This window comes from Halomonas salinarum, from assembly GCF_012062845.1.
Taxonomy (GTDB): Bacteria; Pseudomonadota; Gammaproteobacteria; order Pseudomonadales; family Halomonadaceae; genus Onishia; species Onishia salinarum.
Map to the genome: position 1 here is coordinate 1 of NZ_WWNB01000023.1, position 54,722 is coordinate 54,722.

50 protein-coding genes and 1 other RNA gene are annotated in these 54,722 nt (G+C 63.4%); 20 read left to right on the forward strand and 31 right to left on the reverse strand.

What is annotated here, in order from left to right; translation table 11 throughout:
• Positions 1 to 290: 290 nt before the first annotated feature.
• From HF027_RS13770 to HF027_RS13785, 4 genes are all read right to left on the reverse strand, one after another.
• Positions 291 to 575, reverse strand: coding sequence for a hypothetical protein (locus HF027_RS13770; RefSeq protein ID WP_168016618.1), 285 nt, complete (start codon positions 573 to 575; stop codon positions 291 to 293).
• A gap of 240 nt (positions 576 to 815) precedes the next feature.
• Positions 816 to 2,723 (reverse strand): 1-deoxy-D-xylulose-5-phosphate synthase, encoded by a 1,908-nt coding sequence (gene dxs, locus HF027_RS13775; RefSeq protein ID WP_168016620.1) that lies wholly within the window; start codon positions 2,721 to 2,723, stop codon positions 816 to 818.
• Positions 2,724 to 2,739: 16 nt separating this feature from the next.
• Entirely contained in the window at positions 2,740 to 3,597 is an 858-nt protein-coding gene (gene ispA, locus HF027_RS13780; protein WP_425338675.1) for a (2E,6E)-farnesyl diphosphate synthase, read from the reverse strand.
• 62 nt (positions 3,598 to 3,659) lie between these two features.
• Positions 3,660 to 3,914, reverse strand: coding sequence for an exodeoxyribonuclease VII small subunit (locus HF027_RS13785; RefSeq protein WP_136254924.1), 255 nt, complete (start codon positions 3,912 to 3,914; stop codon positions 3,660 to 3,662).
• Positions 3,915 to 4,310: 396 nt separating this feature from the next.
• Here HF027_RS13785 and serA point away from each other — a divergent pair, with 396 nt between their 5' ends.
• Positions 4,311 to 5,561 carry a phosphoglycerate dehydrogenase gene (gene serA / locus HF027_RS13790; protein WP_168016622.1) on the forward strand — a complete coding sequence of 417 codons (1,251 nt, stop codon included), beginning with the start codon at positions 4,311 to 4,313 and terminating at the stop codon, positions 5,559 to 5,561.
• Between the two features lie 234 nt (positions 5,562 to 5,795).
• Positions 5,796 to 6,779 (forward strand): oxygen-dependent tRNA uridine(34) hydroxylase TrhO, encoded by a 984-nt coding sequence (gene trhO / locus HF027_RS13795; RefSeq protein WP_168016624.1) that lies wholly within the window; start codon positions 5,796 to 5,798, stop codon positions 6,777 to 6,779.
• Positions 6,780 to 6,912: 133 nt separating this feature from the next.
• Here the strand turns inward: trhO and HF027_RS13800 are convergent, their stop codons facing one another.
• A complete protein-coding gene (locus HF027_RS13800; RefSeq protein ID WP_168016626.1) occupies positions 6,913 to 8,127 on the reverse strand; it encodes an amino acid deaminase in 1,215 nt (404 codons plus the stop codon).
• A 108-nt stretch (positions 8,128 to 8,235) separates the two neighbouring features.
• Positions 8,236 to 8,724 (reverse strand): ureidoglycolate lyase, encoded by a 489-nt coding sequence (locus HF027_RS13805; RefSeq protein WP_168016628.1) that lies wholly within the window; start codon positions 8,722 to 8,724, stop codon positions 8,236 to 8,238.
• Positions 8,725 to 9,102: 378 nt separating this feature from the next.
• Between HF027_RS13805 and HF027_RS13810 the strand changes: the two genes are divergently transcribed.
• The 3 genes from HF027_RS13810 (at position 9,103) to HF027_RS13820 (ending at position 12,931) form a co-directional block, all read left to right on the forward strand.
• Positions 9,103 to 9,849 carry an aspartate/glutamate racemase family protein gene (locus HF027_RS13810; RefSeq protein WP_168016630.1) on the forward strand — a complete coding sequence of 249 codons (747 nt, stop codon included), beginning with the start codon at positions 9,103 to 9,105 and terminating at the stop codon, positions 9,847 to 9,849.
• A 175-nt stretch (positions 9,850 to 10,024) separates the two neighbouring features.
• Complete coding sequence (locus HF027_RS13815; RefSeq protein ID WP_168016632.1) at positions 10,025 to 11,389, forward strand: NCS1 family transporter; 1,365 nt, start codon at positions 10,025 to 10,027, stop codon at positions 11,387 to 11,389.
• A gap of 84 nt (positions 11,390 to 11,473) precedes the next feature.
• Positions 11,474 to 12,931: an NCS1 family nucleobase:cation symporter-1 gene (locus HF027_RS13820; protein WP_168016634.1), complete on the forward strand. Its 1,458-nt coding sequence runs from the start codon at positions 11,474 to 11,476 to the stop codon at positions 12,929 to 12,931.
• A gap of 80 nt (positions 12,932 to 13,011) precedes the next feature.
• On the opposite strand, the gene HF027_RS13825 is transcribed toward HF027_RS13820, so the two are convergent.
• The 3 genes from HF027_RS13825 to uraH form a co-directional block, all read right to left on the reverse strand.
• On the reverse strand, positions 13,012 to 13,761 hold the full coding sequence (locus HF027_RS13825) for a GntR family transcriptional regulator (protein ID WP_168016636.1): 750 nt from the start codon (positions 13,759 to 13,761) through the stop codon (positions 13,012 to 13,014).
• 72 nt (positions 13,762 to 13,833) lie between these two features.
• Positions 13,834 to 15,024, reverse strand: coding sequence for a urate hydroxylase PuuD (locus HF027_RS13830; protein WP_168016637.1), 1,191 nt, complete (start codon positions 15,022 to 15,024; stop codon positions 13,834 to 13,836).
• Between the two features lie 21 nt (positions 15,025 to 15,045).
• Positions 15,046 to 15,396 carry a hydroxyisourate hydrolase gene (gene uraH, locus HF027_RS13835; RefSeq protein ID WP_168016638.1) on the reverse strand — a complete coding sequence of 117 codons (351 nt, stop codon included), beginning with the start codon at positions 15,394 to 15,396 and terminating at the stop codon, positions 15,046 to 15,048.
• 96 nt (positions 15,397 to 15,492) lie between these two features.
• On the opposite strand from uraH, the gene uraD reads away from it, so the two are divergent.
• The 4 genes from uraD to HF027_RS13855 all read left to right on the forward strand — a co-directional run bounded on the left by uraD (position 15,493) and on the right by HF027_RS13855 (position 19,631).
• Positions 15,493 to 16,035, forward strand: coding sequence for a 2-oxo-4-hydroxy-4-carboxy-5-ureidoimidazoline decarboxylase (uraD, locus tag HF027_RS13840; RefSeq protein WP_168016639.1), 543 nt, complete (start codon positions 15,493 to 15,495; stop codon positions 16,033 to 16,035).
• Positions 16,036 to 16,201: 166 nt separating this feature from the next.
• On the forward strand, positions 16,202 to 17,032 hold the full coding sequence (locus HF027_RS13845; protein WP_168016640.1) for an IclR family transcriptional regulator: 831 nt from the start codon (positions 16,202 to 16,204) through the stop codon (positions 17,030 to 17,032).
• A 36-nt stretch (positions 17,033 to 17,068) separates the two neighbouring features.
• Entirely contained in the window at positions 17,069 to 18,175 is a 1,107-nt protein-coding gene (locus HF027_RS13850; RefSeq protein WP_168016641.1) for an aspartate carbamoyltransferase, read from the forward strand.
• Positions 18,176 to 18,581: 406 nt separating this feature from the next.
• Positions 18,582 to 19,631: a homocysteine S-methyltransferase family protein gene (locus tag HF027_RS13855; RefSeq protein WP_168016642.1), complete on the forward strand. Its 1,050-nt coding sequence runs from the start codon at positions 18,582 to 18,584 to the stop codon at positions 19,629 to 19,631.
• Between the two features lie 157 nt (positions 19,632 to 19,788).
• Here the strand turns inward: HF027_RS13855 and HF027_RS13860 are convergent, their stop codons facing one another.
• The 9 genes from HF027_RS13860 to HF027_RS13900 form a co-directional block, all read right to left on the reverse strand.
• The gene (locus HF027_RS13860) at positions 19,789 to 21,420 is read right to left on the reverse strand and encodes a putative bifunctional diguanylate cyclase/phosphodiesterase (protein ID WP_245184857.1); all 1,632 of its coding nucleotides are present in this window, start codon (positions 21,418 to 21,420) and stop codon (positions 19,789 to 19,791) included.
• Between the two features lie 472 nt (positions 21,421 to 21,892).
• Positions 21,893 to 22,348 (reverse strand): Holliday junction resolvase RuvX, encoded by a 456-nt coding sequence (ruvX, locus tag HF027_RS13865; protein WP_168016644.1) that lies wholly within the window; start codon positions 22,346 to 22,348, stop codon positions 21,893 to 21,895.
• Positions 22,348 to 22,905 (reverse strand): YqgE/AlgH family protein, encoded by a 558-nt coding sequence (locus HF027_RS13870; protein ID WP_168016645.1) that lies wholly within the window; start codon positions 22,903 to 22,905, stop codon positions 22,348 to 22,350. The genes ruvX and HF027_RS13870 overlap by 1 nt, the downstream gene beginning before the upstream one ends.
• A 14-nt stretch (positions 22,906 to 22,919) precedes the next feature.
• A complete protein-coding gene (locus HF027_RS13875; protein WP_168016647.1) occupies positions 22,920 to 23,876 on the reverse strand; it encodes an energy transducer TonB in 957 nt (318 codons plus the stop codon).
• Positions 23,877 to 23,885: 9 nt separating this feature from the next.
• Complete coding sequence (gshB, locus tag HF027_RS13880) at positions 23,886 to 24,881, reverse strand: glutathione synthase (RefSeq protein ID WP_168016649.1); 996 nt, start codon at positions 24,879 to 24,881, stop codon at positions 23,886 to 23,888.
• Between the two features lie 150 nt (positions 24,882 to 25,031).
• Entirely contained in the window at positions 25,032 to 25,790 is a 759-nt protein-coding gene (locus HF027_RS13885; protein WP_168016651.1) for a CvfB family protein, read from the reverse strand.
• A 131-nt stretch (positions 25,791 to 25,921) separates the two neighbouring features.
• Positions 25,922 to 26,656: a 16S rRNA (uracil(1498)-N(3))-methyltransferase gene (locus HF027_RS13890; protein WP_168016653.1), complete on the reverse strand. Its 735-nt coding sequence runs from the start codon at positions 26,654 to 26,656 to the stop codon at positions 25,922 to 25,924.
• Positions 26,657 to 26,683: 27 nt separating this feature from the next.
• Positions 26,684 to 27,193: a protein-export chaperone SecB gene (gene secB, locus HF027_RS13895; RefSeq protein WP_168016654.1), complete on the reverse strand. Its 510-nt coding sequence runs from the start codon at positions 27,191 to 27,193 to the stop codon at positions 26,684 to 26,686.
• 60 nt (positions 27,194 to 27,253) lie between these two features.
• On the reverse strand, positions 27,254 to 27,676 hold the full coding sequence (locus tag HF027_RS13900) for a rhodanese-like domain-containing protein (protein WP_168016656.1): 423 nt from the start codon (positions 27,674 to 27,676) through the stop codon (positions 27,254 to 27,256).
• Between the two features lie 238 nt (positions 27,677 to 27,914).
• Between HF027_RS13900 and gpmI the strand changes: the two genes are divergently transcribed.
• The 3 genes from gpmI (at position 27,915) to HF027_RS13915 (ending at position 32,116) form a co-directional block, all read left to right on the forward strand.
• Positions 27,915 to 29,486 (forward strand): 2,3-bisphosphoglycerate-independent phosphoglycerate mutase, encoded by a 1,572-nt coding sequence (gene gpmI, locus HF027_RS13905; RefSeq protein WP_168016658.1) that lies wholly within the window; start codon positions 27,915 to 27,917, stop codon positions 29,484 to 29,486.
• A 71-nt stretch (positions 29,487 to 29,557) separates the two neighbouring features.
• Complete coding sequence (locus tag HF027_RS13910) at positions 29,558 to 30,733, forward strand: murein hydrolase activator EnvC family protein (protein ID WP_245184854.1); 1,176 nt, start codon at positions 29,558 to 29,560, stop codon at positions 30,731 to 30,733.
• A 78-nt stretch (positions 30,734 to 30,811) separates the two neighbouring features.
• A complete protein-coding gene (locus HF027_RS13915) occupies positions 30,812 to 32,116 on the forward strand; it encodes a S41 family peptidase (RefSeq protein WP_168016660.1) in 1,305 nt (434 codons plus the stop codon).
• Positions 32,117 to 32,332: 216 nt separating this feature from the next.
• Here the strand turns inward: HF027_RS13915 and HF027_RS13920 are convergent, their stop codons facing one another.
• From HF027_RS13920 to HF027_RS13935, 4 genes are all read right to left on the reverse strand, one after another.
• Positions 32,333 to 33,583 (reverse strand): UbiH/UbiF/VisC/COQ6 family ubiquinone biosynthesis hydroxylase, encoded by a 1,251-nt coding sequence (locus HF027_RS13920; RefSeq protein WP_168016662.1) that lies wholly within the window; start codon positions 33,581 to 33,583, stop codon positions 32,333 to 32,335.
• A gap of 40 nt (positions 33,584 to 33,623) precedes the next feature.
• Complete coding sequence (ubiH, locus tag HF027_RS13925) at positions 33,624 to 34,868, reverse strand: 2-octaprenyl-6-methoxyphenyl hydroxylase (RefSeq protein WP_168016664.1); 1,245 nt, start codon at positions 34,866 to 34,868, stop codon at positions 33,624 to 33,626.
• A gap of 77 nt (positions 34,869 to 34,945) precedes the next feature.
• A complete protein-coding gene (gene pepP, locus HF027_RS13930; protein WP_168016666.1) occupies positions 34,946 to 36,283 on the reverse strand; it encodes a Xaa-Pro aminopeptidase in 1,338 nt (445 codons plus the stop codon).
• Between the two features lie 20 nt (positions 36,284 to 36,303).
• Positions 36,304 to 36,879: a UPF0149 family protein gene (locus tag HF027_RS13935; RefSeq protein ID WP_168016668.1), complete on the reverse strand. Its 576-nt coding sequence runs from the start codon at positions 36,877 to 36,879 to the stop codon at positions 36,304 to 36,306.
• Between the two features lie 141 nt (positions 36,880 to 37,020).
• Here HF027_RS13935 and HF027_RS13940 point away from each other — a divergent pair, with 141 nt between their 5' ends.
• From HF027_RS13940 to HF027_RS13950, 3 genes are all read left to right on the forward strand, one after another.
• Entirely contained in the window at positions 37,021 to 37,320 is a 300-nt protein-coding gene (locus HF027_RS13940) for a cell division protein ZapA (protein WP_168016670.1), read from the forward strand.
• A gap of 45 nt (positions 37,321 to 37,365) precedes the next feature.
• Positions 37,366 to 37,550: non-coding RNA, 6S RNA (ssrS, locus tag HF027_RS13945), on the forward strand.
• 134 nt (positions 37,551 to 37,684) lie between these two features.
• Complete coding sequence (locus HF027_RS13950; RefSeq protein ID WP_168016672.1) at positions 37,685 to 38,275, forward strand: 5-formyltetrahydrofolate cyclo-ligase; 591 nt, start codon at positions 37,685 to 37,687, stop codon at positions 38,273 to 38,275.
• Between the two features lie 549 nt (positions 38,276 to 38,824).
• Here the strand turns inward: HF027_RS13950 and ilvA are convergent.
• The gene (gene ilvA, locus HF027_RS13955) at positions 38,825 to 40,339 is read right to left on the reverse strand and encodes a threonine ammonia-lyase, biosynthetic (protein WP_168016674.1); all 1,515 of its coding nucleotides are present in this window, start codon (positions 40,337 to 40,339) and stop codon (positions 38,825 to 38,827) included.
• A gap of 199 nt (positions 40,340 to 40,538) precedes the next feature.
• Between ilvA and rpiA the strand changes: the two genes are divergently transcribed.
• Positions 40,539 to 41,219, forward strand: a complete 681-nt coding sequence (gene rpiA, locus HF027_RS13960; protein WP_168016677.1) for a ribose-5-phosphate isomerase RpiA — start codon at positions 40,539 to 40,541, stop codon at positions 41,217 to 41,219.
• Positions 41,220 to 41,227: 8 nt separating this feature from the next.
• Here rpiA and waaA read toward each other — a convergent pair whose 3' ends face one another.
• From waaA to HF027_RS13975, 3 genes are read right to left on the reverse strand one after another with little or no spacing between them, the layout of a single operon-like run.
• Positions 41,228 to 42,547, reverse strand: coding sequence for a lipid IV(A) 3-deoxy-D-manno-octulosonic acid transferase (gene waaA, locus HF027_RS13965; protein ID WP_168016679.1), 1,320 nt, complete (start codon positions 42,545 to 42,547; stop codon positions 41,228 to 41,230).
• Positions 42,547 to 43,977: a bifunctional D-glycero-beta-D-manno-heptose-7-phosphate kinase/D-glycero-beta-D-manno-heptose 1-phosphate adenylyltransferase HldE gene (gene hldE / locus HF027_RS13970; RefSeq protein ID WP_168016681.1), complete on the reverse strand. Its 1,431-nt coding sequence runs from the start codon at positions 43,975 to 43,977 to the stop codon at positions 42,547 to 42,549. Before hldE ends, waaA begins: the two co-directional genes overlap by 1 nt.
• Entirely contained in the window at positions 43,967 to 45,037 is a 1,071-nt protein-coding gene (locus tag HF027_RS13975; RefSeq protein ID WP_168016683.1) for a glycosyltransferase family 9 protein, read from the reverse strand. Before HF027_RS13975 ends, hldE begins: the two co-directional genes overlap by 11 nt.
• Between HF027_RS13975 and HF027_RS13980 the strand changes: the two genes are divergently transcribed.
• Complete coding sequence (locus HF027_RS13980) at positions 45,036 to 45,815, forward strand: 3-deoxy-D-manno-octulosonic acid kinase (protein WP_168016685.1); 780 nt, start codon at positions 45,036 to 45,038, stop codon at positions 45,813 to 45,815. The two genes, HF027_RS13975 and HF027_RS13980, sit on opposite strands and share 2 nt — an antisense overlap.
• Here HF027_RS13980 and HF027_RS13985 read toward each other — a convergent pair.
• Both HF027_RS13985 and HF027_RS13990 read right to left on the reverse strand, forming a co-directional pair.
• Positions 45,791 to 46,771, reverse strand: a complete 981-nt coding sequence (locus HF027_RS13985; protein ID WP_168016687.1) for a glycosyl transferase family 90 — start codon at positions 46,769 to 46,771, stop codon at positions 45,791 to 45,793. The two genes, HF027_RS13980 and HF027_RS13985, sit on opposite strands and share 25 nt — an antisense overlap.
• Before the next feature lie 153 nt (positions 46,772 to 46,924).
• Entirely contained in the window at positions 46,925 to 47,962 is a 1,038-nt protein-coding gene (locus tag HF027_RS13990) for a glycosyltransferase family 4 protein (protein WP_342448746.1), read from the reverse strand.
• 413 nt (positions 47,963 to 48,375) lie between these two features.
• On the opposite strand from HF027_RS13990, the gene HF027_RS13995 reads away from it, so the two are divergent.
• Entirely contained in the window at positions 48,376 to 49,140 is a 765-nt protein-coding gene (locus tag HF027_RS13995) for a glycosyltransferase family 2 protein (protein ID WP_168016691.1), read from the forward strand.
• Here the strand turns inward: HF027_RS13995 and waaF are convergent.
• Together waaF and rfaD are read right to left on the reverse strand one after the other, a co-directional pair.
• Positions 49,124 to 50,164 carry a lipopolysaccharide heptosyltransferase II gene (gene waaF, locus HF027_RS14000; RefSeq protein ID WP_168016693.1) on the reverse strand — a complete coding sequence of 347 codons (1,041 nt, stop codon included), beginning with the start codon at positions 50,162 to 50,164 and terminating at the stop codon, positions 49,124 to 49,126. The genes HF027_RS13995 and waaF overlap by 17 nt on opposite strands.
• Positions 50,157 to 51,113 carry an ADP-glyceromanno-heptose 6-epimerase gene (gene rfaD, locus HF027_RS14005; RefSeq protein ID WP_168016695.1) on the reverse strand — a complete coding sequence of 319 codons (957 nt, stop codon included), beginning with the start codon at positions 51,111 to 51,113 and terminating at the stop codon, positions 50,157 to 50,159. The genes waaF and rfaD overlap by 8 nt, the downstream gene beginning before the upstream one ends.
• 117 nt (positions 51,114 to 51,230) lie before the next feature.
• On the opposite strand from rfaD, the gene glyQ reads away from it, so the two are divergent.
• Together glyQ and glyS are read left to right on the forward strand one after the other, a co-directional pair.
• Complete coding sequence (gene glyQ, locus HF027_RS14010; protein WP_136254747.1) at positions 51,231 to 52,178, forward strand: glycine--tRNA ligase subunit alpha; 948 nt, start codon at positions 51,231 to 51,233, stop codon at positions 52,176 to 52,178.
• A gap of 3 nt (positions 52,179 to 52,181) precedes the next feature.
• Positions 52,182 to 54,248 carry a glycine--tRNA ligase subunit beta gene (glyS, locus tag HF027_RS14015; RefSeq protein ID WP_168016697.1) on the forward strand — a complete coding sequence of 689 codons (2,067 nt, stop codon included), beginning with the start codon at positions 52,182 to 52,184 and terminating at the stop codon, positions 54,246 to 54,248.
• Between the two features lie 73 nt (positions 54,249 to 54,321).
• Here glyS and HF027_RS14020 read toward each other — a convergent pair.
• Positions 54,322 to 54,722, reverse strand: a 401-nt coding sequence (locus HF027_RS14020) for a transposase (RefSeq protein ID WP_168016699.1), incomplete at its 5' end; no start/stop codon positions are given.

The following is a 54,722-nucleotide window of genomic DNA, read 5'->3' on the forward strand; positions in this document are numbered from 1 at the left end:
CAGGTGCGACAGCCTCGTATGCGGTTCCTGTTCGTCGGGCCAGGAGTTTGCCTACAGCTTCCTCCAGATTCCGCCTCGCGACGGACACCCTTGCTGTTCAGCTAACGGTTCCCGCTATCAGGGTCCGTAGGGGACTCTCACCCCCGAGTCATCCCGAGGCACCACCCTCGGGAACAGCACCTGTCCGGCGCTGCGCGCCATGCCTGGCGCACCAAAAAAAGACCCCACCGAAGTGGGGTCAGGCAAGGGGCAAGGGGCAAGACATGCCCTGAACTGAGGTCTTACAGGGCTTAGTGAGCTGCATCCTTTGCATGCTCTAGTGACTCGGCCTGCGCCTTGGCAGAAAAATCGGTGTAGCGTTCGCCCTGCGCAAGCAGCGACTGGCGTGCTTCAGCCAGGCTGGCACTGTCACTACTCAGACGATAGTCAGCCACCTGATGGCTGGCAGGACTGGACTGCACCTGCTCAGGAGCAGCCTGGTTGACCTCCAGGGCCTTTTCGGTGGCGACACTGGCTTGAGCGGCCATCGGCAGAACGGCGGCGATAAGAGCGGCGAGGGTCAGTTGGCGTTTCATCGAGATAATCTCCTGTGCGGTGCATTGCGATAGGGAGAATACTATTAGCCAGTTAATTAGCTGGCTACATGTTTATCGCAATACGCCTGATAGGCATTGTCTATCGCCGTGGTTGCCAGGGGCTTCAACAAAAACGCCGCCCCGAAGGGCGGCGTTGAGCAGGGCCATCTAGCAGGCCCATCTTCGCAGGGAAACATGCAGGGGCCCTCAGAGCCTCTCCGAAAGCGTTCGATGCAGCGCCTAGCCCAGGCGGGCCAGGATGGATGCTTCGATGCCCGCCACATCGAGGCCACAGTCGGTGAGCAATTCGGCAGGCGTGCCATGCTCGACGAAGGCGTCGGGCAGCCCCAGATTGAGTACCGCCACCGACTCACCAGCCTCGGCGAGCAGTTCATTGACGGCACTGCCGGCGCCACCCGCCACCACATTCTCTTCGAGTGTCACCAACAGGTCGTGGTAGCGCGCCGCGGCCAGCACCGCCTCACGATCCAGCGGTTTCACGGAACGCATGTTGAAGTGGGTCGCATCGAGGCGCTCGGCGACCTCGGCGGCGGCGCCGTTGAGGCTGCCAAAGGCCAGAAGGGCGATGCCGTGCCCCTGACGGCGCATCTCCGCCTTGCCGATTTCCATGGGCTTGAGGTGCGCTGGAATCTCCACGCCAGGGCCAGTTCCGCGGGGATAGCGCACTGCCGCCGGGCCGGGGTGATGGTAAGCTGCCGAGAGCATGGCACGACACTCTGCCTCGTTGGAGGGGGCCAGAATCACCATGCCCGGCACACAGCGCAGGAAGGACAGATCCATGGCGCCGTGATGCGTCGGGCCGTCCTCACCCACCAAGCCAGCACGGTCGATGGCAAAGGTCACGTCCAGCTCCTGAACGGCGACATCGTGAATCAGCTGATCATAGCCGCGCTGCAGGAAGGTCGAGTAGATCGCCAACACCGGCTTGCTGCCCTCGCAGGCCATGCCCGCCGAGAGTGTCACCGCATGCTGCTCCGCGATCGCCACATCGAAGTAGCGCTCGGGGTATTCCTTGGAGAAGCGCACCAGGTCCGAGCCTTCGCGCATCGCCGGCGTGATGCCCAGCAGCCGCTCGTCGGCGGCGGCCATGTCGCATAGCCAGTCACCGAAGACATTGCAATACTTGCGTGGCTTCGGGCGCGCGGGATCATCGTTGAGCGGCGGCGGCGCTGCCGCAGGCGTCACGCTGGGCTTCTCGAGCTTGGTGATGGCGTGATAGCCGATCGGGTCAGCCTCGGCGGGCTCGAAGCCACGCCCCTTGCGCGTCTTGACGTGCAGGAACTGCGGGCCATCCAGGTCACGCATGCCGTGCAGCGTCTGGATCAACTGCGGCAGATCATGGCCATCGATGGGGCCGATGTAATTGAACCCCATCTCCTCGAACAGCGTCGCCGGGCTCACCATGCCCTTCATGTGCTCTTCGGTGCGCCGTGCAAGCTCAAGCGCCCCGGGCAGATGCGAGAGCACGCGCTTGGAGTTCTCGCGCATCATCGTGTAGGGCTTGCTGGTGAGGATCTTGGCCAGGTAGCTGGCCATGCCGCCGACATTCTCGGAAATCGACATCTCGTTGTCGTTGAGCACCACCAGCAGGTTGGCGTCGACATGTCCGGCATGCGCCAGGGCCTCGAAGGCCATGCCGGCGGTCAGGGCGCCATCGCCGATCACCGCGCAGACCCGGCGATCTTCACCCTGGGCGCGAGCGGCCAGGGCCATCCCCAGGGCCGCCGATATCGAGGTGCTGGAATGGCCAACACCGAAGGTGTCGAATTCCGACTCGGCACGTCGCGGAAAGGCGGCGAGGCCGCCATGCTGGCGGATACCGAGCATTTCCTCGCGCCGGCCGGTGAGGATCTTGTGCGGGTAAGCCTGGTGGCCAACGTCCCAGACCAACCGGTCATGGGGGGTGTCCAGCGCCTGGTGCAGGGCCACGGTGAGCTCCACGACGCCGAGCCCGGCACCGAAATGGCCGCCGCTGACGCCAACGCTATATAGCAGATAGGCACGCAGCTCATCGGCCAGCTGGGCAAGCTGACTCGCGCTCATCGCATGCAGCGCAGCGGGCGTATCCAGGGTGTCGAGCAGCGGCGTCGCCGGGCGCTCGGCAGGAATCTCGTCGAACAGCTTCATGTGGGCATCTATCGTGTCAGTGGTCGCGCTCGATCATATGGCGAGCCAGGGCGGCCAGGGTGGCGGCATCGTCGCCCAATGGCTCAAGCGCCGTCAGGGCCTCATCGAGCAGGTCATCGGCCATGGCGCGAGCGCCATCGAGGCCGAGCAGGGCCGGATAGGTCGGTTTGTCACGGGCAGCATCGGCCCCCGAGGTCTTGCCCAGCGTCGCCGTATCACCGGTGACGTCGAGAATGTCGTCCTGAATCTGGAACGCCAGGCCAATGGCCGCCGCATAGGCGTCCAGCGCCGTCACACGCGGGTCGTCGGCATCGACAGCGGTGAGCCCGCCCAATCGCACGGCGGCGCGAATCAGTGCACCGGTCTTGTGCCGATGCATGCGCGCCAGCGCGTCGAGATCGGCCGGCTGCCCTACCGCGGCAAGATCCAGGGCCTGGCCAGCCGCCATGCCGGTGCGTCCGGACGCCTCGGCCAGGGTCGTCACCATGGCGGCCAGTCGCGGGTGCGCCTGATGCGCCAGGACTTCGAAGGCCAGCGTCTGCAGGGCATCGCCGGCGAGAATGGCACTGGCCTCGTCAAAGGCCCGGTGCACGGTCGGCTGGCCACGACGCAGATCATCATCGTCCATTGCCGGCAGGTCGTCATGCACCAGCGAGTAGGCATGTATCAGCTCTACCGACGCGGCGACCGGATCAAGCACCTCATCGGTCGCGCCCAGGGCGCGACCCGCCGCATACACAAGCACCGGACGAAGCCGCTTGCCACCGCCCAGCACGCCATGACGCATGGCGGCATCGAGGCGCTCGGCCGCGCCCGGCGTCGACAAGAGTGCATCGAGCCAGGCATCGACGCGGGCCTGATCAGCGCTCAACAGCTTTTGGAGCGACGCTTTCTCATCAAGCGTCGGCGCCTTACTCGGGGTGCTTTGCTGGGCACTCACCGCGCATCCTCCGTGCCGCCCGAGAAGGGCGCCTCATCCAGCGAGCCATCATCGCCCTCAACCAGACTGCGGACCTTGAGCTCGGCACTATCGAGGCGATGCTGAGCCTCGCGGGTCAGGCCCACGCCCTGCTCGAAGGCAGCAAGAGAGTCCTCAAGGCTCAGTTCACCGGACTCGAGCCGAGTCACCAAGGCTTCGAGCCGTTCAAGGGTCGAGGCAAAATCCTGAGGGGGCGTACCGGCATCCGGCATGCTGTCCTGATCGGCCATGGGCATCTCACTGTCGTGGGCAGGCTCCCAGGCCCGCGCGCGTCAAAAAATCCAGGCCGCCAGTATACACGCAACCCCCGGGGGTGCGTCTGCCCCGGGCCAGACTTGCACTACGCTCATGCAGCCCATTCATGAGCAAAGCACAGCATTTTCATTCCACCCTCGAACGGCTCAGGGCGGGTCTGTGCTAGGATATGCGCCCTGTTGACCCTGCTTCTCGCTGGATGTGGCAACGCCTGAATGTCGGGCGTGCGCCGCGGGATAGCATCTCGACAGGCCAACAACAGACGATATGTCATGAACAGAGGCGCCGTGCCCGAGGTTGGCCGGGTCTCGCAGAACTAGGCGACTCACGCCAACGATAGGGTTGATTCAACAATGGCCAAAACGTCCCTGGACAAGAGCAAGATCAAGATCCTGCTGCTCGAGGGCGTCCACCAGAGCGCGGTGGACAACTTCCTGAATGCTGGTTACACCAACATCGAGCATGTTGCCACCTCGCTTGATGAAGAGACGCTGATCGAGAAGATTCGCGATGTTCACTTCATCGGTCTGCGCTCGCGCACCCAGCTGAACGAGCGCGTCTTCGCCGCCGCCGACAAGCTCGTCGCGGTGGGCTGTTTCTGCATCGGCACCAATCAGGTTGACCTGAACGCAGCGCTCAGGCGCGGCATCCCGGTCTTCAATGCCCCGTACTCCAACACCCGCTCGGTGGCCGAACTGGTGCTCGCCGAAGCGATCATGCTGCTGCGTGGCATTCCGGAGAAGAACGCCCAGGCCCACAAGGGCGGCTGGCTGAAAAGCGCCAGCAATTCTCACGAGGCGCGAGGCAAAATGCTGGGTATCGTCGGCTACGGTAGTATCGGTGCTCAGCTCTCGGTACTCGCCGAATCTCTGGGCTTCGACGTCATCTACTACGACGTGGTCACCAAGCTGGCCATGGGCAACGCCCGCCAGGTGGGCAGCCTCGAGGAACTGCTGGCGCGGGCCGATATCGTCACCCTGCACGTGCCGGACCTGCCCTCGACCCGCTGGATGATCGGCACCGAGCAGATTGCCCTGATGAAACAGGGCGGCATCCTGATCAACGCCTCTCGCGGCAGCGTGGTGGAGATCGAGCCACTGGCCGAGTCTCTCAAGGCAGGCCGACTGCTGGGCGCAGCCATCGACGTCTTCCCGGTCGAGCCCAAGGGCAATAACGAGGAGTTCACGAGCCCGCTGCGCGGTCTGGAAAACGTGATCCTCACCCCGCACATCGGCGGTTCGACCCTGGAGGCTCAGGAGAACATCGGCGTCGAAGTGGCCGAGAAACTGATCACCTATTCCGACAACGGCACCACCATCACCTCGGTCAACTTCCCCGAGGTCGCCCTGCCGGCGCACCCGGACAAGCACCGCCTGCTGCATATCCACGAGAACGTGCCCGGCGTGCTGTCCGAGATCAACCGCGTACTGTCCGAGGACGGCATCAATATCTCCGGCCAGTACCTGCAGACCAATGAAGAGGTTGGCTACGTGGTGATCGACGTCGACAAGGGCTATGGCCGCCAGGCACTCGACTCCCTCAAGCAGGTCAAACATACCCTGCGCATTCGCACGCTTTATTCCGAGACCAACTACGTCGACTGAACCGATCTAGCGAGACCCGGTCAGGCGAGCCATTCGCTCGTCGCCACCGCTGACGACCCCGGCCTCATCAGGCCGGGGTCGTTTGCGTCTGGGCAACACCTGATCACCACAACCCGCCGCCTAGCTGATCGAGATCAAGCCCCACGTGATGCGCCCGTCGCGCCGGGCGGGTAAAATGCTGGCCACTTTCAACCCCGGTCCGTCCTTTGCGAGGACGACAACCAGGAGAGCCTCATGACATCACCCCATTCCCCGGGGGGCATCGTCGTTGCCGCCCTGTACAAGTTCGTTGCACTCGATGACTTCGAGGCCCTGCGCGAGCCACTGCGACAGGCCATGCTCGAGCACAACATCAAGGGCACCCTGCTCTTGGCCCGCGAGGGCATCAACGGCACCGTCTCCGGCACCCGCGAGGGCATCGATGCCCTACTGGCCTGGCTTGGCCGTGACGCGCGTCTTGCCGACGTCGATCACAAGGAGTCCTACTGCGACGAACATCCGTTCTACCGCACCAAGGTCAAGCTGAAGCGCGAGATCGTCACCATGGGGGTGCCCGAGGTCGACCCCAATGCCACCGTCGGCACCTATGTTGACCCCGAAGAGTGGAATGCGGTGATCGCCGACCCGGAGGTGCTGGTCATCGACACCCGCAACGACTATGAGGTGGCGATTGGCTCCTTCGAGGGTGCTGTCGACCCCCAGACCAAGTCCTTCCGCGAGTTTCCCGACTATGTGAAGGCGCACTACGACCCGGCCAAGCACAAGAAGGTCGCGATGTTCTGCACCGGCGGCATTCGCTGCGAGAAGGCCTCGAGCTTCATGCTCCACGAGGGGTTCGAGGAAGTCTTCCACCTCAAGGGCGGCATCCTCAACTATCTCGAAAAGGTACCCGAGGGTGAGTCGATGTGGCGCGGCGACTGCTTCGTCTTCGATAACCGGGTGACGGTGCGTCACGACCTGAGCGAGGGCGTGTTCGACCAGTGCCATGCCTGCCGCATGCCGATCTCCGCCGAGGACCAGCGCGCCGAGACCTATGAGCCTGGCGTGAGCTGCCCGCACTGCTTCGACTCGCTGCCCGAGAAGACCCGGGCCGGCGCCCGCGAGCGCCAGCGCCAGATCGAGCTTGCCAATCAGCGCGGCGAGCCGCATCCGCTGGGTCGCGACCCACGCCAGATGAAGGAAACGACACCCAAGGACGCGACAGCAAAGGCCGAATAAGCCCACAGGATCGGCTGTCGCATCACCGGGAAAGGATGCCCCAGATCCGCCTGCCCTACTCTCATGCCACCCAGCCTAGAGGCGACGTCCGCCGAAGACGTCGCGTCCTGATGGCCTTTCATGTCGGCCGCGCCTAGAAACAGGTCGGCATCTCTTCGATGACATTGAGCGCCGTGTCGACTCGACAGACGCGACGCCACTTGTCGAAGGTCAGGCAGGGGTGGGAGGCGCCGAAGGCGACGATGTCGCCGATATGCACCTCACCGCCGTCATTTTCATCGGCTGTTGCGGGCAAGCGCACGAAGGCGTGCTGGTCCATCAGCTTGACGACCTCCCAGCCGGCCACCGACAGCGTCTGCGCGCCGCTACCGCCCTCCCGGTAGCGGCGCAGCGCTTCAGGCAGCTGGTCGGCGCCGATATCGCGCTTGCCCATGGCCACCACGGCGAGCCCTGGCTCGGGCAGCGACTGCACCTGAGCAAATATCTCCAGCGCCGGCGCAAGGCCCGGCTCAAGCGCCGGCTGACGCTCAAGCACGCCACGTTGGGCCTGACGATAGAGGCCGTGGTCATGCACCACATAACAGCCGGGACGCAGCACCGACACGAAGCATGCGCCAAGCGATGCCTCGTGAAACACCTCGGCGATCAGGTCATACCAGGCCGAGCCCGAGGCGGTGATCAGTGCCGTCTCGACCTCGATCAGGCCGGCCTCCTCCAGCGCCCGAGCGGCCTCGACCATGCGCCAGGCATAACGACGAATCGCCACGGCCGGCTCGCCACCATCGGCCGTTACCACACCTTCGTAGCCTTCGAGACCGGCAAGCACCAGCGCGGGCTCTTCCTGTATACGCGCGGCCAGTGAAAGCACCTGCTGCTGATCCCGACAGCCACAACGACCACCCACCACACCCAGCTCGACGAGTACCCTGAGGTGCAGGCCGCGCGCCGCGAAGTAGCGCCCCAGCTGCGCGACATTGGCAGCGCTGTCGACCACGCAGTAGACCTCGGCGCCCTGCTCGATCAGATCGGCGATGATCGCCATATTGGGCTCGCCAACCAGCTGATTGGCCATCAGCAGCCGATTGACGCCATGGGCGAAGGCGGCGCGGCACTGGGGGGCGGTCGCCAGGGTGATACCCCAGGCACCGGCCTCGAGCTGACGCTTAAAGAGCGCCGGGGTCATGGTGGTCTTGCCATGGGGAGCGAGCCTGGCGCCATGGGCGTCGGCGAAGGCCTGCATCCAGGCGATATTATGGGCAAGTGCCGGCTCGAAGACGGCGGCGGCAGGCAGGATGACGCCGTCGAGCAGGTGCGGGCCGGTCCCGATGGTGCCTTTGTCGGTGTGCATGGTGGCAAGGCTCTTCACAATAAACATGCAAAAAACTGACTCTTCCAATCCCCAAAGGCGTAAGGGAAACGACCAGAGGGATCCCGTCAGTTCCTGTTCAGCGACGTCTTAACTCAGGCTCACCCGAACCGACAGCGCCTGCTCGTCGCAGTTGTTGCCGGGGCCGCCCCGATCGACAACCAGAAACTCCCCCTCACGCTCGAGCACCGACTGCACGGCGTGCCAGGTACCGGCATGGTAATTCACGCCCTGGCGGCCATCGGTGACGAAGGCGCACACCTGACCGGAGTCGATCACCTCCCCAGGGGGGGCCACCACAATCAGGAAGCGCTCCTCATGCAGTGGCATGAAGGCCTGGCTGCCCAGCGGATGACGCTCGAGGTGGCCAATCTCGAGGGGCAGGCTGACCGGCTGACTGACGAAGATGCTGATCAACGGCCGCGCGTCTTCGCCAAGCGTCTCGACGCGGGCTAGATCGTGATGGCGCTGAGTCCGCCCAGCATTAATGGGGAAGGACGCCGTCCCCCGACTATCGATGACGTCTCCGAAGGTCGCGAAGGCCTCGTGAGTCAGAGGACGGGCGATCAGCTCGAGCATGGCAATCTCCTTAGCCAGTATTAAGGTTTCAGGCCACGATAGGCCGTGAAGGCGTTTAGCGCCATATCTCGGTCGAGGTCTTGGTAGACAACACAAAAAATTGTATCCAATTTTTCTGCATTCCTACGCCATGATCTCGCTTGGCAAGCGTCTCGGCTCGTCATCGATTGCTTTATCGCGCTCTATACACGACAACAGAGAGCAGCCCACACCTCAGAACCATGCATAAGCACCTGAAAAATCGAATAAAAATCTGCTGAAAATGAAGGCAGCCGTCATCTGCAAGGCTGTCTTTCCTTGCGTTCCAGGAAAATCCCGCCTAGTTTTGTATACAAAATAACCGCTATCCATCGAGCCTATGACAGGAGCCGTCCCACGATGCGGATTCGTCTCATCAATCCCAATACCACGGCGACCATGACGCGCACCATGGGTGAGTCTGCCTCGCGTATCGCCTCACCGGGCACTCACATCACTGCCACGACACCTGAGAGTGGGCCGGTCTCCATCGAAGGCCACTTCGATGAAGCCATCAGTGCAGTGGGCGTGCTCGAGGAGGTGATGGCCGGTGAGCGCGAGCAGGTCGATGCCTACATCATCGCCTGCTTCGGCGACCCAGGACTCCTGGCCGCACGTGAGCTGACACGCGCTCCGGTCATCGGCATCGCCGAGGCGGCCTTTCACATGGCCTCGCTGATCAGTACGCGCTTCTCCATCGTCACCACCCTGGGGCGCACCGGCATCATCGCCGAGCACCTGCTGGAGAATTACGGCTTCCGTCATCACTGTCGCCGAGTCCGCGCTGCCGAAATCCCGGTGCTCGACCTGGAAGACGATGGCGAGGCCGCGCTGTCCCGCATCATCGACGAATGTCGGCGAGCCCGCGACGAGGACGGCATCGGGGCCATCGTGCTGGGCTGCGGTGGCATGGCCGATCTGACGGTCGAGATCAGCGAAGCGGTCGGCCTGCCAGTGGTCGAGGGCGTTACCGCCGCGGTCAAGCTGACCGAGGCCCTGGTGGGTCTGGGGCTCGGGACCAGCAAGTTCGGCGACCTAGCCTTCCCGCGTCCCAAGGCCTTCACCGGACGCTTCGAGCACCTGTCTCACATGCCCGCGCGGGATTAAGGACCGCCTACCCAAAGCAGCACCGACACAGCAGCACCGACACAGCAGCACCGACACAGCAGCACCGACACAGCAGCACATAAAAAATAACGCACGAGTAGCACGCCGCAAGAGTCAGCCCGGCTTCACGGCCGGGACAACAACAACAGTGACCCCACCTTGCGAGGACGACAGCATGAGTCATGAACCACTCCAGGCCCAGGCCATCCCGGCCGGGTCATCCGACACGGCCACCAAGGCCGCCGGCCAGGAATCGCTGGCCCCCCAGAAGACCCGCATCATGGGCCGCACCTCTTACCTGCTGGCCTGGTTCGGTGGCTGTGTGTCGATCGGCACCTTCACCATGGGCTCCAGCGTGGTCGGGACCCTGAACCTGCTTCAGGCGACGCTGGCCATCGCCATCGGCTGCTTCGTGATCGGCATCGCCCTGGCGCTGAACGGCGCCGCCGGCTACAAGTACGGCATTCCCTTCATGGTCCAGGCGCGCAGCGCCTTCGGTTTCTCCGGCACCCGCCTGCCGGGGCTGGTGCGCGCCGTGCCGGCCATCGTCTGGTATGGCTTCCAGAGCTGGATCGGGGCCGGCGCCCTGAACATGGTCTCGGCGACCCTGTTCGGCTTCGACAACCTGATCTTCTTCTTCATCGCCTTCCAGTTCCTGCAGATCGGTCTGTCGGTGCTGGGCTTCCAGGGCATCAAGTGGCTGGAGAACATCGGCAGTGCCTTCATCCTGGCCTCGCTGGTCTACATGTTCTATAGCACCGTGCAACGCTATGGCGACGAACTCTCCGCCAGCATGCTGACCATGGAAGGCTCCTGGGGTATGCCCTTCTGGGGCGCCACCATGCTGTTTCTGGGTATCTACAGCACCATGATGCTCAACGTCAGCGACTATTCCCGCGAGCATAAGGAAGGTAGCGGGCCGGGGCTATTGACCACCCTCTACGCCATGTCGATTCTGCCCTGCACCCTCTTCATGGGCCTGATCGGTTACATGGTCTCCGAGGCCACCGGCGTCGCCGACCCCATCAAGGTATTCGCCAACGCCGTGGACAACACGCCGCTGTTGATGACCACCCTGCTGTTCATCGCCTTCGCCCAGGTCACCACCAACGTACTCAACAACGTGGTGCCGCCGACCTATGTGCTGATGGACGCCTTCAAGCTGAAGTACCGCACCTCCACCGTGATCGTCGGCCTGCTGGCCTTTGCCACCTTCCCCTGGGAACTGGTCAAGGACGAGTCCGCCGCCGGCCTGCAGGTCTTCGTGCAGACCTATTCCGCCTTCCTCGGCCCGATCTTCGCCATCCTGGTGGTCGACTATTACCTGATTCGTCGCCGCACCCTGGATCTGGGCAAGCTCTACGACGAGAACGGCCCCTACCGCGGTATCAACCAGGGCGCACTGATCGCCACCCTGGTGGGCGTCATCGCGGCCTTCAGCCTTTCCACCGTGTCCTGGTACGCCAGCCTGATTCCGGCTGGTCTAACCTATTACTTGCTGATGAAGTACTGGGCCCCCTGCCAGCGCTTCCGCGACTGATGACTCACGGCCCGGGCAACACCCGGGCACCTCGCCCCTTCGGGGGCGAGCCGTTTTCCATGATCAGGACACCAAGGCGATTCCATGACGGACCTAAGCGATAAAGAGCTGGAAATCCGGCGCATCGACCCACGCCTCTACAATGACGACCTGGCTCCCCTCAAGAAGCAAGACCGCCGATGGGGCTGGTTCGAGATCTTCAACGTCTGGTCGAACGACATTCAGAGCCTGTTCGGCTATACCCTGGCCGCTTCGCTGTTCATTTCCTATGGCCTGAATGGCTGGGCGGTGATGGCGGCGATCATCCTCGCCGGCGTGGTGGTGATGGGGCTGGTCAACCTCTCCGGCAAGCCAAGCGTCAAGTACGGCATCCCCTTCCCGGTGATGGTTCGCGCCAGCATGGGGGTCCACGGTGCGAACCTGCCGGCCATGCTGCGCGCCATCATCGGCATCTTCTGGTACGGGGTACAGACCTACTTCGCCTCTACCGCAGTGGCCCTGCTGATCACCGCCCTGATCGGCGACCCCGGCGGTGAGTTCCTCGGCATGTCAGCGATCGGCTGGCTCTCGTTCATCATCGTCTGGTGTTTCCAGATGGCCCTGTTCTGGGCCGGCATCGAGCGCATCAAGCACTTTCTCAACTGGGCGGGACCTCTGGTCTATGGCGTGATGCTGCTGCTGATGCTGATCGTATGGTTCCAGGCCGGCAGCGACCTGTTGCCTGCGGTCAGCACCATCTTCGAGAGCCAGAGCGACTACCAGGGCAGCGCGGTCGGGGCCTTCCTGGCCATCACCGGTACCATGATCGCCTACTTCGCCGCGGTAGTGATCAACTTCGGTGACTTCTCCCGCTTCGTCAAAAGCGAACGCGACATGAAGATCGGCAACCTGCTTGGGCTACCGCTCAACGTGGCCGTCTTCTCCTTCATCGCCCTGATCATCACCGCCGGCACCCTGGTGCTCTTCGGCGAGACGCTGACCAACCCCTCGGACATCATCGAGCGGGTCGACTCGCTGCCACTGACCATCCTCGCTGCGATCACCTTCTTCGCCGCAACGGTGGGCATCAACCTGGTCGCCAACTTCATTCCCCCGGCCTATGACCTGGCCAACCTCTTCCCGAGCAAGATCAGTTTTCGCACCGGCGGTGTGCTCACGGCAGTGATCGCCTTCTTCGTCGGCGGACTGTGGGTCGCGTTCATCAGCCAGATTGGCATCGCCGGTTTCGTCAACGCGCTGGGGGCCGTGATCGCCCCCTTCTACGGCATCATCGTGGTCGACTACTATCTGGTGAAACGCCAGCGGCTGGACATGCAGGATATCTTCTCCACGGATCCCGACGGCGCCTACCACTACGTCAAGGGCTGGAACCGGCGTGCCCTGATGGCCTTCGGCCTCGCCGCACTCTTCTCGATTTCCTCGGTCTGGGTGCCCGCGCTTGAGGCACTGGGCGGTTACGCCTGGCTGATCGGTGCCGGCCTGGGCGGCGCCTTCTACTACGGGCTGATGACAACGCAGGGAGAACAGAAGCCAGGACGCTGATCGATCATCACTGAAGTACCAGAAAGGCCCTCGCCAATGGCGAGGGCCTTTTGCATTGAGGACATTCGGCGCGGGTGCGCTCAGTGCGAAAAGATCGAGTAGAGATCCGGCGCTTCCTCTTCCTCGGCCTGAAGGGAGAGCGAGGCCTCGATAGCCTTGAGGTGACGGCTCATGAACGCGCTGGCGCGCTCGCCGTCGCCCTGCTCGAGGTGACCGAGCAGGTCATCGTGATCATGGGAGCCGCAGCCCAGGTGGCCCGGGTTGCCATAGACCGCGAGAATCAGCGAGGAGCGCGAGCACAGGCGCTCGACGAAGGCCGCCAGGGTCGCGTTACCGGAAAGCTGTGCCAGATGACCATGGAAGGCTGCCGAAAGCTTGATCGCGGCGCTCTGCTCGCCGGCCTTCAGGGCCTGGCGCTCGCGACTTGCCATATCGCGCAGGGTCTTCAGGTCGGCGGCGGTGATGCGCCGGGCGATCTCGGGCATCAGGCCACACTCGATCATCTGGCGGGCATCGAAGACATCCTTGGCCTCGGCGGCGGTAGGCCGCGTCACACTGGCACCGCGACGCGGCGTCAAGGTGACCAGCTCTTCCAGCGCCAGGCGCTGCAGAATCTTGCGAATGCCGGTGCGACTGATGCCGAAGACCTCAGACAAGGCATCCTCGCGCAGCCGTGCCCCGGGCTTGAGGCGATGCTCGATGATGGCATCGCTGATCGACTGATAGATCGCTTCGTGGCGTTCGGCCCCATCGCCGTTCTTGCCCCGGCGCTTCGCCGCCTTCGGAGCAGGACTCCCCTTGCCTTCGGGCCCTCGTTGGCGCTGGTTCATGTCCACTCCTCGCTGCAGACTGCCCTCACTAAAGTGACCATTGTATATGACTTGCCCGCTCACACCGCCCCATCATGGAGCAGTATGCTCGATAAAGGCACCCACGGTGGCCCGCTCGACGTCCGTCATGCCGGTAACGTTGCCAAGCGGCATATAACGGGTAGTGACAGCAACGCGCTGGATAGCTTTCAGGTGGCGGCGAATCTGCTCGCCACTGTCCAGCCGTACGCCGGCCGGTGCGGCGGCGAAACCACCGAAACTCGGCACAGCGGCATGACAACCGGCGCAGCGCTCCTCGACAATGGCCGACACCTCACTGAAGGCGATAGCGTCTACCTCGCCGTCGGTGGCCTCCCGCGACGGAGCAGAACCAGGCGCCATCGCCGCCATCAGGGTCACCAGTATCAGGCCGGCGGCGGGCAGCACCCACACCTTGCGACCCGCCAGATGACGAATATTGAAGTAGTGGCGCACCAGCACGCTGAACACCATCAGCCCCGCCAGCACCAGCCAGCCCCACTCGGATGCGTACGTCATGGGGTAGTGGCTGCTGATCATCAAAAACAGCACCGGCAGGGTCAGGTAATTATTGTGGCGCGAGCGCAGCAGGGCATGGCGACCATGAGCCGGGTCTCGCTCGGCGCCGGTCTGCATCGCCCTCACCAGTGCTTTCTGCCCGGGGATGATCACGCGGAAGACATTGGCGACCATGCAGGTGCCGATTGCCGCACCGACATGGATATAGGCCGCCCGCCCGCTGAAGACCTGCATCAACCCCCAGGTCAGCGCGACCAGCAAAAGAAAGCCGCTAAGCGCCAGCCAGGTCGGGTGCCGACTCAGGGCACTGCGGCACAGGGCGTCGTAGACAAACCAGGCGCCGAACACCACGCCAAGCCCCAGCAGCACCCCCTGCCAGGGCGCCATGGCGGAGCCCGGCGGCAGCAGCATGGTGCCGGCATTCAGATAGTAGACCACCCACAGCAGCGCGAAGCCGGTCAGGAAGGTGGTGTAAGCCTCCCACTTGAACCAGTGCAGGGGCTCGGGGAGGCTCGGCGGCGCCAGCTCGTACTTCTGCAGGTGGTAAAAGCCGCCGCCATGGATGGCCCACAGCTCGCCGGCCACCCCCTCATTAAGCGATGTCTTCTGGCGCTCGAGATGATTCTCGAGCCAGTTGAAGTAGAACGAGGCACCGATCCAGGCCACGCCGACGATCAGATGACCCCAGCGCAGCAGCAGGTTGGCCCAGTCGTGAAGATAATCCATGAGCGTCTCTTGAGGGGCGCGTCAGCTGCCGCGGTAGGTGGTATAACCATAGGGCGAGAGCAATAAAGGGACGTGGTAATGCTCATCGGCATCGGCAACCCGAAAGCGCAGCGGAATCCGCTCGAGAAAGACACCCGAGGCGGCCTGTGCCTGTTGGTTGAGATAGTCACCGGCATGAAAGAGCAGCTCGTATTCGCCCTGCCTAAAGGCGTCGCCCTCGAGAAGCGGCGAGTCGCAGCGGCCGTCGGCATTGGTCACGGCATCGCTGAGGTGGGTGCGGGTCTCGCCGTCGAGACGAAAGAGCTCGACGCGAATGCCGCGGCCCGGACGTCCCCGGGCGGTGTCGAGCACATGGGTGGTCAGATACCCCATGAAACCTCCTGTGGGTGATCGAGACGTGTCGCGCCCCTGATTATTGTATACAGTTACTGTATCGCATATCTTCCACCGCTGCGCAAAGGAGTCACCATGGTCGACCCTACCTCCACCGCCTGCCCGCTCTTCCCCCGCCCCAGCCACCTCAGCCGGCAGGCCTTTATCGCCAGCTTCGGCGATCTCTACGAGTGCTCGCCGTGGATCGCCGAAACGGCCTGGGACAAGGGCCTCAGTGAACACGAGGATAGTGTTCATGGTCTTGCTGGGCACCTCGCCAGCGTCCTTGATGCGGCTGATGAAGAACAGCAGCTTGCCGTGATTCGGGCCCACCCGGACCTCGCCGGCAAGGCGGCACTGGCCGGCGAACTCACCGACGACTCGCTCAAGGAACAGGCCGGGGCTGGCCTCGATCAATGCAGCCCCGAGGAGCTTGAGCGTTTCACACGCCTCAATGCCGCCTACCGGGGACGCTTCGGCTTCCCCTTCGTGATCGCGGTGAGGGGCAAGGATCGCCACGCCATCCTCGACGCCTTCGAGGCCCGGCTCGACAATACGCCGAACGAGGAACGTCGTACCGCCATCGCGCAGATCCACAGCATCGCAAGGCAACGGCTAGTGGAGCGCGCTGAGGCCTGAGCATCGCCGCCTCCGGCAGCAGTCACTCGGTCGCGACGTCAGAAGGGAGGTCAAAAGGAACGCGAGGGCCTCACGTGACACAGAGGAAGGCGTGTTCGTTCTCACGACAGACGTCCTTCCAGGCGGTATCCTGTGAGCCGATCAGGCAGGCCATGAGGAGCAAGGCGTGACAGACGGCAAACGCAAGACAGTGGGACGCCCCGCCGGCACAGGCAAGACCGGCGGCGGCCACAGCCAGTCGCTGGTGCGCGGGCTGAACATCCTCGAGGTGCTGGCCACGGAACCCCAGGGGCTGGTGCTTTCGGACATCGCCACCCGCATGGAACTCGCTCCCTCGACCACCCACCGGCTACTGCAGGCGCTCCACGGCCAGGGCTTCATCACCCAGGAAACCGAACTCGGCCGCTGGTACATCGACGTCAAGACCTTCCGTATCGGTAACGCCTTCCTCGAGGCTCGCGACCTGATCGCCACTGCCCGGCCCTTCCTGCGCCGGTTGACCGAGGCCAGCGGCGAGTCCGCAAACCTCGGCATCGAAGACAGCGGCCAGGCCGTCTTCCTGGCCCAGACCGAATCACCTCAGATGATGCGCATGATCACAAGGCTGGGCTCGCGGGCGCCGATGCATGCCTCCGGCGTCGGCAAGGCGCTGCTGGCCTGGCTGCCCGAGGCCGAGATAGCGCGCATCATCGACGCTCACGGCCTGCCACGCATCACCCCCAACAGCCTGGATACCCCCGCCGCACTCGAGTCGGCGATGACCGAGATACGCCGCGCGGGTTATGCCTGTGACCGCGAAGAACACGCCATCGGCCTACACTGCGTGGCCGCGGCGATTCACGACGAGCATGGCCGCCCCCTGGCGGCGATCTCGGTCTCCGGCCCCATGGCTCGTATCCCCGAAACGCGCTTGAACGAGCTCGGCCAGTTGGTCCGCGAGGCCGCCGACGAGATCACCGCCCAACTGGGCGGCCGGCGGCCCGCTAGCGAAATCTAGGCACCAACAGGCGAGCACGCTAAACACCTCGCGCGCATGACGCCAAGGCTGAAGCGCGGCGCCACGCAGCGTACACTAGCCCCCACCGTATCCAGCCAGCCGAGGCCCGCGATGAGCTCCCATCTCCTCTCCGTCGATTCCCTGTCACGCGACGATGTCGATCACCTCATGCGCGTCTCCGCGCTGATGGAACCGGTCGCCCAACGCCGCAAGATCACCCGCGTATTGGAGGGAGCGGTGCTCGGCAACCTCTTCTTCGAAGCCAGCACCCGGACTCGCGTCAGTTTCCACGCCGCCTTTAGTCGGCTCGGCGGCAGCGTATGCGACACCACCGGCTTCACCTTCTCGTCGATGGCCAAGGGTGAATCGCTTTACGACACCAGCCGCGTGATGAGCGGCTACTGCGACGCCATCGTGCTGCGTCACCCGGAGCAGGGCGCGGTCGCTGAATTTGCCCAGGCCACTAACGTACCCGTGATCAACGGTGGCGATGGCCCCGGCGAGCACCCGAGCCAGGCACTGCTTGATTTCTATACCATCGACAAGGAATTCACTCGGCTCGGCAAGTCGCTTTCCGGCGCGCATATTCTGCTGACCGGCGATCTAAAGCACGGGCGCACCGTGCACTCGCTGATCAAGCTCTTGTCGCTGTACGAGCCGATGCGCATCACCCTGGTCGCCCCGCCGGGACTCGAGATGCCAAGCCACCTGGTCGACCTGGTGAGCAACCGCGGGCATCGGGTCGAGACTCGCGAGAGCCTGGCCAGCGACTTCAGCGACCTGGATGTGGTCTACACCACCCGCATCCAGAAGGAGCGTTTCACCGCCGAGATGAGCGAGAGCTTCGGCGGCCTGTCCCGAGACTTCACCGTCGATCGCGGCTTCATGGATCGTTACTGCCAGCGTGACACCATCGTCATGCACCCGCTGCCCCGCGACAGCCGCCCCGAAGCCAACGACCTGGACGTCGACCTGAACGGCGACCCGCGCCTGGCGATCTTCCGCCAGACCGACAACGGCATTCCCGTGCGCATGGCGATATTTGCCACCCTGCTCAAGGTCGATCACCTGATCGAGCGTGATCTGCGCGATGTGCCCTGGTTCGTACCCGATACCGTCGGCGTCGACGACCTGCGCGGCTGATTCTCGCCGCCGCTTCCGATATTCCTAACGACAACGGCCCGCTCAATGAGCGGGCCATTTAATGTTGGCGACTGGGGCGCCCATCATTTTGAAAAATCACCAGAAAGATAAGGCGCGAAACCCTAGCATTCTATTCGGCAAGATCTAACCAAACATGTGTTCTGTCATTTAACTAGCACCCAGACAGTACTGCGTTGTGCGGTGGTTCGGCTTCTGGAGGAAAGGCCAGCTGGCGCCCTCACCTCTAACGCGTCAAAGCGTCTAGCGAATATTCATTTTTCTGCTAGAAATCCGGTTTTGAATGAACTGGATTCATCTTCATGGCGGGAATTCTTCATTGGTGGTGGAGGCTAAAGGGCTGCCAGAATACAGCCAATTGAAGACACATCCCCCCTTGGAGGCATTCATGCCACACGATCTGATTACCCAACGACTCGACCAGGGTCCCCTCATTTGTGCCGAGGGTTTTCTGTTCGAGCTTGAACGGCGCGGTTATCTCTCTGCCGGTGAGTTTGTGCCCGAAGTAGCGCTGCTGCGCCCGGACGCATTGGAAGCGCTACACCGCGATTTCCAGCATGCGGGGTCAGATGTTGTTCAGGCCTTCACCTACAACGGCCACCGCGAAAAAATGAGGGTGATCGGCAAGGAAGATCTGCTGGAACCGCTGAACCGGGCTGCCCTGAAGATTGCGCGCAAGGTGGCCGACGAAAAGGCCGGTAACCTGATGGCCGGCAATATTTCCAACAGCAACGTCTGGGACCCTGAAGATCCGGCCTCCCAGGAGAGCGTGCGCGCCATGTTCGACGAGATGGTGCAATGGGCCGTCGAGGAAGGCGCTGACTTCATCATCGCGGAAACCTTCTACTATGCCGGAGAAGCCGAAGCGGCCCTGGCAGCGATCAAGGCCAAAGGATTGCCTGCCGTCGTCACCCTGGCGCCGATGGCCGAGAACCGCATGATCGATGGCCCCGGCATCGTGGAGACCTGTGTCGCGCTTGAGCAGCAGGGAGCCAGCGTGGTCGGCCTGAATTGCTTCAGAGGACCGGACACCATGTTGCCCTGGATCCAGCAGGTCCGTGATGCGGTTACCTGCCATGTGGCGGCGCTACCCGTGACCTATCGCACCACCGAGCAGGAGCCGACCTTCTTCAACCTCTCCGACGATCAGGGGTGCGGCTGCCCATCTCCCCACGGCCGTCCTTTCCCGACCGCCCTGGATCCGCTGTTCTGCAACCGCTACGAACTCGGTGCCTTTGCTCGCAACGTTCATGCTCAGGGCGTCAACTATCTCGGCGTATGCTGTGGCGCATCGCCGATGCACGTGCGTGAGGTGGCCATGGCAGTGGGGCGTGAACCGGAAGCCGCCCAATTTGCAGAGCGCATGGAGAACCACTTTATGTACGGCTCCCACGATCGCTTGCCGGACCATATCGCCTCCCTGGGTGAAAAGGCCTAACAAGAGACAGATAGGGCCCCGTTGATCTGAGTTACCCACCTGGCCCTCGTTCACGAGGGCCCGCGTAATCGCTTACTGTCAGGCTTCCAACTAGACCCCAGACAGTGGCCGCTTTGTACGGTGGTCCGGCTTCTGGAAGAAAGGCCAGCTGACGCCGTCACCTCTCACGTGTCAAAGAGCCTAGATAATCTCGGCACCAGTCGTGATACTCCGTGACCGGAAGAGCCGGTGAGTAGTAAAATCCCTGGGCCTGGTCACAGCCCAGTTGACGCAGGATTTCCGCCTGCTGCGGGGTTTCCACCCCTTCCGCGGTCACCACCAGATTCAAGGCATGGCCGATATCGATCATGCAGGCCATCAGCTTTCGCGCTCGCTCGTCACCCTCGAGGCTGATGACGAAGGTACGGTCGATCTTGAGGCCCGTGATGGGCAGGTGCTGCAAGTACTCGAACGAGGAAAAACCGGTACCGAAGTCATCGATGCTCACGCCGATGCCGAGATCGCGAATGCGCTGAATGGCAACCCTTGCGGTCTCGATATTATCCATCAAGCCGCTTTCGGTGATTTCGACTTCTAGATTGTCCGGCCTCAAGCAGGATTGGTTGATGAGGTCCGACAACAGGTCATGGAAAGCGTCATCGGCAAGGTTATGGACGGACACATTGATCGCCACCTTGTTCTCGGTGCCAGCCTGCAGGGAGATCGCACTGGCGGTTTGTGCCACGAAGCTGGTGAGCGGGCCAATCAGCGAGGTGCTTTCCACCTTGGGCATGAAATGGGCTGGCGGAATAAGCCTGCCGCCATTCCCTCGCCAGCGGATCAGTCCTTCGCACCCACAGACCAGGCCATCAGCCAGGCAAATCTTGGGCTGGTAATGCAGCTCAAACTCCCGCGCGGCCAAGCCCTCTCTCACCTGGGCGATCAGCTTGAAGGACTCCAGGGAGCGTTGGTCGAAGGTCGGGCTAAAGTGCGTATACCCTCGCCGCAGCCGGATGGAGGCCAAGAGGGCGGTACGTGCTTCTCTGAGCAGTTCTGACGGTATCTTATGGTCTTCTGAGATGGTGCAGCCCAATGCTAGTTGGACGCGAACAGGCACCTGAGATATCAGAAAGCTCTCTTCACCGACCTCGAGGAGCCGCTGGCTGATGGTATCGAGATCACTCGGTGCTACATCCATCACGACCAGAGCCAGTTCATCGGGGCCGGTGCGGTAAACCTGTCCTCCCCCACGAATCGCCTCGCAAAGCCGTTGACTCATCGCGATGACCAGCTCATCGGCGGCCTCTAGGCCCAGAGCTTCAATGACGTCCGTTATATCGGTGATCTTCACCTTGATCAGCCCGGTCGTTGCGACGGGCGACACCGGGGAAGATAGCATTACGTGAAGATCCTCACCGAGGGCGACCTGGTTGGCGAGGCCAGAGGGCTGATCGGTGCGAGCGGCATCATGTTGTGCGAGGAACGCCCGGCGCCGCGACTGGAACAACCACCCCGCGGTACCGCCTATGACCAAGTAAAAGGCAATGCGTAACAGATAGTTCGCATAATGTTGTTCGATACCCTGCCCGACATCCAGGGGGATTATCGTCATTGAGATGCTGACCACAAGTGCGGTCAACAAGCCACCCGGCAAGGCATACCAGGCGGCGGCGAGCAACACGGGGATCAGCATCAGGTAGGCATAGGCATACGCCGTCCCGCCCGTGGCATAGACGATCCAGACGCCCAGGCCCAAGAGGAGCACGATCACGCCGCACCGAAAGGTATGGCGATTGGCGATATACGGCATCACGCGCCAAGGCCATATCCTGGACTTCAGTAGACTGACTGACTCCAACCTTGGCCTCCGTAATCAATACGTATGATCTATCTAGGATAAATCAGTGGTCGGTCATCCCTCATGGCATCGTATTTACAAAATTAAACGATTGATATGACATCGACAAAATACCTGCGCCACCTTGCAGTGACTGCCTGATTTATAAGAATAATCCGAAAAGGCACTCGCCCGGCAGAGGCATCCTTTCCCCTTCCGCCGAGGGCGCCGGGCCACTGTCGACCTCGTCTCTAGACCCCGGAGAGGCAGAACGCTCGGGGCGGTGCGCGGCCATGTCGGGTGGGGAATCCGCCGTGGCGGAGGGCTCCGCCACGGCATTGAAGGCCTGACGGCCTCCGGTCACGAGGCCAACACGGGGGGCACTTGCAGGGATGTGCCTAGGGGTGAGGGGCAACGACCGCCTTCCTGGCCTGCCTTACTCGCCTCAGCCGCTCGTGCGCCCGCCGGGCAGGCCTTCGTCGTGGGCGAACCAGCCTTCGAGAATCAGCGCGGCGGCGAGGCCGTCGACGCTGTCCTCGCGATAATTGCCGCGATGGCCGGCCTCGCGGGCCAAGGTCTTGGCCTCACGGGTAGAGCCGCGCTCGTCGACCATCTCGCAGGGCTTGCCGTAACGCCCATACAACCGGTTGCCGAACTTGCGGGCGCGGGTGCTCATCACAGACTCGCTGTCGTCCATGTTGATCGGCAGGCCGACCACGAACAAATCCGGCCGCCACTCCTCGATCAGGCGCGTGACCTGGGCCCAATCGGGGATGCCGTCCCGGGCCGGCAGCGGCTCCAGGGCCGTGGCGCGCCGGAGCATCTCGTTACCGACTGCCACGCCAATGCGCCGGGTGCCGAAGTCGAAGGCCAGAATCAGCCGTTCGCCTGGGTTGGCCATCAGGAATGTCCCGCCTCGCGGCTCATCAGGTTCAGGTCGATGCCAAGGACACCGGCGGCGGCGTTCAGACGCTGCTCCGCGGGCGTCTCGAAGAGAATGTTACTGCCGCCCTCGACGGTCAGCCAGGCGTTGTCCTTGAGCTCGTCTTCGAGCTGGCCGGCTTCCCAGCCACTGCAGCCCAGGCAGACGATAAAGTCGTCGGGGCCGCGCCCTTCAGCCATCGCCGAGAGCATATCCATCGAGGTGGTCAGGGCGACGTCGTTGTCGACCTGGATGCTGGAGTCCCAGGGCTTGCTGGAGCCGCGATGCAGGATGAAGCCGCGATCCTGATGCGTCGGGCCACCGTAATAGACCGGGGCATTGCGGTGCTTGCTGTCGCTGGCATCCAGCTCCAGCTGCTCGAACAAGGCATCGAGGCTCATGTCGAGAGGATGATTGACGATCACCCCCATGGCGCCATTGTCGTCGTGATCACACAGATAACTCAGGCTGCCCGCGAAGTTGGGATCTTCGAGATGGGGCATCGCCAGCAGAAAATGATGCTTCAAGCTTTGCATGGGCCTCCCGGGCGTCAACGTACGCCGAATTCATTGCCAGTGCCGAACCGCCAGACGCGACTGATGGACAGGCGGTCGAGACCGGCCATGCCAGAGTCGAAGGGCCGGTAAGGTGCAGCGCCACGAATGGTGTCCAGCGCCGCCTGGTCGAGTTCGGTATGTCCCGACGATTGTACCACCTCTGCCTGCAGGAGCTTCCCCTGATGGTCGATGACCACGCGCACCTTCAACTGGCCATCCAGATCCGGCGGTGCTGGGTAGAAACGATTGCCGAAGTCCTGCACCCGACGTGTCCAGGCATCCACATAGCGAGCCTCGGCGGCTTCGCGGGCGGCCTGCTGTTCGCGGTCGGCAAGCTCGACAGACTGCTCGCTCATGGTGAAGTCCTGCTCGCGCAGCGAGGCCGTCGCATTGGCCGCCAGCTCACGGCCGGAGAGTGACGACGCCTTGGTCTCATTCTCAGGCTCACGTGCCGGTGCGGCGGGCTCGGGATTAGGCTCGGGCTCAGGATCAGAGACAGCTTCAGCGGCCGGTTCGGGCTCTGATGCCACCTCGGGCTCGGTGGCCTCAGGCACCGCATCGACGGTGTCCGCTGGTGAGGGGGCGGGCACCTGCTCTGACGCTTGTCCGGGTGAGGATGCTGCGCTGGCGGCTTGCGTCGCAGGCTCAGGCGCTGTTTCAGGCTCAGTATCACGGCTCGCTTCCTGCTGCGCCGCCTCGGCAATCGCGCGGGCCTGCTCGGGCGCTACGGCCGGGCGACTGACCAGCACCACATCAAGACTCGAGGTCATTGAAGGGGCCGACGTTGTCGTCGGTAGCGAGAAGGTCGCAAACAGCGCCAGCAACAGGAGATGCAGGCCAATCGCCAACGCCCAGGAAAGGGCATGGCGATAGCCACGAGTCACCGGGGCATGGCCCCCCAGAGAGGCCACGCCAACGGGCACACCGACAACATCACCGAGCCCTGCCATGACCAGACGCTAGCCGGCCCGATGGGCGTCGAGGCGACGCTCGATAGCGTCCAGCAGGGTGCCGGCGATGTCGGTACCACGCTGATCGTCGATCTCGCGTACGCAGGTGGGGCTCGTGACGTTGATCTCGGTGATGTAGTCGCCGATCACATCGAGGCCAACGAACAACAGCCCCTTCTCGCGGATCATCGGCTTCACCTGTTCGATCAGCCAGTGGTCACGCGCGGTCAGCTCACGAGTGACACCGCGTCCGCCGACGGCCAGGTTACCGCGGGTCTCGCCGGCCATCGGCACCCGTGCCAGGCCATAGGGAATCGGCTCGCCATCGACCAGCAGGATGCGGGTATCGCCGTCCTTGATCTCGGGAAGATAGCGCTGGGCCATGATCTGGCGATGACCGCGTTCGGTCAGGGTCTCGATGATGGCGCCAATGTTGCGCCCGTCCGGCAGCACGTGAAATATGCCGCTGCCGCCCATGCCATCCAGCGGCTTGAAGATAACGTCGCCATGCTCGGCCTGAAAGGCGCGCAGCACCGGCTCGCTGCAGGACACCAATGTCGGGGTGCAGCAATCGGGGAACTGCTGGGCGAAGAGCTTCTCGTTGCACTCGAGCAGTGCCCGTGTCGGGTTGACCACCAGCACGCCCTCGCGCTCGGCGAAGCCCAGCAGGTGCACGGCATTGAGGAAGTTGCCGTCAACCGGCGGGTCCTTGCGCATCAGGATCACGTCGAGCTCGGCAAGCGGTGTGGCTACCGGCTCGCCGAGGCGATACCAGTCCTCGGGGTCGTGGAAGACCTCGAGGTCACGCAGCCGCGCATGGGCCCGGCCGTCGCGCAAATAGATATCTTCCTGCTCCATGTAGTGAAGCGAGGCGCCGCGTGCGGTGGCGGCCCACAACATGGCAAGGGTGGTGTCTTTCTTGTAGCTGATGTCGGCGATGGGATCCATCACCACCCCGATCCTGAGGGCACGCTCGCCCCGTGATGCATGCGTGGGCGTGTTCATCGACTCGTTCCTGGGCGTGTTCATCGGCTCGTTCATCGAGATGGCTCTCGGCTAAGGAGGAATGCCGCAACGGGCATGATGGGCGCAGTATGCCGCAGCAGCGCGATCATCACCAAGATCGACGGCGCTTGCCGACATCCCGACAGGGCATCAGTCCTCGTCGTTCTCGCGCCGGCGGATGCCATCGCTTTCCAGGGTGATCTGGCGTGCCTTGTAGAGGCCACCGATCGCCTGCTTGAAGGCGTTCTTGCTGACACCCAGCCGGGCCTTGATCGAAGGCGCCGGGCTCTTGTCGGTCAGCGGTAGAAAACCGCCCGCCTCATCGAGGGCCGCCAGCACCTTGTCGGTGGCCATATCGCGCTTGACGCCGCCCGCCGGCATAAGGGAAAGGTCGAGGCGGCCATCCTCGCGCCGCTGTTTCACGTAGCCGGTCAGACGCTCGCCGCGACGCACCTGACGAGGAAGCTCACCGTGGTAAAGAAGGCCCCAGACACGGTCTTCGACCACCGCCTTGAGCCCCAGCTCGGTGCGATCGCCGATGACCAGCGTTACCGTCTTGCCGGGTGCCATGGCGTTGGCCGCTTCTTCACTGAGGCCACCTTCCCGCTGGGCTTCATCGACGCTGTCATAGAGGAAGTCATCCAGCCGCATCGAGGCGGTGGGCCGGCCCTGATCATCTTCGAAGATGATCACCAGCACGCGCTTGCCCTCCGTCGGGCGATAGGGCTGCTCGTTGAAGGGCAACAGCAGGTCCTTGGGGCGGCCCCAGCCAAGGAAGGCGCCGGTATTGTTGACCGCCACCACCTCCAGATAGGCCACCTGGCCGACCTCGGCCAGCGGCGCAGCGCTAACATTAGCCGAATCACGAGAGCCACGAGGGGCGGGGCGATCCTGAGAAGATCGAGTCATGGGTAGATCCTGGGCGAAGCCGTGTATAGCGAAAATGGAGACAAAGGAAACAGAAGGGAACAGTATGCGCCAACCATGCAGGCGCTCAACAGGCGTGCCAAGCGTCACACCCTAGGATAATGCCGGCTTGGCTAGAGGTCGCCGAAATGGTGCTGCAGCAGCGTGAGGGCCACGACCGGGGCGGTCTCGGTGCGCAGAATACGCGGCCCCAGCGTCAGCGGGGCGAAGTCACCGGCCAGCGCACGCTCGACCTCGCCTGGCGAGAGGCCACCCTCGGGGCCGATCAGCAGCGCCGCCCTGTCAGGCAGCGCCGCCTGGCGGTTGGGGTCGAAGACACCCTCGGTGGCGGGGTGCAGCACCAGGCGCAGGGGTTCGTTGCGGGCCGCCAGCCAGTCGCTCAACGCCCTCGGTTCATGCACCGGTGGCAGCGTCGCGCGGCCGCACTGCTCGCAGGCACTGGCGGCCACTGCCTGCCAATGAGCCAGCTTCTTGGCCGCCCGATCCCCCTTGAGACGCACATCGCCGTGCTCGGTGTAGAGCGGCGTAATCGCCGCCACGCCAAGCTCCACCGCCTTCTGGATGGCGTAGTCCATGCGATCGCCCTTGGAGATCGCCTGACCCAGATGCACCCCGAGCGGCGACTCGCCACGCCCCGGCGCCACCGAGTCGAGCCGCGCCACCACGCGCTTGCGGGTGACCTCCACCAGTACCGCACTGGCCTCAAGGCCCGCGCCATCGAATAGCGTAAGTGCTGCGCCTTCCTTCAAGCGCAGCACCACCGCCAGGTGACGCGCGGGGCCCTCTGGCAGCACCAATTCGCCGCCGGCATCAAAGCCGGCGGCGACATGGATACGCGGGCCGCTCATGGCCGTCCTCCGACGGTCGGGCGCATCTTACTGGGTGGTCTCGCTGGCTTGAGCCTGGCGTTGCTTCTTCTGGGCATACATCGCCTCGAAGTTGACCGGCGCCAGCATCAGCGGCGGGAAGCCACCACGGTTGACCAGGTTATCAATGCACTCGCGCGCATAGGGGAACAGCAGGTTCGGGCAGAAGGCGCCCAGGGTGTGCTCGAGCTGCTCGCCTTCGATGTTGGCGATGCGGAACAGGCCAGCCTGTTCGATCTCGGCGAGGAAGGAGGTGTTGCCGGTCTCGCTGTGAGAGACCTGGGCCGTCACCTTGATCACGACCTCATAGAGACCTTCGCCGACCTGGCTGCTGGTGGTGTTCAGGTCGAGGCTGACCTTGGGCTTGAACGGCTGCTGGAACACTCCCGGCGAGTTCGGCGACTCGAAGGAGATGTCCTTGACATAGATGCGCTGCAGGGAGAACTGCGGCTGGTTCTGTTGCTCGCCAGAGGCGGCACCTTCGGCGCCAGCAGTGGTTGGATTATTGTCTTCCGCCATGGCTTTTGTTCCTTGAAGCGTGCGTATTGATATGAAGGGGTTGAAGGGGCGCGCAGCGACTTACTTGCGCACCACCGGCAGACCATCTGCCTGCCACTGGGCCATGCCGCCCTTGAGCTTGTAGGCCCGGGTGAAGCCGGCACTGGTCAGCTTGGTGATCACCGCACCGGAGGCCTGGCCCTGCTTGCAGACCACGATCACCGGCTTGTCCTTGAACTTGTCGAGTTCATTAAGGCGATTGTCGAGTTTGCTCTGGGGGATATTGCGCGCACCTGTCATGTGACCTTGCTTGAAGTCCTTGGCATCGCGGATATCGAGCACCACCGCGTCCTCGCGATTGATCAGCTGGGTAGCTTCGCTGGTGTCGACGCCGTTGCGGCCGCCCTGGATGACTTCATAGGCGATCCAGGTCGCCAGCACGATCACGAAGGCACCCACCAGCAGCGGGTGGTTCTGCACGAATTCGAACAACTGATCGATCATGGGTCCGGAACACTCTCGTTGGAAATAACTGGTGTTGTGAATCACTGTTGGGAGTCACTGGATGCCCCGCCGCCGGGGCGGCGCCCAGTATACACAAGGCGTCCTGACGCGTCTGGCACCCGGGCGGCTGACGTTGTGCACCGCCCTAGGATATGATGCCCGAAGGAGCCGTGAGTCGCGACCCCGGACCGGCAGCGCCGACCGGGGACTCTCCGACGTTTACCAACGAGGCCTTTACATGTCCGATGCCAATTCCCGCCCACGCCCGGTGGCCCTGATTATCCTCGATGGCTATGGCCACAGCGATACGCTTGAATCGAACGCCATCGCCGCCGCCAACACCCCTGTAATGGACCGCCTGGGCCGGGACTATCCCCATAGCCTGATTCATACGGACGGCAAGTATGTCGGCCTGCCCGACGGCCAGATGGGTAACTCCGAGGTTGGCCATATGAACCTGGGCGCAGGGCGTGTCGTCTATCAAGACTTTACCCGCATCACCAAGGCCGTCGAGGACGACACCCTCAAGGACAACGCCATCCTGACCGCGCCGATCGACGCCGCGATCGAGGCCGGCCGCGCCGTCCACCTGCTGGGGCTGTTGTCGCCCGGTGGCGTGCACAGCCATGAGGATCACATCCTTGCCGTGGCCGAACTGGCCGCCGCCCGTGGCGCCAAAGAGATCTACCTGCACGCCTTCCTCGACGGCCGCGATACCGCGCCGAAGAGTGCCAAGGCCTCCATCGAGCGCGCCGATGCCAAGCTCGCCGAGCTGGTCGGCGAAGGCAATGGCTTCACTGCCTCGTTGATCGGCCGTTACTACGCCATGGATCGCGACAACCGCTGGGATAGGGTCGAAAAGGCCTACCGTGTGGCCACCGAAGGGGCGGGCGAGCACGTCGCCGCCTCAGCGGCCGAGGGCCTCGAGGCCGCCTACGCGCGTGACGAAACCGATGAATTCGTGGCGGCTACCAGCATTCGCCCCCAGGGCAAGCCGGTGATGATGGCCGACGGCGACGCCGCCATCTTCATGAACTTTCGCGCCGACCGCGCCCGCGAGCTGACCCGCGCCTTCGCCGAGGACGACTTCTCGGGCTTCAAGCGCCAGGCACGCCCCACACTAGCAGCCGATGGCCTGGTGATGCTGACCCAGTATGCCGCCGATATCCCGGCGCCGGCCGCCTTCCCGCCGGCAGAGCTTACCAACACCCTGGGTGAGGTCATCGCCAAGCGCGACATGACCCAGCTGCGCATCGCCGAGACCGAGAAGTATGCCCACGTGACCTTCTTCTTCTCCGGCGGTCGCGAGGAGCCCTACAGCGGTGAGACCCGCGAGCTGATCCCCTCGCCCCAGGACGTCAAGACCTACGATGAGAAGCCCGAGATGAGCGCGGTCGAGGTCACCGACAAGCTGGTCGAAGCCATCGATGGCGGCGGCTATGACCTGATCGTGTGCAACTACGCCAACGGTGACATGGTCGGCCATACCGGCAACTTCGATGCCGCCGTCAAGGCCGTCGAGGCGGTGGATGCCTGTATCGGCCGCGTGGTCGAGGCCCTGGAGCGTGTCGGCGGCGAGTGCCTGATCACCGCCGATCACGGCAACGCCGAGCAGATGGTCAATCCGGATACCGGAGCACCGCAGACCGCGCACACCACCTGCGAGGTACCGCTGATCTGGGTCACCAAGCGCCAGGCCAAGCTGCGCGACGATGGCCGACTGAGCGATCTGGCACCGAGCCTTTTGACCATGATGGGCGAAGCGATCCCTGAGGAAATGACCGGCCAGGTGCTGACCGAACTGTCGTGATGCCGCCTCGCTTCCACCATGCTTCGTCAACCTATCGGCGCCCCCCGTCCCCGACGGCGGGGCGTCGTCTTTTGCTTCGACTCAGCGATGCGCTGTCGGCGATACCCCGCTGCGGGCTGTCGTTACTGCTGATCGCCGGTCTGACCACCGGCCTTTGCGCCCCCGCCATGGCCGCCCCTGATGAAGAGGCAGCCGAGGCACGCGTGGATGCGCTGGCCAAAGACATTAAAGCCCTGGAGCGTGAGCTTTCGGGGCGCCGCGAGGCACGCGACGATGCGGCCGACGCCCTTTCCGAGATAGAGACGGCACTCGCCGAGACACACCGCCGGCTGGATGCCCTGCAGACCAAGCGGCGCTCGCTGAATGATGCCATCGCCGATCTCGAGGAGCGCAAGCGCCTGCTGGAAGACGAACGCCGCGCCCTGGAGGCAGCCCTCGCCGAACAGCTCGACGCCCTCTACCGCCTCGGCGTCAGCCCCGAGCTCAAGTTGCTGCTCAATCAGGACGACCCGACACGGCTGGATCGCCTGCAGACCTACCTCAATCATCTTTCGCGCGCGCGCAAGGCCCGCCTGGACGAGCTCGCAGAGCTGAACGAGCGACTGGCCGACAACCGCCAGGCCCTCACTACCCAGATCGACCAGCTGGCCCGGGTGCGTGAAGAAGTCGAGGCACGCAGCCGGACGCTTGCCTCGAAGCGAGCCGAGCGCGAGGCCCTGCTCACCGAGCTGGATGCCGATATCCGCCGAGGCCGCTCGCGTCAGGCACGCCTCGAGGAAGAACGGGAGAATGCCGAGCAGGTCCTCGGCGAGGTGCGCGAACGCCTAGCGGCGCTCAAGCAACCGCCGCCGACCACCGCCATCGACTCGACGCGCGGCGAACTGCCCTGGCCGACTCAGGGCCAGGTACTGTCACGCTTCGGTGCCGGCGAAGGGGTCGACCGCGACGGCCTGCTGATCAAGGCCGCCGCGGGCAGCCCGGTCAAGGCGGTACATGCCGGGCGCGTGGTATTCGCCGACTGGATGCGCGGTTTTGGTAACCTCCTGATCATCGATCACGGCGACGGCGTGATGACGCTGCACGCGCACCTGCAGCACTTCACGGTGTCCGCGGGTGACGCCGTGAGTGCGGGCCAGGCCATCGCCGTCGTCGGCGTCAGTGGCGGTCGCTCGACCCCGGCGCTCTATTTCGCGGTGCGCCGTCACGGCGAGCCGATCGATCCTGAGCAATGGATCGCCCGACGCTAGTCACTACCATCAATGGATTCCCGCCCCACTGTAACGCTATGCTGGGGCATCGCCCCCAGTTCCGCGACCGGAGACCGCATGCGCGTCAAGGCCCCCCTTATCTTCACGACCCGGATGCTCACGACCTGGTTGTGCACGGCCCTGCTGGCACTGCCGGCGGCCGCACAGTCGCCGACATCCGATGACGACCTGCCCGTCGCCGACGTCCAGACCTTTGCCGAGGTCTTCGAGCGCATCAAGCGCACCTACGTCGATGAGGTCGACGACAGCACCCTGTTGCACAACGCCATGCGGGGCATGCTCAGCGAACTGGACCCGCACTCGACCTACCTCGACCCCCAGGAATTCCAGAGCCTCAAGGAGTCCACCGAGGGCGAGTTCGGTGGCATCGGCATCGAGGTGGGCATGCGCGACGGCCAGCTGATGGTGATTGCGCCCATCGATGATACGCCCGCGGCCCGTGCTGGCCTTCAGTCTCAGGATGCCATCCTGCGCATCGATGACACGGCAACCGACGGCCTGTCGCTGCAGGAAGCGGTGGAGCTGATGCGCGGCGAGCCCGGCACTGAGATTCGCATCACGATCCTGCGCCAAGACGAGAGCATGCCCCGTGAGCTGACCCTTGAGCGCCAGGTGATTCGAACCGAGAGCGTCAAGCACGAGTTCCTGGCGCCTGGTTACGGTTACCTGCGCATCAGCCAGTTCCAGAGCAGCACCGGCGAGCAGGTCAATGAGGCCCTTGATGACATGCAGCAAGCGGGCGACCTGAATGGCCTGGTGCTGGATCTGCGCAATAATCCCGGCGGCGTGCTGCAGGCGGCAGTGGATGTCGTCGATGCCTTCGTCAGTGAAGGCCTGATCGTCTATACCGAAGGGCGGCTCGCCGACAGCCAGATGAGCTTCTCGGCAAACGAGGAGACCGCCGCGCCCGACGTGCCGATGGTCGTGTTGATCAACGGAGGCAGCGCCTCGGCCGCGGAGATCGTCGCCGGCGCCCTGCAGGATCAACGCCGGGCGGTGATCATGGGCACCGAGAGCTTCGGCAAGGGCTCGGTGCAGCAGATCATGCCGCTGGGGAACGACGACGGCCTGAAGCTGACCACCGCGCTCTATTACACCCCCAACGGCCGCTCGATCCAGGCGCAGGGCATCGCACCGGACGTAGAGGTCGTGCGTGGGCGACTCGAAGTCGCTGACAGCTCCGCCCGGCGTCTGCGTGAAGCCGACCTCTCCGGCCACCTCCAGGGCAGCGGCGCTGGCGGTGCCAGCGCCGATACCTCACAGAAAGTGCGCGACGACTATCAACTCGGCGAAGCGCTGAACCTGCTCAAGGCCCTCAAGGTCCTTGGCCCCCAAGCCGGACGCCGCGCCGAGGGCAATTAACTCACCCAGGCGGGTCTGGCTTGAAACAGAAAGGGCGCATTGATCCTGGATCGATGCGCCCTTTCTTATGCCGTGCGGCTCATGCAGAACCTCTGATAACGAACTGGCCGAACCAGACTGGCCGTGCCTAACCGGCCGTACCTAACCGGCCCACGCTGACCTTGTCGTGGACGGCTCACGAGGCCTGGGTGCTCCTCCAGATGGGCGACGGTCAGATTAACGACAGCTGACGGGCAGGCGACCACGCTCGCCTATCGCCTGGCGCATCATCAGACGCTTGAGGGGCGTCAACCGATCGAAGCCGGCGAGCCCCAGGTTGCGGGCCAGGGTCAACGCTGGCGCCCGCGCGCCAAACAACAACCGAAAACCGTCCATCAGCATCAGCATGCTGGCGTTATCGCCGCGCCGACGCCTTGCATAGCGTGCGAGGATCCGTTCATCACCCATTGCCACGCCCCGTTCACGGGCGGCCAGTAGCTCTTCGGACAGTACCGCCACATCCATCAGCCCCAGGTTGACGCCCTGGCCGGCCAGCGGGTGGATGCTGTGGGCAGCATCGCCGACCAGCGCCAAGCCTGGCTGCACATAGTCCCGGGCGTGGCGCTGAGTCAGGGTCACACTGACCGCGCGATCGATGGGTGTGACCGCCCCCAGGCGATGATCGATGGCGGCCGCGAGCGCCTCACCCAGCGCCTCGGGCGTGAGTCGAGTCAACCGAGCGGCTTCCTCGGGGCTGGTCGACCAGACGATCGAGCAGTGATCATCACGACCCTCAATGCGCAGCGGCAGAAAGGCCAGAGGGCCAGTGGACAGGAAGGCCTGACGCGCCACGCCGCCGTGGTCGCGAGCCAGTCGCACGGTGGTGACCACGGCAACATGGCCGGTCTCCGTGGCGGCCGTCTCGATACCCGCCATTTCGCGCAGCGGCGAGCGGGCGCCATCCGCGGCAACGATCAGCGGCGCGCTGAAGCGCCGACCGTCCTCGAGGCAAAGCACACGCCGGTTATCCGCCCCGTGTGGCGCTTGTTCGAGAGCGACGACCCGTGCCCCGGCTTCGCGGCGCACATTGGGCAGCACGGCGAGTCGTTCCTCCAGCGCGGCCTGGGTGACATCATTCTCGACGATATGGCCCAGAACCGGCACGCCGGCCTGGTCGGCGCTGAAACGAATCTCACCACTGCCTTCTGCATCCCACACCTGCATGCCGGTGTAGGGTGACAGGCGACGCTTTGCCATCACCGACCAGACCCCGAGGCCTTCCAGCAAGCGCTGAGAGACCGGCGTCAGGGCACTGACGCGAAGCCCGGGTCGTCCGTGACCGGCCGACTCATCGGGCAGGCTTGCCGGCCGCGCATCCAGAAGCCGGACCGCGACGCCGGCCTGCCCCAGCAACAATGCCAGCGTCGCACCGACCATGCCGGCACCAACGATGATCGCCTCGTCCGGCCTACCTTGCTGTTCCCGCATTTCGTACTCCCGTGTCGTAACGTCGCCGCTGGTAAAAAGCTCAGCGCTCGCGGCCCATGGCGCGTCGTCCCAAGGCTCGGCGCAGCGGCCCAACCAGATTGAGGCCGACGAGCCCTGCTGCTCGGGCATGAGAAAGCAGCGGATGATCGATACCGAACAGTCGGATCAGGCCATCACTGAAGCGGATGACGCTTTGGCGATCGGCGGCCCGCTGTGCCTCGAAGGCCTGCAGGGTGACCATGTCGCCCGGGGTGCGACCAGCGTCCAGCCCTTTCTCGAGGGCTGCCACCAGGTCCAAGACGCCACGCAGCGCCAGGTTGAAGCCCTGACCGGCTACCGGATGCAGCGCATGAGCGGCATTGCCGAGCACCGCGAGCCCTGGGCGTACCTGCTCGGTGGCAGTGACCAGAGACAGCGGATAGGCGTGGCGCTGGCCCACCCGGCGAAAGTGGCCGGCCCGATCGCCGAAGGCCTGCTGCAACCGCGCCAGGAACTCGCGGTCACTCGCCGCCATGGCGGCCGCCTCACCGCCAGCCTGATGGGTCCACACCAGCTCCATGCGCTGTCCAGGCAGCGGTAACAGCGCCATGGGCCCTTCAGGGGTGAAGCGCTCGAAGGCCACGCCACCATGCGGCCGACTGACCTTGAGGTTGGCGATGATGGCCACCTGATCATAAGCCTCGTGACGGCTCTCGATGCCGAGCCGCTCCTTGAGCCCGGAACGTCCACCATCGGCCAGCACCGTCAGATCCGCCTCGATCACGTTGCCATCATCCAGCGCCAGTCGGTGGCCGCTAGCCTGCGGACTGATCGATGCCACCCGCGCCGGGCAATGCCAGTCGATCGAGAGCTCAGCCAATCGCCGGTGCAGCACCTGGCCCATCCAGGCATTGGGCAGCACATAGCCCAGCGCCTCGACGTCGAACTCCTCGGCACTCAGCCGGGTCGCGCCCAGCCGTCCACGCTCACTGACATGGATACGCCGGATCGGCTCGGCCTCCTCGGCCATCTCTGTCCACAGCCCCAGGGTTTCCAGGCGATCACGGGAGCCCTGTGCGATAGCGCTTGCCCGGGCATCGAAGCTCGGCTGGTAGCTCGCCTCATCGAGAGCAGGCAAAGGGTTGGCCTCGATCACCGCCACCCTGAGCCCTGATCGCTCGATCAGCGGCGCCAGGGCACAGGCCAGGCTGGCCCCCACCAAGCCGCCACCGACGATGGCGACATCGACTCGCTGGCCCGCTCGATCCTGCCCAGCGTGGGCGTTGTGGGTCTCGCGCTCTTGCATACGCTTCCGCTCAACGTAAAGAAAATCCCATCATTACGTAATTTACGTAATACTCTCTTGGCAGTCGCCTGAACTGCTCATTCTTTAGCCATCACCGCCTCAATTTCCGACGCTCGCTTGGGGACACCCGCGGACAGCACCTCGTGCCCGTCGCGGGTCACCGCGACATCATCCTCGATACGAATGCCAATGCCGCGATACGCCTCAGGAATGTCATCGTCATCTGGAATATAAAGGCCGGGCTCCACTGTCAGCACCATGCCGGGGGCCAGGGGACGCGGCTCGCCGTGACAGCGGTAAGTGCCCACATCGTGTACATCCAGCCCCAGCCAGTGCGAGGTGGAATGCAGGTAGAAGCGCTTGTAGCGTTCCTCGCTGATCACCGCCTCGAGCTCGCCCTCGACCAGACCGAGCTCCACGAGGCCCCGTGACAGATCACGCACCACGCCCTGATGGATGGCCGCCAGAGTAGCCCCGGGGGTCACCGCCTCGATGGCACGCTCCTGAGCCGCCAGCACGATGTCGTATAGCTGGCGCTGGGGACTGGAGAAGCGGCCATTGACCGGGAAGGTGCGGGTGATGTCGCCGGCATAGAGATCGAACTCGGCACCGGCATCAATCAGCACCAGTTCGCCATCCACCAGCGCATCGCGATTCTCGATGTAGTGCAGTACGCAGGCGTTGGCGCCACCACCCACGATGCTGTCATAGGCCGTGCCATTGGCCCCCTGCCAGCGGAACTCATGCTCGAGTTCGGCCTGAAGGTGGTACTCGTTGAGCCCCGGCCGGGCCGTGCGCATCGCACGCACGTGAGCCCGCGCGGATATCTCGCCGGCATGACGCAGCAGGGCGAGTTCCGCCTGGCTCTTGATGAGCCGCTGTTCGTGCAGCAGCGGTGCCAGGTCGGCCAGTGCCTGCGGGGCGACGGCACCGCGCCGGGCACGCCCCTTGAGTTCGCTGCGTACCTGGTCGGCAAGCGCCAGGCTCTCGCTATCATCCAGCAGCAGATACAACGTCTCGCGACCGTCGATCAGCTCGCCGAGCGCCTCAACGCGTGCCGGATTCTCGAAGGCCTCGTCGATGGCGAAGTGTGCCATGGCACCATCGGTGCCGAGCCGAATGCCGGTCCAGGCTTCGATGGCCGGGTTGCGCTCCTGGCAGAACAGCACGATCTCGCCGGCCTCGCGGCCGGGTAACAGCAAAAGCAAGGCATCAGGCTCGGGAAATCCGGTCAGGTAGTGGAAGTCACTACGCTGGCGAAAAGGGTAATCGCTGTCGTTACTGCGGGTCACAAGGCTGGCCGCTGGCAGCAGCACGGCGCTGCCTTCGGGCAGGGCGGCCATCAGGGTCTGGCAGCGCCGGCGATACTCATCCCGGCCGATGGCGGCCGGGCGGGGAAGCAGTTCGGGTGACATCTCGACTCCTGAGAAGGGGGTCACTGAGTGGGGGCGTTAGCCTCTTCGACCTGCGGCTGGCCGGGATGTTGCTCGGTATAGAGCAGCATGGCCGCCATGCGCGCATGCTCGGTGAGCGCGAAGAGGTCGTTCTCGTTCTCGCTGCTGTCGTCCAGATCGACCTCGATGCTCGCCAGGGTCTGCAGGTCATCCAGCGCCTCGCGCAAATTGGCTGACCAGGCGTTGCGGGTCTCGCTATCGACGGTCTGGACCAGTTCCAGGAAGCCTAGGGTCCAGTCCTTGAGGCCCTGAGCACGCTCGGCCAGGGAGAAGAGATCGTCGGGCAACAGCGGCTCGTAGTTGAGATCGGCGGCCGCCAGGGCGTCGAGGGCCTGGCGACGCCAGCCAAGCAGCACCTCGGCGCTTTCCGGATCCCGGGGCTGCTCGATGCCGAAGGTGGCGCACAGCTCATCCAGCCAGGCTTCGGCGCTCAGGTCGTTGAGCGCCAGGGCACCGGCAAGACGCCCGTCCTGAAAGGCCGGTGACTGCATGCTGCCGTGAATCAGGAAGACATCGGCGACGGTTGAGAAGTCGAGGCGATCGTTGATAAGGGACATGAAGAACTCTTGAATCGGGCCGACACGACGGACGGCGAACATGGCTTGCGTTGACCGCTCGCGAGCGGCTCTCTTATAGTGAATCGACACCTTTCATAGTAACGCATCGGGCCCGTCGCTGGCCCGATCTGGAGCCCACCGATGACCGATGACGCCCGGCGCACTGCCGACATCACCCTTTTGGGCCGCAGCTACGTCATCGCCTGCCCGCCAGAGGAGCAGGACCAGCTCGACCGCGCCGCCCGCTACCTGGATCGTGCCATGCACGGCATCCACTCTCAGTCCAAGGTGCTCGGCACCGAGAAAACCGCCATCATGGCGGCACTGAACATTACCAATGAGCTCCTGCAGGTGCTCGACGAGCGCAAGGAGGGCGAGGAAAGCCTCAACCGCCTCAACGAGCGGCTCGAGCGGGTGCTGGATGACGGCAAGGATGACTGAGCAATCTGCACTTTGGCGCTTAGCCCTGCTCTGGTAGGATGAAGCTGTTCCCTGGAATGTACGCCAGTCGTTACAGTCCCTCGAGCCTATGCGCATTACCCAGGGGGCCAATTGCTAGACAGACCCGTGTGCATGTCCGCGCGACGGAAAGCCTGACGGTCTGTCTGCGGCCACCCACCTTGAACCAATGGGTTCAAGGGCCAGAACGACAGCGGCATTCTGGGGAACCTCGATCATCTGCCGCCCGCCGTGAGCTCGTAAAATAATGCCTCATGCGTCCCTGTCTGATACGACACCCCCTAACGACGCCCTTCACAGCGATGGGGACTCAGGCACGTCATCCTCGACGGCCGTCGATATCCCGATGCAACGCCGTGAACTAAGACGCAACCTGCGCCGCCGTCGTCGCGCCCTGACACCCCGACAGCAACGCCAGGCCGCCAGGAACCTGTGTCTTCGCCTGCGAGGCCTGCCAGAACTCCGTCGCGCCCGACATGTAGCGCTCTATCTGCCCAATGACGGCGAGATAGATCCACGTCCGCTGATCGCCTGGCTAGAGCGCCGCGGGGCAAAGGTTTACCTTCCCGTACTGGCCCCTCTGACCCTCAACCGGCTCTGGTTTGTGCGTTACCACTCAGGCACACCGATGATCACCAATCGCTTCGGTATCGCCGAGCCCGATACGCGCCACGGCGCCCATCGCGCTCGCCGTCTGCCCGCCTGGGCGCTTGAAGTGGTGCTGATGCCGCTGGTTGGCTTCGATGATCAGGGCCAACGGCTGGGCATGGGCGGGGGCTTCTATGACCGCAGCTTCGCCTTCACGCGCCGGGGCGGTCCACGCCCGCGGCTAATCGGCCTGGCCCATGACTGCCAGCGCGTGACAACGCTGCCGGTGGAGAGCTGGGACGTGCCGCTGGATGCCATCGTAAGCGATGCTCGCGTGTTGCGGCCCTGATGGCAGACTGAATCCCCCAGCGCCCTGATAGAAGGCGCGCCAGACCTTGCAGGGCCGCGACGTAAACAATGCATCACAAAAAAAGACCGGCCGCTGCCTGTGATGGGCAGCGGCCGGTCTTTTTGACTTGGCCTGATGATGCTAACTGAGTACGGCAGGCCCTATGGGCAGCCTGTTGGCTCGGAGTCTTCGACTGAACAAGACAATACCGGGCGAGCCTTACAAAGCCCCTTAAAGACGCTTATCGCTTCGCGGCAGAACCCACCGCGGAATCAGCTGCCGACCAGTGCCTGGGCATAACCGGTAGCAACCACTCCCAGGCCGAATACCAGTACCAGCGCCATGACCAAATCGGGCTTGCGTCTCATTATCAACTCCGTGATGTCGTAACAATAGATGGAAGTGCCGCCTGACTAACGGCGTTTCAGCCTATAAGACTCGGTCTAAAGAATGACCATCGCCTCAATAGTCTGAACACATGATAAAACGCCTGCTACCTCTACGGCTAGCCGTTAGTCAATACTTACACACCGTTACGATGAGATCGCATCAGGCCATGAAGAGTCGATAGGCCGGATTATCGGTTTCTTTCCAGTAGCGATAGCCAATCGCATCGAAGTACTCCTCGACATGGGAGCGGTCATCGCTTGGCAACTGCATACCGACCAGCACTCGGCCATAGGCGGCACCGTGGTTGCGATAATGGAACAAGGAGATGTTCCAGTCGGCCGGCAGGTGCGTCAGGAAGTTCATCAAGGCCCCGGGGCGCTCAGGAAACTCGAAGCGATAGACTTCCTCCTCGAACTGCTCCTTGGGCCTGCCACCGCCCAGGTGGCGAATATGCAGCTTGGCCATCTCGTCGTCAGTGAGATCCACCACCGGATAGCCTTCTTCACGCAGCTTGGTAATGACGGCCTGGCGGTCGTCACCGCCCGGTTTGACCTGCACGCCGACGAAAATATGTGCACAGTCAGGGTCGGCATAGCGGTAATTGAACTCGGTAACCATGCGCTTGCCGATAACCTTGCAGAAGCGCTTGAAGCTGCCTGGGCGCTCAGGGATGGTCACCGCCAGGATGGCCTCGCGCTGCTCGCCTAGCTCGGTGCGCTCAGCGATATGCTGCAGACGATCGAAGTTGGTATTGGCACCGGAGTTGATGCACAAGAGCGTCTCACCCTCGGCACCATCGCGCTGGATATATTTCTTGAGGCCGGCAAGCGACAGGGCGCCAGAGGTCTCGGCGACCGCGCGGGTATCCTCGAAGATATCCTTGACCGCGGCACACATCTCATCGGCATTGACGGTGATGATTTCATCGATCAGGTCCTTGGCAATCGCAAAGGGCACTTCGCCAGCCTGCGCCACCGCGACGCCCTCGGCAAAGACACCGACCTGATCCAGCACCACCCGCTCGCCGGCCTCCATGGCCGCCTTGAAGCTGGCGCTATCCTCGGACTCGACCCCGATCACCTTGATCTCGGGCCGCAGGTACTTGATGTAGGCGGCCACGCCGGCGATCAGGCCACCGCCCCCTACCGGCACAAAGACGGCGTCCAGACGCCCCCCGTGCTGGCGCAGGATCTCCACGCCGATGGTGCCCTGGCCGGCCACCACGTCGATATCATCGAAGGGGGGGATATAGGTGTAGCCGTGCTCGGCGATCAACTCCTGGACATGGGCGGCGGCGGCGGCAAAGGCGTCCCCCTTGAGGATCACCTTGGCGCCCCGGGCGCGCACCGCCTGTACCTTGATCTCCGGCGTGATACGCGGCATCACGATCACCGCCTTGACGCCCATCAGCTTGGCGGCGAGCGCCAGCCCCTGGGCGTGGTTACCGGCCGAAGCGGCGATCACGCCCTTGGTCTTCTGCTCGTCGCTCAGCTGCGCCATCTTGTTGTAGGCGCCGCGAATCTTGAAGGAGTAGACGGGCTGCAGGTCTTCGCGCTTGATCAGAATCTGGTTATTAAGGCGCTTGGAAAGGATGGTCGCCGGTGAGATCGGCGTTTCCCGTGCGGCATCGTAAACACGGGCGGTGAGTATTTTCTTGACGGTTTCTTCGAGCATCCTGATATCCCAAGGGCGTCGTCATGACTGAGCGTCATGCGATAATCGCGTGCGTGGCAAAACCCCTATTGGTAGCAGACCCGCTGCCGTGGCGTCCAGCGCCTTCGACGCCTGATCGTTCAGGCAAGGAAGCATCAACACCGCCGCCGAACTGGCCTATAATCGCGACGCTTCTTACGCCACTCCCAAGCGAGCTCTCATGACACAAGACGAACTGAAGGATGCGGTGGCCGCCGCGGCCATCGAGGAAATTCGCCCGCTGCTCGGCAGCGACGTCATCATCGGCGTCGGCACCGGCTCCACCGCCGATCGTTTCATCGACCGACTGGCCGCCCTGCGCGATGACTTCAAGGCTGCCGTAGCAAGCTCTGAAACCACCGCTGAGCGTCTCAGGTCCCACGGTATCGACGTGGTCGAGATGAACGTTGCCGGCAGCGTGCCGGTGTATGTGGATGGCGCCGACGAGATTAACGGTCGCCTCGAGATGATCAAGGGTGGCGGCGCGGCCCTGACCCGCGAGAAGATCGTCGCCGCCTGCGCGGAGCGCTTCGTATGCATCGCCGATGCATCGAAAAAGGTCGAGGTGCTGGGTGACTTCCCGCTGCCGGTCGAGGTCATTCCGATGGCGCGTTCCTACGTGGCCCGAGAGCTCGTGAAGCTCGGTGCCACGCCGGTCTATCGCGAAGGCGTGGTGACCGACAACGGCAACCAAATCCTCGACTGCTATGAGCTCACCATCGAGGACCCGGTTGCCATGGAGGCCCGCCTCAATGCCATCGTCGGCGTGGTCACTAACGGCCTGTTCGCCGCTCGCGGCGCCGATGTGCTGTTGCTCGGTGGCTCACAGGGTGTCGAGCGCATCGAGAAAAACCAAGAGTGAGTAAACGCTTACTTCGTTTCTAGCATAGCGTTCAGGCCTTTCAGGGTGAGCGACAACGCGCCCCGATTGGCCGCCACCACTTGTCGGCCTGCCTCGCCGAGGCGGGTCCTGTTCGCTGGAGCGTCAAATAGCGCAGCCAGCGTCGCTGCCAGCCCTTCGGCATCGCCCACCTCGGCAAGCGCCGAGGCCTCGCGCAGGGTCGCGGCAACATCGCTGAAATTCTCAAGCGATGGCCCGGTCACGACCGGCACGCCCTGCACGGCGGGTTCAAGCAGGTTGTGCCCGCCGACCGGCACCAGGCTACCGCCGACGAAGGCGATATCCGCCGCCCCGTAGAGCGTGGCAAGCTCACCCATGGTGTCAGCGAGGTAGATCTGCGTGTCGGGTCCTGGACGGTCGTCCCTCGATCGCCGCGCCATACGCATGCCCTGGGTCTCGCAGAGCGAGGCCACTTCGTCGAAGCGTTGGGGATGACGCGGCACGAGGATCAGCAGCGCCTTAGGATGCGTCTCGAGCAGGCGTCGATGTGCGGCGAGCAACTGCTCGTCCTCGCCGGGGTGTGTCGAGCCGCCGACCCAGATCGGACGCTCACCGAGCCAGGTATGTAAGCGCTCACTTCTCTCCAGATCCTCGCCGGAAGCACTCATATCGAACTTGAGTGAACCCACCACACTGATACACGCCCGGGCCATGCCGAGTGCCTGGTAGCGCTCGGCGTCCTCGTCAGACTTGGCGGCCAGCCAGTTAACGTTGGCGAGCGCCGCCGCCATCAGCGGACGAACCTTCATATAGCGTGCGTAGGCGCTAGGCGACAGGCGGCCGTTGACCACGGCGACCGGTATACCACGGCGGCGACAGGCCGCGAGCAGGTTAGGCCATAGCTCGGTCTCGAAAAAGATCGCCTGCATCGGCGCGAGGCGAGCAACGAAGCGCCGCGCCGCGCCGGGAAAGTCCAGCGGCACGAAGTGATGACTCACTTCGGCGCCAGCCCCTGCGGCGTTGAGCTTATCGGCCAATGCTTGCACCTGCACGGCACCGGTGGCGGTCATGGTGGTCACGACCAGGCGGTGTGCCGGGCGGCTTGTCGCCAGCGCCTCGATCAGCGGCCGGGCGGCCAGTACCTCGCCGACAGACGCGCAGTGCAGCCAGGTCACGGGGCGCTCGATGCGGTCGTCGACCGATGCGACCCGAGAAGAGTGGGGGATCAGCCCGAGGCGTTCACGCCTCGGGTGAGCAAGCGCCTGCTCACGCCATACCCTGCGCCATATCAGTGGTGCAAGACCATAGAGTGCCGTCGAGTAGGCGAGTCGTGGCCAACGGGCAGGCATCAGCCTTCCCGGTCGAGGATGGTCGAGATCATCGCCGTGGTAGAGACACCGTCCTCGAAGTCGAGCACGCGCACCTCGCCGCCATTGGCGATCACCGCTTCGCCACCGGCGATATCGGCGGGCAGGTAGTCACCGCCCTTGACCAGCACGTCGGGCAGCACGGTCTCGATCAGGGACGCCGGGGTGTCATCGCCGAAGGGCACCACCCAGTCCACGGCGCCGAGCCCGGCGAGCACCTGCATGCGCCGCTGCAGAAGGTTGATCGGCCGTGTGGGGCCCTTGAGGCGAGCGATCGAGGCATCGTCGTTGACCGCCACGATCAGCCGGTCGCCGAGACGACGGGCCTGCTCCAGGTAGGCCACGTGGCCGGCGTGCAGAATATCGAAGCAGCCGTTGGTCATCACCACCTTCTCGCCGCGGGCCTGGGCGGCCCGCACCGCCTCGACCAGCGGTGCCGCCTCGATGAGGCCGAACTCGGCAAGCTTGTCGCCGTGCAGGGCGGTGTAGAGTTCAGCGATCGAGAGGGTCGCGGTGCCTGGCTTGGCCACCACCAGACCGGCCGCCAGGTTGGCAAGCGTCATGGCCTCAGGGAAGCCATGACCGGCGGCCAGCGCCAGCCCCAACACGCCGATCACGGTATCGCCGGCACCGGTCACGTCGTAGACCTCACGCGCCCGCGTCGGCAGGTGCAAAGGGGCATGATCGCCGCGGATCAGGGTCATGCCCTTCTCACTGCGAGTGATCAGCAGAGCCTCCAGGTCGAGCTCGACCCGCAATGCTTCGCCCTTGGCAGCCAGTTCCTCATCGCTGCGGCAGGGGCCGACCACGGCCTCGAACTCGGTCAGGTTGGGCGTGACCACGCTGGCCCCGCGATAACGGCGAAAGTCGCTGCCCTTGGGGTCGACCAGCACCCGTTTGCCCGCCTCGCGCACCAGCTGAATCAGCGATTCGACGCGATTCAGGGTGCCCTTGCCGTAATCGGAGAGGATCACCAGATCGGCATCGCCAAGCTGTGCTGCCACCTTGGCCTCAAGCTCCCGAGTATCGACCTCGTCCAGCGGCTCCTCGAAATCCAGGCGAATCAGCTGCTGGTTACGGCTCATGACCCTGAGCTTGGCAATCGTCGGAATATCAGGGCTGCGTTGAAAGTGAGTACTTACTCCGGAGTCTTCAAGCCGGTGGGTCAGCAGATCGGCATTGTCGTCGTCGCCGACCAGACCCGCCAGAGCGGCACGGGCACCTAGCGAGGAGATATTGAGGGCCACGTTGGCGGCGCCGCCGGGGCGATCCTCACCATCGTTGACCTTGACCACCGGCACTGGTGCCTCCGGGGAGATCCGCGAGGTTCCACCGTGCCAGTAGCGATCGAGCATCACATCGCCCACCACCAGCAGGCGGGCCTGTTCAAGAGCGGTCAGGTCAAGCTTCATCGCGGGGCTCCATGAGTAGGGCATCGAGGTGAGCGATCACATCGTCGGCGTGGATCAGCGACATGGCATCGGGATGGCGCACACGCGTCCCCCAGACGATTTCGTCGGGCGACTTGTGCAAGTAGGTGCGTACGGCCTCGGGGTAGCGATTGACGACGTGCTCGCGCCAACGATAAGGGGCGGCGCGCTGCGGGTTGGTGGTGGCATAGAGCCCTACGGTCGGCGTATTCAGGGCATTGGCCATATGCACCGGGCCGGAGTCGGGGGCAACAACGGCTCGTGCACCGTCAATCAGCGCCATAAGTCCCTTCAGGGAGGTGCCGCCTATGGCATCGACCACCGCCCCTTCAGAGCACAGCGCCTGGATGCGTGCGCCCATCTCGCGCTCCTGAGTACTGCCGCCACCACTCATCACCGTCACCAGGCCATGATTCCACAGGTGTTCGATCACCGCGGCATAGCCCTCGGCGGACCAGTTGCGGAAGTTACGCAGCCGTGGATTGGCACAGGGGCTGATCAGTACGTAGTCCTGCTCACCGCTTACCTCGCGAGCCTCGCGCCGGGCGTCGTCGGGAATCGCCAGATCCCACTCAGGGGTCAGGTCTTCGACGCCCAATTCACGGGCGAAGTCCATGAAGGATTCCAGCACATGGGCACGTGGATGCGGCGCCAGTTGATGCTGGGTGAACCAGTGCTGCCAGTCCTTGGATCGGGCCTTGTCGTAACCGATGCGTACCCCGGCGCGTAGCCCCAGCGACAGCACGCTGGCACGCAGCGACTGCTGCATGTGCAACAGCGCATCGAAACGCGTGTCCTTGAGCGCACGCCAGATCTCACGCATGCCGGCGAGACCGGTCGACTTGTCATAGACCACGAACTCGACCCCGGACAGGCCCGACAGTAGACTGTGCTCGGCCTTGCCGACGATCCAGGTGATACGCACGCCCGGCCACTGACGCTGCAGGGCACGCACGGTCGGCACCAGGTTACAGACATCGCCCAGGGCCGAGAGCCTAAGCACGCACAGGTGCGTGGGGTGAACAGGCAGAGGATGCTTCATGCAGTTGGCAACGTTCCAGAAAGAAAATACCTGCATTCTATATGATGCAGGACGCTTTTGTGACGAGGGAAGCTCACGACAAGCCCCAGGCCTTGACGTCCAAGGCGCTTCTGCGACCGAAGGCGAGACAACGCCATTGCCCCTGGAGCCTCGCTGGTTCTGTCCGGACTACTGGCGTGAGCAAGACGCCGTAACCGGCGAGGCACCAGGCCGAGGCGCAAGTCTCTTTCTCAAGGCACCCGACCGAGCAAATGAGCAGTGGGTGCTGCGCCCTTACCGGCGCGGGGGACTGATCGCCCGCCTGAATGACGCGAGCTACCTGTGGACCGGGCTTGAACGCACCCGCGCCTTTCGCGAACTGCGCCTGACCGCCGCCTTATACACGCAAGGGCTGCCGGTGCCACGCCCGGTGGCCGCCGGAGTCTGGCAGCGCGGCCTGGTCTATCGGGCCGCATTGATCACCGTGCGCCTGGCCGGCGCCCGCGCCCTGGCCGACTGCCTGGCGGATGCCGACGCGGCGCTACTCGAGCGCGTCGGCGCCACCATTCGCCGCTTCCATCATGCCGGCCTCGACCATGTGGACCTCAACGCCCGCAATCTGCTCATCGCCCCGGATGGCGCGGTATTCCTGATCGACCTGGATCGCTGCCGCCTGCGTCATGCGGGCCGCTGGCAAGCGGACAATCTGTCGCGCCTAGAACGCTCGCTCGAGAAGTTCGACGCCAACGCATCGATGTCCGCCATCCTCGACGGTTACCATGCCAAGACCGATGACTGACCCGAACGGGCAAAGTACTTGTCCATTACCAGCAGACTGACCAAACGCTCACGCCTTTCATTCTTGAACTGGGCTACATAGGCGTTGGCATTGGTGATGATGCGCCTGGCCTCGTCGGGATGATCCCGATAGTAAGCGACTTTCTCCTCGATATCCCCGTAGTCGTCGGCGAGCTGGACATAATGATAGCCGGGGATCAATCGCCCCTCCATGAACCAGGTCTCGAAGCGCGGTGCCGCCATGAAACACAGCGAGTTCGAGGCCATGATCCACTTGAGGTTGGTCGCCACGTCCTTGCCTTCGATGCTCAGCACGAACTTGTACTGGAGCTGCTCCTCGATGCTCATGAAGGGCCGATGATAGGGCTTGCCCTGCGCGCTGCGACGCACATCTCCGACATCGCACAGCGGGTGGTCATGGAAGTGCTCGACGAACCTCTGACGGTGGGCTTGATGACAGGCACCCCGCCAAACCAGCTTGTCCTGCTTGGCGGCAAAGGGCGTGCGGTCAGGGAAGACATAGTAGTGGCGAACGGCATTGAGCTTGAGTAGAACTGAGTGCCGATTATCGCCACCCAGCGGCCGACTTTTAAGAAAGGTGGGCCGCTCTGGCACCTCGCGGATATCGCCGAAAAGATGATGAAAGCGCAGATGCCCCGGAAAGAATCGCAGATAACGCCACATATCGAGGTAGTAGGCCCAGCTCTTTTCCCGGGTAAAGTCGGCAATAGTCGTCGCCTCTTGTCCGAGCTCGACGCAAGAATCGCACTGGTTGTAGTAGTCGACCCGTGCCCGGATCTCTTCTCGTTCCGGCGCATCGAGTGAGTCGAATTCGGCCAATATCGCTGGCAAACGACGCTGATTGGCGGCCAAGGGTACCGCCAGGCCCGCCGCGTGCCAGCCATAGAAACGGAACTTGTGAGTGTTCTTGTGCAACTGCGCCAGTAGCGTCTTCATACAGGCCACCGCATGGCTATTGTCATTCGTTAGCGAGCGCTTCCTAACATCAAGATGAGTGCCAGGGGGACGTGTTCTGATAGTGCCAACATCGCCACTAGTGCTGCCTGGCTATAACATCAGTCACTGTATTACTACCGTCTATGCCAGCTATCACTGTATCAGGTGCTGATAAAGCCCCCAGTAGGCGTTGGCCATGGCCTCTGGCGTATAACGCGCGAGCTGGGCACTCGCCCCTTCTATCAAGGTCTTTGCAAGTTCGGCATCATCATGTAAGCGGGCAATGGCGTCGGCAAGGGCCTCGGCATCTCCTGGCGGCACCAGCAATCCCGTCTCTTCATCACGGACGATATCAGGAATCCCCCCCACCCTTGAGGCCACGATCGGCACACCGGCATCCATTACGTCCAGCAGCACCGAGCCGAGCCCTTCGTTGCGTGAAGGAAAGGCAAAGAGATCTAGCCCTGGAAGATAATCGCCTATGTTGTCCTTGAACCCCATAAAGGTAACGTTGGTGCGTCCTGCCGCTTCTGCCTCCAGCGCCTCTGCATCTTCGCCTTGACCAAAGAACAGCACCTGCACATCGGGCTTGATCCGCTCAAGGCGACGTGCTGCCTCAAGCAGCACCCGCTGACCCTTGTGGCGGTCGACCAGCGCGCCGACATGCCCGACCAGGTACTTGCCGGGAAAGTCGGCACGCAGTGCCTTGGCCTGTTCAGGATCTGCCTTGAGCCCGGACAGGGCGCTTGGAATCAACGCCACCTCACCCCAATCACGCGCTTCGAGTTGACGCTGAATCAATGACGAGATGGCGACTCGCTTAGCAGCGCCCCGATAGCAGAAGCGGTTGCTGATCTTGTCCTTGACCGGGGCATCGACCCGACGAGTCAACAGGTAAGGCACGCCATGCCACAAGCGGTGCAATCCCCCCCAATGCACCGCCTTGGCATCATGGGCATGAACGATATCGGCCTGCAGGCGGCCTGCTACCCCATGGCCCGCTAGCTGATGATCGGCATCGATGAAACCCAACCCAGGCACCTTTGCAAGGCGCGAACGCAGCGGTGAATCTCGCCGACACGCCAGCCATTGCGCGGCATTATCGTATGATGACAGGGCGCGAATCAGCAGTTCGGTCTGACGCTCACCGCCACGATAGCCCTTGGCCAGATTGACATGGATGATCTTCAACAATGACTCCCACTTGAAACTGGCTCTGTTAGCGCACGCCGATACCGGGCTCGCTGTGCATGAATCGACGGCAGATCACCGTGAACCTTCCGCCAAGGGTGGCGGTAGTCGCGACCGTGGTCTGACCGACATCGCCGTCGCGCAACCTTGCCACCCACAACAGGCCCACACCAGCGGTACCTGGCCATGAACAGTCCGTGAAAAAGCCTCTCCCAGGCCCCCAAGGCTCAGGTGTCTGGTTGTCATGTGCAGCGCTGATTCGAGGACGCATGGCTTGCCATGGCCACCCAAGGGTAATATACGCGTTTGCCCGACCGGACTTAAGGTGAAGAGGCTTTCCCTTGCCGTGCATTGCTCAAGGGCCAATACAGCGCCACCATGCTCAAAGTACCCGCTCAACAAGAGATCACACCATGACGCCGATTACCGGAGTGGTCATCACTCTCAATGAAGAACGACAGATTGCCGACTGTATCCGCTCGCTGCTTCGGGTCTGTGACGAGGTTATCGTTGTGGACTCTCTGAGTCAGGACGACACCGTCAGGATCGCCGAGACTGAAGGTGCCCGGGTAATCGAACAGGCCTACTTGGGAGACGGGCCACAAAAGGCCTTCGGCGTTCCCTATGCACGCCATGACTGGATCCTGGCCCTGGACGCGGATGAGCGTCTGGACGACGATGCGGTCGCCAAGATCCAGTCACTTACTCTCGATGATCCGTCTACGGCCTATGGCTTTCGGCGCAAGAATTACGTCGGCCATCACTGGATCCGAGCAGCAGGCTTCTATCCCGATGCCGTGGCACGGCTGTACAACCGTACCCAGGCCGGTTATGAGCCGAAGAAAGGCCATGCCGCCGTCAAGGCCCCCAGGGTCAAGCAGACCGGCGCCCACCTGCACCACTTCACCTATCATGACCTCAAGCACTGGATCGAGCGCATCAATCAGCTCTCATCCCGCGATGCCTGGGCCATGAAGGACCGTGGCGTGCCCGCCTCGAGCTGGGCGCCGGCCTTGCATGCCCTGACAGCCACCCTGCGCAAGCTGATCCTCAAGGGCGGCATCTTCCAGGGCAGCGATGGCATGACGGTGGCGATGACCACCGCCTTCAGGGCCTACATGAAATACGCCAAGCTCAACGAACTCTACGAGAACGAGCGGGTCAACCGGCAGGCGTAAGCACTTGAGGCGATTCAGGCAGAATGGCCGCCAGCATTCGCTCAGGAGTGATGTGCTTGAGGCAATTGGTGTGACCAAGCGGACAGTCCCTTGCAAAACACGGCGAACAGGACAGTGCCAGGTAGTGAATCCGGGTATTCTCGGTCAGCGGCGGCGTGTACTCAGGCGACGAAGAGCCGTAGATGGCATGCACCCGAGTGCCTACCGCGGCAGCCACGTGCATCAACCCGGAATCGTTGGTCACCACCTGCTCACAGTCGGCGAGCAGGTCCACGGCATCGGCCAGCCGCGTACGCCCGCACAGGTTATGGGCGTGAGAGAGGCCCGCGCAGATCACCTCACCGTCGGGCGCATCCTTGGGGCCCCCCAGGACCCGCACCTCATAGCCCGAGGCCACAAGCTGAGTCGCCAGCGCATGAAAATACTCAAGAGGCCACTGCTTGGCGGGGCCATATTCGGCACCCGGCATCATGCCGATGGCCGGGCGTGAGGACAGCTGATGCGTGAGCCTGAGTTCGATCAGGTTGTCCGGGTCCACCGCCAGGCGGGGGCGCGGAATAGCGAACTTACCGCTGGCCGCCTCGTCCTCGGGCAACCCCAGGGAGACGAAACGCTTGACGGTCTGATCGAGTACCGTCTTGTCCAGGCGTCGCCGCTCATTGAGCAGCCACAACCGCTGCTCGCCGGTAAAGCCCCGACGCTTGGGGATACGTGCCAGAAAAGGCACCATCGCTGACTTCCACGAGCGCGGCAGCACGATAGCGCGATCAAAGCGTCCCTTGAGCCGACGCGCCAGCTCGCGGCGAGCGGCGAGACCGAACTCGCCGTGCCCCACCTCGAGTGCCAGTGTCTCGTCGACCTCGGCCATGCGCTCGATGATCGGCAGCGACCAGCCGGGCGCGACCACACCCAGCGTGCAGCCAGGGTGGCGCGCCTTGAGCGTCATCAACAAACTCTGGGCCATCACCATGTCACCGACCCAGGATGGCCCTACCACCAGAATCCGCTCGCCGGCGTTAGCCATTCAGCCACTCCAGATACTCGCGCACGCCCTCGGCGACGGTCTTGAACTCGGCCGTGTAGCCAGCCTCGCGCAGCCGCGTGATATCCGCACGGGTATAACTCTGATAGCGCCCCTTCAGCTCGTCCGGGAAGTCAATGAAATCGATCTGGCCCTTGCCGTAGAAGTCGATCGCGGTATCGGCGATAGCCTTGAACGGCTCCGCCCGGCCGGTGCCCAGGTTGAAGATACCCGAGCGCTCCGGGTGATCGAGGAACCACAGGTTGACGTTCACCACGTCGCCGACATAGACGAAATCGCGGCTCTGCATGCCGGCCTCGTAGCCATCCCAGGCGCCGAACAGCTTGGGGTTCTGGCCGGCCTGGACCTGGGTATGGTGATGGTAGGCCACACTCGCCATCTTGCCCTTGTGCTGCTCCCGAGGACCATAGACGTTGAAGTAGCGAAATCCGACCACCTGGCTGGTGAAGCTGTCCCAGCGCGCGCGCACGTACTGATCGAACAGGAGCTTGGAGTAGCCGTAAACGTTGAGCGGCTTCTCATGCTCGGGTGCCTCGAAGAACACCTCGCTGCCGCCATAGGTGGCCGCCGAGGAGGCATACAGGAAAGGGATGCCCTTGGCCTGGCAGAAGTGGAGCAGCACCTTCGAGTACTCGAAGTTGTTCTCCATCATGAAGCGGCCGTCCCACTCGGTGGTATCGGAGCAGGCACCCTCGTGGAAGATCGCCTCGATCTCCGGCAGACCCGCATCATCGCCACGCATTGAGGCCTCGACGCGCATCAGGAAATCATCCTTGTCGAGATAATCTCCCAGCGTGCAGTCGGCCAGATTGAGAAACTTGGTACCGTCGGAAAGATCATCCACCACGAGTATGTCTTCCCGGCCACGTGCATTCAGCGCCTTGACCAAATTGGCCCCGATAAAGCCGGCACCGCCTGTGACTACGATCATCGTCAAACCCTCTTATGTCCGAGCACCCGGCTCAATCCGTCCGCGCGCCTATATCCGATTAACCTCTGATTGTATACTTGGCAGTTCTTGAATTCATGGGCCAACGGTGCTTCACCAATGACACAGTCGACGCCAGACGTGAAAACCTTCCAGGGCCTGATCCTCGCCCTGCAGCAATATTGGGCCGAACAGGGCTGCGCCATCATGCAGCCGCTGGATATGGAAGTCGGTGCCGGCACGTTCCACCCGGCCACCTTCCTGCGCTCCATCGGCCCGGAAACCTGGAACGCTGCCTATGTGCAGCCCTCCCGCCGGCCAACCGACGGTCGCTATGGCGAGAATCCTAACCGCCTGCAGCACTATTACCAATTCCAGGTGGTCATGAAGCCCTCGCCCGCTGACTTCCAGGCACTTTACCTGGGCTCCCTGGAGCGTCTTGGCCTCGACCCGCTGGTCCACGATATCCGCTTCGTCGAAGACAACTGGGAGTCGCCGACCCTGGGCGCCTGGGGCCTTGGCTGGGAGATGTGGCTCAATGGCATGGAGGTGACCCAGTTCACCTACTTCCAGCAGGCCGGTGGTATCGAATGCTACCCGGTAACCGGCGAGCTGACCTACGGCCTCGAGCGCATCGCCATGTACCTGCAGGATGTCGATAGCGTCTACGACCTGATCTGGACCATCGCCCCGGATGGTTCCCAAGTCACTTACGGTGACGTCTACCTGCAGAACGAGCGCGAGCAGTCGGCCTACAACTTCGAACATGCCGACGTGCCGGTCCTGTTCGATGCCTTCGACTACCATGAGCGCGAGTGCAGCAAGCTGCTGGAGGCGGGCTTGCCACTACCGGCCTATGAAATGGTCCTCAAGGCTTCCCACACCTTCAACCTGCTCGATGCCCGCCACGCCATCTCGGTCACCGAGCGCCAACGTTTCATCCTGCGTGTCCGTACCATGGCCCGCGACGTGGCTCATGCCTACTACGAGTCACGCAAGGCCGCCGGCTTCCCGATGGCCTCGGACGCCCTGAAACGCGAACTGCTAGCCGAACAAGGAGACGCCTGAGCCATGGCCACCGATACCTTTCTGATCGAACTTGGCGTTGAGGAACTGCCGCCGAGCGCCATCGACAGCCTCTCGGACGCCCTGGCCAAGAGCCTGCGTCAAGGTCTCACCGAGGCCGAAGTCCCCTTCGCCGCGGTAGAGGCCTATGGCAGTCCCCGCCGACTCGCGGTTCGCATCGAGGCTCTGGCCGACAAGCAGCCGGACCGCGAAGTTGAACGCCGCGGTCCGGCGCTTGCCGCCGCGTTCAAGGACGGAGTGGCCACCAAGGCCGCCGAAGGCTTCGCCCGTTCCTGCGGTGTCAGCGTCGAGGACCTGATCCACCTCGAAACCCCCAAGGGCACCTGGCTGGGCTTTCGCGAGCAACAGCAGGGCGAGGTCGTCACTGCCCTGCTGCCGAATATCGTCGCCAAGGCCATCGATGGCCTGCCAGTTCCCAAGAACATGCGCTGGGGAAGCTCACGGGTCGAGTTCTCGCGTCCGGTCCATTGGCTGGTGATGCTCTACGGCAGCGAGGTCGTCGAAGCGACCGTACTGGGCCTCAACGCTGGCCGCACGACCTATGGGCATCGTTTCCATGCGCCCCAGGCGATCGATCTTGGCCACCCCGATGACTACCTGGGGGCTCTTGAAGAAGCCTACGTACTCGCCGACCGTGAGCGGCGTCGCGAGCGCATCCGCGAACAGGTGCTGGCCGAAGCCGAGTGCCAGGACGCCGAGGCAGTCATCGACGAAGACCTGCTGGTCGAGGTCAGCGGCCTGGTCGAGTGGCCGGTCGCCTTGACCGGCAGCTTCGACGAGCGCTTCCTCGAGGTGCCGCCGGAGTGCCTGATCTCCTCGATGAAGGCCAACCAGAAGTACTTCCACCTGCTCGATGAAAATGGCCATCTCAAGCCGCTGTTCATCACCATCGCCAATATCGAGAGCCGCGACCCCCAGCAGGTGATCGCTGGCAACGAGAAGGTCATTCGCCCACGCCTCGCCGATGCTGCCTTCTTCTACGACGTCGACCGCAAGACGCCGCTTGCCGCTCGCCGCGAGGGCCTCGGAAGTGTGGTTTTCCAGCAACAGCTGGGCACCCTGACCGACAAGGCCACTCGCAGCGTGCCGGTCGCCCGCTTCATTGCCGAGCATATCGGTGGCGATACCGACCATGCCCAGCGTGCGACCGAGCTCGCAAAATGCGATCTGGTCACCGAGATGGTGCTGGAGTTCCCCGAACTACAGGGCATCATGGGCTGTTACTATGCCCGCCAGGACGGCGAAGCCGAGGAAGTCGCCCAGGCGCTCTATGAGCAGTACCTGCCGCGCTTCGCCAGTGACGTCATCCCCCAGACGCGTACGGGCCAGGCGCTGGCCCTCGCGGACCGTCTCGACACCCTGACCGGCATCTTCGGTATCGGCGCACGTCCCACCGGCGCCAAGGACCCCTTCGCCCTGCGCCGTGCCGCCATCGGTGTACTCAACATCCTGATCAAGGGTGAACTGGACCTGGACCTGCGCGAGCTGCTCGTGCGGGCAGCGGCCCAGCATTCTGGCCTACCCAAATCCGAGGGTTTGGTCGATGACGTCTTCGCGTACATGATCGACCGTTTCCGGGCCTGGACTCAGGACGAAGGCATTGACGTCGAAGTCTACCTCGCGGTGCGCTCCCGTCCGGTATCCAAGCCGCTGGACTTCGCTCGTCGTGTACAGGCCGTGCATGCCTTCAGCCAACGTGAGGAAGCCGCGGCTCTGGCAGCGGCCAACAAGCGGGTCGCCAACATCCTGGCGAAGCAGGGACACGATGGCTCGACGCATATCGACACTCACCTCCTCACGGAAGCGGCAGAGCATGCGCTGGCCGAAGCCCTGGAGGCCCGGCGCGTCGCCGTGTTGCCGCTGTTCGCCGAGGCTCGCTATGCCGAAGCACTAGATGCACTGGCAAGCCTTCGAGAGCCTGTCGATCGCTTCTTCGATGACGTGATGGTGATGGCGGACGATGACGGGGTTCGTCGCAACCGCCTGGCACTGCTGGCTAACCTCCAGGCCTTGTTCCTGGGCGTTGCCGATATCGCCGAACTGCAGCAGTAGCATCGCTTTTGATCGTCAGCTGCCGACGGTCATCGCCATAAAAGGCCCGCCAATTCGGCGTAATGCCAGTCAGTTAACGCTGACTGGCATTTCTTTTGGTCGGGTACTTCTGTGGTCGGCGCCTGACTGATCGGGGGTAAGATCGCTCGCGTCGCTCAGGCAAGACGAAGGCAGGCGCCATCTCCAGCATCGACTGAATCACACCGGGCACACGCCCCGGCGAGACCCAGGGGAGGACCGTCAACTCCTTGATGATCCAGTGGGCGGCCTGGTGGAAGCTGAGTTGGTTCGGGTGCACCGCTTCTAGGCTATAGGCCATGCGGGCCATCTGGAAGCGGATCAGGTTGTAGGCCAGCAAGGTGCCCCAGAGCTCCTGGAAGACCATCTCCGGCGTCCGGCTACGCAACGTCAGGCGGTTACCCAACAGGGATTGCTTCATTTCCCGGTAGCCCAGTTCGATTTCCCAGCGGTGGC

Excerpts from the sequence above, each read along its gene's own strand:
- HF027_RS13985 (WP_168016687.1), bottom strand. The coding sequence starts at position 46,771 with ATGAAGACGCTACTGGCGCAGTTGCACAAGAACACTCACAAGTTCCGT.
- gpmI (WP_168016658.1), top strand. The coding sequence starts at position 27,915 with ATGTCCGATGCCAATTCCCGCCCACGCCCGGTGGCCCTGATTATCCTC.
- uraD (WP_168016639.1), top strand. The coding sequence starts at position 15,493 with ATGGTCGACCCTACCTCCACCGCCTGCCCGCTCTTCCCCCGCCCCAGC.
- pepP (WP_168016666.1), bottom strand. The coding sequence starts at position 36,283 with ATGTCACCCGAACTGCTTCCCCGCCCGGCCGCCATCGGCCGGGATGAG.
- HF027_RS13810 (WP_168016630.1), top strand. The coding sequence starts at position 9,103 with ATGCGGATTCGTCTCATCAATCCCAATACCACGGCGACCATGACGCGC.
- ruvX (WP_168016644.1), bottom strand. The coding sequence starts at position 22,348 with ATGGCCAACCCAGGCGAACGGCTGATTCTGGCCTTCGACTTCGGCACC.
- HF027_RS13900 (WP_168016656.1), bottom strand. The coding sequence starts at position 27,676 with ATGATCGATCAGTTGTTCGAATTCGTGCAGAACCACCCGCTGCTGGTG.
- HF027_RS13825 (WP_168016636.1), bottom strand. The coding sequence starts at position 13,761 with ATGAACCAGCGCCAACGAGGGCCCGAAGGCAAGGGGAGTCCTGCTCCG.
- ubiH (WP_168016664.1), bottom strand. The coding sequence starts at position 34,868 with ATGCAAGAGCGCGAGACCCACAACGCCCACGCTGGGCAGGATCGAGCG.
- HF027_RS13800 (WP_168016626.1), bottom strand. The coding sequence starts at position 8,127 with ATGCACACCGACAAAGGCACCATCGGGACCGGCCCGCACCTGCTCGAC.
- HF027_RS13950 (WP_168016672.1), top strand. The coding sequence starts at position 37,685 with ATGCAACGCCGTGAACTAAGACGCAACCTGCGCCGCCGTCGTCGCGCC.
- HF027_RS13890 (WP_168016653.1), bottom strand. The coding sequence starts at position 26,656 with ATGAGCGGCCCGCGTATCCATGTCGCCGCCGGCTTTGATGCCGGCGGC.
- HF027_RS13940 (WP_168016670.1), top strand. The coding sequence starts at position 37,021 with ATGACCGATGACGCCCGGCGCACTGCCGACATCACCCTTTTGGGCCGC.
- hldE (WP_168016681.1), bottom strand. The coding sequence starts at position 43,977 with ATGAAGCTTGACCTGACCGCTCTTGAACAGGCCCGCCTGCTGGTGGTG.
- HF027_RS13850 (WP_168016641.1), top strand. The coding sequence starts at position 17,069 with ATGACGCCAAGGCTGAAGCGCGGCGCCACGCAGCGTACACTAGCCCCC.
- HF027_RS13935 (WP_168016668.1), bottom strand. The coding sequence starts at position 36,879 with ATGTCCCTTATCAACGATCGCCTCGACTTCTCAACCGTCGCCGATGTC.
- HF027_RS13855 (WP_168016642.1), top strand. The coding sequence starts at position 18,582 with ATGCCACACGATCTGATTACCCAACGACTCGACCAGGGTCCCCTCATT.
- HF027_RS13770 (WP_168016618.1), bottom strand. The coding sequence starts at position 575 with ATGAAACGCCAACTGACCCTCGCCGCTCTTATCGCCGCCGTTCTGCCG.
- HF027_RS13875 (WP_168016647.1), bottom strand. The coding sequence starts at position 23,876 with ATGGCAGGGCTCGGTGATGTTGTCGGTGTGCCCGTTGGCGTGGCCTCT.
- dxs (WP_168016620.1), bottom strand. The coding sequence starts at position 2,723 with ATGAAGCTGTTCGACGAGATTCCTGCCGAGCGCCCGGCGACGCCGCTG.
- ilvA (WP_168016674.1), bottom strand. The coding sequence starts at position 40,339 with ATGCTCGAAGAAACCGTCAAGAAAATACTCACCGCCCGTGTTTACGAT.
- HF027_RS13815 (WP_168016632.1), top strand. The coding sequence starts at position 10,025 with ATGAGTCATGAACCACTCCAGGCCCAGGCCATCCCGGCCGGGTCATCC.
- rfaD (WP_168016695.1), bottom strand. The coding sequence starts at position 51,113 with ATGATCGTAGTCACAGGCGGTGCCGGCTTTATCGGGGCCAATTTGGTC.
- HF027_RS13975 (WP_168016683.1), bottom strand. The coding sequence starts at position 45,037 with ATGAAGCATCCTCTGCCTGTTCACCCCACGCACCTGTGCGTGCTTAGG.
- trhO (WP_168016624.1), top strand. The coding sequence starts at position 5,796 with ATGACATCACCCCATTCCCCGGGGGGCATCGTCGTTGCCGCCCTGTAC.
- HF027_RS13885 (WP_168016651.1), bottom strand. The coding sequence starts at position 25,790 with ATGACTCGATCTTCTCAGGATCGCCCCGCCCCTCGTGGCTCTCGTGAT.
- waaA (WP_168016679.1), bottom strand. The coding sequence starts at position 42,547 with ATGCCTGCCCGTTGGCCACGACTCGCCTACTCGACGGCACTCTATGGT.
- glyS (WP_168016697.1), top strand. The coding sequence starts at position 52,182 with ATGGCCACCGATACCTTTCTGATCGAACTTGGCGTTGAGGAACTGCCG.
- HF027_RS13860 (WP_245184857.1), bottom strand. The coding sequence starts at position 21,420 with ATGCCGTATATCGCCAATCGCCATACCTTTCGGTGCGGCGTGATCGTG.
- HF027_RS13870 (WP_168016645.1), bottom strand. The coding sequence starts at position 22,905 with ATGCAAAGCTTGAAGCATCATTTTCTGCTGGCGATGCCCCATCTCGAA.
- HF027_RS13805 (WP_168016628.1), bottom strand. The coding sequence starts at position 8,724 with ATGCTCGAGCTGATCGCCCGTCCTCTGACTCACGAGGCCTTCGCGACC.
- HF027_RS13785 (WP_136254924.1), bottom strand. The coding sequence starts at position 3,914 with ATGCCGGATGCCGGTACGCCCCCTCAGGATTTTGCCTCGACCCTTGAA.
- glyQ (WP_136254747.1), top strand. The coding sequence starts at position 51,231 with ATGACACAGTCGACGCCAGACGTGAAAACCTTCCAGGGCCTGATCCTC.
- HF027_RS13830 (WP_168016637.1), bottom strand. The coding sequence starts at position 15,024 with ATGGATTATCTTCACGACTGGGCCAACCTGCTGCTGCGCTGGGGTCAT.
- rpiA (WP_168016677.1), top strand. The coding sequence starts at position 40,539 with ATGACACAAGACGAACTGAAGGATGCGGTGGCCGCCGCGGCCATCGAG.
- HF027_RS13995 (WP_168016691.1), top strand. The coding sequence starts at position 48,376 with ATGACGCCGATTACCGGAGTGGTCATCACTCTCAATGAAGAACGACAG.
- waaF (WP_168016693.1), bottom strand. The coding sequence starts at position 50,164 with ATGGCTAACGCCGGCGAGCGGATTCTGGTGGTAGGGCCATCCTGGGTC.
- uraH (WP_168016638.1), bottom strand. The coding sequence starts at position 15,396 with ATGGGGTATCTGACCACCCATGTGCTCGACACCGCCCGGGGACGTCCG.
- serA (WP_168016622.1), top strand. The coding sequence starts at position 4,311 with ATGGCCAAAACGTCCCTGGACAAGAGCAAGATCAAGATCCTGCTGCTC.
- HF027_RS13980 (WP_168016685.1), top strand. The coding sequence starts at position 45,036 with ATGCAGTTGGCAACGTTCCAGAAAGAAAATACCTGCATTCTATATGAT.
- HF027_RS13915 (WP_168016660.1), top strand. The coding sequence starts at position 30,812 with ATGCGCGTCAAGGCCCCCCTTATCTTCACGACCCGGATGCTCACGACC.
- HF027_RS13820 (WP_168016634.1), top strand. The coding sequence starts at position 11,474 with ATGACGGACCTAAGCGATAAAGAGCTGGAAATCCGGCGCATCGACCCA.
- secB (WP_168016654.1), bottom strand. The coding sequence starts at position 27,193 with ATGGCGGAAGACAATAATCCAACCACTGCTGGCGCCGAAGGTGCCGCC.
- gshB (WP_168016649.1), bottom strand. The coding sequence starts at position 24,881 with ATGAACACGCCCACGCATGCATCACGGGGCGAGCGTGCCCTCAGGATC.
- HF027_RS13920 (WP_168016662.1), bottom strand. The coding sequence starts at position 33,583 with ATGCGGGAACAGCAAGGTAGGCCGGACGAGGCGATCATCGTTGGTGCC.